57 protein-coding genes and 1 pseudogene (1 of these 58 running past the window's edge) are annotated in these 55,673 nt (G+C 70.4%); 34 read left to right on the forward strand and 24 right to left on the reverse strand.

Going from position 1 to position 55,673, the window contains the following annotated elements:
• On the reverse strand, nt 1–2,300 hold a 2,300-nt coding region (locus tag AC21LY_RS21640; RefSeq protein WP_489048639.1), incomplete at its 3' end, for an arylsulfatase.
• Between the two features lie 212 nt (nt 2,301–2,512).
• The gene (locus AC21LY_RS21645) at nt 2,513–3,565 is read right to left on the reverse strand and encodes an AraC family transcriptional regulator (protein ID WP_489048640.1); all 1,053 of its coding nucleotides are present in this window, start codon (nt 3,563–3,565) and stop codon (nt 2,513–2,515) included.
• A gap of 328 nt (nt 3,566–3,893) precedes the next feature.
• Here AC21LY_RS21645 and AC21LY_RS21650 point away from each other — a divergent pair, with 328 nt between their 5' ends.
• Both AC21LY_RS21650 and AC21LY_RS21655 read left to right on the forward strand, forming a co-directional pair.
• Nucleotides 3,894–5,354 (forward strand): DUF1254 domain-containing protein, encoded by a 1,461-nt coding sequence (locus AC21LY_RS21650; RefSeq protein WP_489048641.1) that lies wholly within the window; start codon nt 3,894–3,896, stop codon nt 5,352–5,354.
• Between the two features lie 67 nt (nt 5,355–5,421).
• Nucleotides 5,422–6,795, forward strand: coding sequence for a metallophosphoesterase family protein (locus AC21LY_RS21655; RefSeq protein WP_489048642.1), 1,374 nt, complete (start codon nt 5,422–5,424; stop codon nt 6,793–6,795).
• Nucleotides 6,796–7,171: 376 nt separating this feature from the next.
• Here the strand turns inward: AC21LY_RS21655 and AC21LY_RS21660 are convergent, their stop codons facing one another.
• The 6 genes from AC21LY_RS21660 to AC21LY_RS21685 form a co-directional block, all read right to left on the reverse strand.
• On the reverse strand, nt 7,172–7,930 hold the full coding sequence (locus AC21LY_RS21660; protein ID WP_489048643.1) for a LamB/YcsF family protein: 759 nt from the start codon (nt 7,928–7,930) through the stop codon (nt 7,172–7,174).
• A 3-nt stretch (nt 7,931–7,933) separates the two neighbouring features.
• Nucleotides 7,934–8,653, reverse strand: a complete 720-nt coding sequence (locus AC21LY_RS21665; RefSeq protein ID WP_489048644.1) for a GntR family transcriptional regulator — start codon at nt 8,651–8,653, stop codon at nt 7,934–7,936.
• The gene (locus AC21LY_RS21670) at nt 8,650–9,642 is read right to left on the reverse strand and encodes an isopenicillin N synthase family dioxygenase (RefSeq protein WP_489048645.1); all 993 of its coding nucleotides are present in this window, start codon (nt 9,640–9,642) and stop codon (nt 8,650–8,652) included. The genes AC21LY_RS21665 and AC21LY_RS21670 overlap by 4 nt, the downstream gene beginning before the upstream one ends.
• A 30-nt stretch (nt 9,643–9,672) precedes the next feature.
• The gene (locus tag AC21LY_RS21675) at nt 9,673–10,719 is read right to left on the reverse strand and encodes an isopenicillin N synthase family dioxygenase (RefSeq protein ID WP_489048646.1); all 1,047 of its coding nucleotides are present in this window, start codon (nt 10,717–10,719) and stop codon (nt 9,673–9,675) included.
• 65 nt (nt 10,720–10,784) lie between these two features.
• Entirely contained in the window at nt 10,785–11,645 is an 861-nt protein-coding gene (locus tag AC21LY_RS21680) for an ABC transporter permease (RefSeq protein WP_489048647.1), read from the reverse strand.
• Nucleotides 11,642–12,433, reverse strand: coding sequence for an ABC transporter ATP-binding protein (locus tag AC21LY_RS21685; protein ID WP_489048648.1), 792 nt, complete (start codon nt 12,431–12,433; stop codon nt 11,642–11,644). Before AC21LY_RS21685 ends, AC21LY_RS21680 begins: the two co-directional genes overlap by 4 nt.
• Before the next feature lie 228 nt (nt 12,434–12,661).
• On the opposite strand from AC21LY_RS21685, the gene AC21LY_RS21690 reads away from it, so the two are divergent.
• Together AC21LY_RS21690 and AC21LY_RS21695 are read left to right on the forward strand one after the other, a co-directional pair.
• Nucleotides 12,662–13,834, forward strand: coding sequence for a nitrate ABC transporter substrate-binding protein (locus AC21LY_RS21690; protein ID WP_489048649.1), 1,173 nt, complete (start codon nt 12,662–12,664; stop codon nt 13,832–13,834).
• A gap of 5 nt (nt 13,835–13,839) precedes the next feature.
• Nucleotides 13,840–15,180: an amidohydrolase family protein gene (locus AC21LY_RS21695; protein ID WP_489048773.1), complete on the forward strand. Its 1,341-nt coding sequence runs from the start codon at nt 13,840–13,842 to the stop codon at nt 15,178–15,180.
• A gap of 52 nt (nt 15,181–15,232) precedes the next feature.
• On the opposite strand, the gene AC21LY_RS21700 is transcribed toward AC21LY_RS21695, so the two are convergent.
• The 4 genes from AC21LY_RS21700 to AC21LY_RS21715 all read right to left on the reverse strand — a co-directional run bounded on the left by AC21LY_RS21700 (nt 15,233) and on the right by AC21LY_RS21715 (nt 18,340).
• Nucleotides 15,233–16,144 (reverse strand): metal ABC transporter permease, encoded by a 912-nt coding sequence (locus tag AC21LY_RS21700; protein WP_489048650.1) that lies wholly within the window; start codon nt 16,142–16,144, stop codon nt 15,233–15,235.
• The gene (locus AC21LY_RS21705) at nt 16,144–16,929 is read right to left on the reverse strand and encodes a metal ABC transporter ATP-binding protein (protein WP_489048651.1); all 786 of its coding nucleotides are present in this window, start codon (nt 16,927–16,929) and stop codon (nt 16,144–16,146) included. Before AC21LY_RS21705 ends, AC21LY_RS21700 begins: the two co-directional genes overlap by 1 nt.
• Complete coding sequence (locus tag AC21LY_RS21710; protein WP_489048652.1) at nt 16,926–17,822, reverse strand: metal ABC transporter solute-binding protein, Zn/Mn family; 897 nt, start codon at nt 17,820–17,822, stop codon at nt 16,926–16,928. The genes AC21LY_RS21705 and AC21LY_RS21710 overlap by 4 nt, the downstream gene beginning before the upstream one ends.
• A gap of 107 nt (nt 17,823–17,929) precedes the next feature.
• On the reverse strand, nt 17,930–18,340 hold the full coding sequence (locus AC21LY_RS21715; RefSeq protein ID WP_489048654.1) for a nuclear transport factor 2 family protein: 411 nt from the start codon (nt 18,338–18,340) through the stop codon (nt 17,930–17,932).
• A 70-nt stretch (nt 18,341–18,410) separates the two neighbouring features.
• Here AC21LY_RS21715 and AC21LY_RS21720 point away from each other — a divergent pair, with 70 nt between their 5' ends.
• The 4 genes from AC21LY_RS21720 (at nt 18,411) to AC21LY_RS21735 (ending at nt 22,302) form a co-directional block, all read left to right on the forward strand.
• Nucleotides 18,411–18,968: a PadR family transcriptional regulator gene (locus AC21LY_RS21720; protein ID WP_489048655.1), complete on the forward strand. Its 558-nt coding sequence runs from the start codon at nt 18,411–18,413 to the stop codon at nt 18,966–18,968.
• Nucleotides 18,969–19,230: 262 nt separating this feature from the next.
• On the forward strand, nt 19,231–19,860 hold the full coding sequence (locus AC21LY_RS21725; RefSeq protein ID WP_489048656.1) for a hypothetical protein: 630 nt from the start codon (nt 19,231–19,233) through the stop codon (nt 19,858–19,860).
• Nucleotides 19,861–20,023: 163 nt separating this feature from the next.
• Nucleotides 20,024–21,577 (forward strand): LVIVD repeat-containing protein, encoded by a 1,554-nt coding sequence (locus AC21LY_RS21730; RefSeq protein ID WP_489048657.1) that lies wholly within the window; start codon nt 20,024–20,026, stop codon nt 21,575–21,577.
• Entirely contained in the window at nt 21,574–22,302 is a 729-nt protein-coding gene (locus AC21LY_RS21735; RefSeq protein WP_489048658.1) for a DUF305 domain-containing protein, read from the forward strand. The genes AC21LY_RS21730 and AC21LY_RS21735 overlap by 4 nt, the downstream gene beginning before the upstream one ends.
• 14 nt (nt 22,303–22,316) lie before the next feature.
• On the opposite strand, the gene AC21LY_RS21740 is transcribed toward AC21LY_RS21735, so the two are convergent.
• The 5 genes from AC21LY_RS21740 to AC21LY_RS21760 form a co-directional block, all read right to left on the reverse strand.
• Entirely contained in the window at nt 22,317–23,288 is a 972-nt protein-coding gene (locus AC21LY_RS21740; RefSeq protein WP_489048659.1) for a pirin family protein, read from the reverse strand.
• Nucleotides 23,289–23,336: 48 nt separating this feature from the next.
• Nucleotides 23,337–23,876, reverse strand: coding sequence for an FAS1-like dehydratase domain-containing protein (locus AC21LY_RS21745; RefSeq protein ID WP_489048660.1), 540 nt, complete (start codon nt 23,874–23,876; stop codon nt 23,337–23,339).
• A gap of 81 nt (nt 23,877–23,957) precedes the next feature.
• Nucleotides 23,958–24,134: a hypothetical protein gene (locus AC21LY_RS21750; RefSeq protein ID WP_489048661.1), complete on the reverse strand. Its 177-nt coding sequence runs from the start codon at nt 24,132–24,134 to the stop codon at nt 23,958–23,960.
• Nucleotides 24,135–24,201: 67 nt separating this feature from the next.
• The gene (locus AC21LY_RS21755) at nt 24,202–24,933 is read right to left on the reverse strand and encodes an MspA family porin (RefSeq protein ID WP_489048662.1); all 732 of its coding nucleotides are present in this window, start codon (nt 24,931–24,933) and stop codon (nt 24,202–24,204) included.
• Between the two features lie 97 nt (nt 24,934–25,030).
• The gene (locus AC21LY_RS21760; RefSeq protein WP_489048663.1) at nt 25,031–25,453 is read right to left on the reverse strand and encodes a hypothetical protein; all 423 of its coding nucleotides are present in this window, start codon (nt 25,451–25,453) and stop codon (nt 25,031–25,033) included.
• A 643-nt stretch (nt 25,454–26,096) separates the two neighbouring features.
• On the opposite strand from AC21LY_RS21760, the gene AC21LY_RS21765 reads away from it, so the two are divergent.
• The 3 genes from AC21LY_RS21765 to AC21LY_RS21775 are packed head-to-tail and all read left to right on the forward strand — an operon-like array spanning nt 26,097 to nt 28,786.
• Nucleotides 26,097–26,936 carry an alpha/beta fold hydrolase gene (locus AC21LY_RS21765; RefSeq protein WP_489048664.1) on the forward strand — a complete coding sequence of 280 codons (840 nt, stop codon included), beginning with the start codon at nt 26,097–26,099 and terminating at the stop codon, nt 26,934–26,936.
• Between the two features lie 27 nt (nt 26,937–26,963).
• Nucleotides 26,964–28,277, forward strand: coding sequence for a D-inositol-3-phosphate glycosyltransferase (gene mshA, locus AC21LY_RS21770; protein WP_489048665.1), 1,314 nt, complete (start codon nt 26,964–26,966; stop codon nt 28,275–28,277).
• A gap of 2 nt (nt 28,278–28,279) precedes the next feature.
• Nucleotides 28,280–28,786 (forward strand): type III secretion system chaperone family protein, encoded by a 507-nt coding sequence (locus AC21LY_RS21775; RefSeq protein ID WP_489048666.1) that lies wholly within the window; start codon nt 28,280–28,282, stop codon nt 28,784–28,786.
• On the opposite strand, the gene AC21LY_RS21780 is transcribed toward AC21LY_RS21775, so the two are convergent.
• A complete protein-coding gene (locus AC21LY_RS21780; RefSeq protein WP_489048667.1) occupies nt 28,734–30,221 on the reverse strand; it encodes an MFS transporter in 1,488 nt (495 codons plus the stop codon). The genes AC21LY_RS21775 and AC21LY_RS21780 overlap by 53 nt on opposite strands.
• Nucleotides 30,222–30,316: 95 nt before the next feature.
• Between AC21LY_RS21780 and AC21LY_RS21785 the strand changes: the two genes are divergently transcribed.
• From AC21LY_RS21785 to AC21LY_RS21795, 3 genes are all read left to right on the forward strand, one after another.
• Entirely contained in the window at nt 30,317–30,817 is a 501-nt protein-coding gene (locus AC21LY_RS21785; RefSeq protein WP_489048668.1) for a hypothetical protein, read from the forward strand.
• 65 nt (nt 30,818–30,882) lie between these two features.
• Nucleotides 30,883–31,662 carry a glucosamine-6-phosphate deaminase gene (gene nagB, locus AC21LY_RS21790; protein ID WP_489048669.1) on the forward strand — a complete coding sequence of 260 codons (780 nt, stop codon included), beginning with the start codon at nt 30,883–30,885 and terminating at the stop codon, nt 31,660–31,662.
• A gap of 19 nt (nt 31,663–31,681) precedes the next feature.
• A complete protein-coding gene (locus tag AC21LY_RS21795; RefSeq protein ID WP_489048670.1) occupies nt 31,682–32,854 on the forward strand; it encodes a YbfB/YjiJ family MFS transporter in 1,173 nt (390 codons plus the stop codon).
• Between the two features lie 214 nt (nt 32,855–33,068).
• On the opposite strand, the gene AC21LY_RS21800 is transcribed toward AC21LY_RS21795, so the two are convergent.
• From AC21LY_RS21800 to AC21LY_RS21810, 3 genes are read right to left on the reverse strand one after another with little or no spacing between them, the layout of a single operon-like run.
• The gene (locus AC21LY_RS21800; protein WP_489048671.1) at nt 33,069–34,070 is read right to left on the reverse strand and encodes an aldo/keto reductase; all 1,002 of its coding nucleotides are present in this window, start codon (nt 34,068–34,070) and stop codon (nt 33,069–33,071) included.
• A gap of 1 nt (nt 34,071) precedes the next feature.
• On the reverse strand, nt 34,072–34,578 hold the full coding sequence (locus AC21LY_RS21805) for a MerR family transcriptional regulator (protein WP_489048672.1): 507 nt from the start codon (nt 34,576–34,578) through the stop codon (nt 34,072–34,074).
• Between the two features lie 34 nt (nt 34,579–34,612).
• A complete protein-coding gene (locus AC21LY_RS21810; RefSeq protein ID WP_489048673.1) occupies nt 34,613–35,230 on the reverse strand; it encodes a DinB family protein in 618 nt (205 codons plus the stop codon).
• Between the two features lie 217 nt (nt 35,231–35,447).
• Between AC21LY_RS21810 and AC21LY_RS21815 the strand changes: the two genes are divergently transcribed.
• Entirely contained in the window at nt 35,448–37,436 is a 1,989-nt protein-coding gene (locus AC21LY_RS21815; protein ID WP_489048674.1) for an HNH endonuclease signature motif containing protein, read from the forward strand.
• 34 nt (nt 37,437–37,470) lie between these two features.
• On the opposite strand, the pseudogene AC21LY_RS21820 reads toward AC21LY_RS21815, so the two are convergent.
• A pseudogene (locus tag AC21LY_RS21820) lies at nt 37,471–38,266 on the reverse strand (ABC transporter ATP-binding protein).
• Nucleotides 38,267–38,297: 31 nt separating this feature from the next.
• Between AC21LY_RS21820 and AC21LY_RS21825 the strand changes: the two are divergent.
• The gene (locus tag AC21LY_RS21825) at nt 38,298–39,056 is read left to right on the forward strand and encodes a methyltransferase domain-containing protein (protein ID WP_489048675.1); all 759 of its coding nucleotides are present in this window, start codon (nt 38,298–38,300) and stop codon (nt 39,054–39,056) included.
• Nucleotides 39,057–39,076: 20 nt separating this feature from the next.
• Here the strand turns inward: AC21LY_RS21825 and AC21LY_RS21830 are convergent, their stop codons facing one another.
• Nucleotides 39,077–39,991: a LysR family transcriptional regulator gene (locus tag AC21LY_RS21830; RefSeq protein ID WP_489048676.1), complete on the reverse strand. Its 915-nt coding sequence runs from the start codon at nt 39,989–39,991 to the stop codon at nt 39,077–39,079.
• Between the two features lie 72 nt (nt 39,992–40,063).
• On the opposite strand from AC21LY_RS21830, the gene AC21LY_RS21835 reads away from it, so the two are divergent.
• From AC21LY_RS21835 to AC21LY_RS21875, 9 genes are all read left to right on the forward strand, one after another.
• Complete coding sequence (locus AC21LY_RS21835; protein ID WP_489048677.1) at nt 40,064–41,290, forward strand: MFS transporter; 1,227 nt, start codon at nt 40,064–40,066, stop codon at nt 41,288–41,290.
• Nucleotides 41,291–41,304: 14 nt separating this feature from the next.
• A complete protein-coding gene (locus AC21LY_RS21840; RefSeq protein ID WP_489048678.1) occupies nt 41,305–42,081 on the forward strand; it encodes an LLM class F420-dependent oxidoreductase in 777 nt (258 codons plus the stop codon).
• 117 nt (nt 42,082–42,198) lie between these two features.
• Entirely contained in the window at nt 42,199–42,618 is a 420-nt protein-coding gene (locus AC21LY_RS21845) for a pyridoxamine 5'-phosphate oxidase family protein (RefSeq protein WP_489048679.1), read from the forward strand.
• Nucleotides 42,619–42,692: 74 nt separating this feature from the next.
• Nucleotides 42,693–43,439, forward strand: a complete 747-nt coding sequence (locus AC21LY_RS21850; RefSeq protein WP_489048680.1) for a phosphoglyceromutase — start codon at nt 42,693–42,695, stop codon at nt 43,437–43,439.
• 98 nt (nt 43,440–43,537) lie between these two features.
• Nucleotides 43,538–43,834 carry a GNAT family N-acetyltransferase gene (locus AC21LY_RS21855; protein ID WP_489048681.1) on the forward strand — a complete coding sequence of 99 codons (297 nt, stop codon included), beginning with the start codon at nt 43,538–43,540 and terminating at the stop codon, nt 43,832–43,834.
• Between the two features lie 63 nt (nt 43,835–43,897).
• Nucleotides 43,898–45,085 carry a sensor histidine kinase gene (locus tag AC21LY_RS21860; RefSeq protein ID WP_489048682.1) on the forward strand — a complete coding sequence of 396 codons (1,188 nt, stop codon included), beginning with the start codon at nt 43,898–43,900 and terminating at the stop codon, nt 45,083–45,085.
• Nucleotides 45,082–45,771: a response regulator gene (locus AC21LY_RS21865; protein ID WP_489048683.1), complete on the forward strand. Its 690-nt coding sequence runs from the start codon at nt 45,082–45,084 to the stop codon at nt 45,769–45,771. The genes AC21LY_RS21860 and AC21LY_RS21865 overlap by 4 nt, the downstream gene beginning before the upstream one ends.
• Nucleotides 45,772–45,863: 92 nt before the next feature.
• Nucleotides 45,864–46,589: a FadR/GntR family transcriptional regulator gene (locus tag AC21LY_RS21870; RefSeq protein ID WP_489048684.1), complete on the forward strand. Its 726-nt coding sequence runs from the start codon at nt 45,864–45,866 to the stop codon at nt 46,587–46,589.
• A gap of 5 nt (nt 46,590–46,594) precedes the next feature.
• Complete coding sequence (locus AC21LY_RS21875; protein WP_489048774.1) at nt 46,595–47,272, forward strand: sterol desaturase family protein; 678 nt, start codon at nt 46,595–46,597, stop codon at nt 47,270–47,272.
• Here the strand turns inward: AC21LY_RS21875 and AC21LY_RS21880 are convergent.
• Entirely contained in the window at nt 47,269–48,084 is an 816-nt protein-coding gene (locus tag AC21LY_RS21880) for a DUF3109 family protein (protein ID WP_489048775.1), read from the reverse strand. The two genes, AC21LY_RS21875 and AC21LY_RS21880, sit on opposite strands and share 4 nt — an antisense overlap.
• A gap of 48 nt (nt 48,085–48,132) precedes the next feature.
• Here AC21LY_RS21880 and AC21LY_RS21885 point away from each other — a divergent pair, with 48 nt between their 5' ends.
• The 9 genes from AC21LY_RS21885 to AC21LY_RS21925 form a co-directional block, all read left to right on the forward strand.
• Entirely contained in the window at nt 48,133–49,092 is a 960-nt protein-coding gene (locus tag AC21LY_RS21885) for a Ppx/GppA family phosphatase (protein ID WP_489048685.1), read from the forward strand.
• Nucleotides 49,093–49,255: 163 nt separating this feature from the next.
• On the forward strand, nt 49,256–50,518 hold the full coding sequence (locus AC21LY_RS21890) for a hypothetical protein (RefSeq protein ID WP_489048686.1): 1,263 nt from the start codon (nt 49,256–49,258) through the stop codon (nt 50,516–50,518).
• A 14-nt stretch (nt 50,519–50,532) separates the two neighbouring features.
• Entirely contained in the window at nt 50,533–51,384 is an 852-nt protein-coding gene (locus AC21LY_RS21895; RefSeq protein WP_489048687.1) for a sugar phosphate isomerase/epimerase family protein, read from the forward strand.
• 44 nt (nt 51,385–51,428) lie between these two features.
• A complete protein-coding gene (locus AC21LY_RS21900) occupies nt 51,429–52,256 on the forward strand; it encodes a thioesterase family protein (RefSeq protein ID WP_489048688.1) in 828 nt (275 codons plus the stop codon).
• 15 nt (nt 52,257–52,271) lie between these two features.
• A complete protein-coding gene (proC, locus tag AC21LY_RS21905) occupies nt 52,272–53,081 on the forward strand; it encodes a pyrroline-5-carboxylate reductase (protein WP_489048689.1) in 810 nt (269 codons plus the stop codon).
• A gap of 128 nt (nt 53,082–53,209) precedes the next feature.
• A complete protein-coding gene (locus tag AC21LY_RS21910) occupies nt 53,210–53,455 on the forward strand; it encodes a helix-turn-helix domain-containing protein (RefSeq protein ID WP_068523814.1) in 246 nt (81 codons plus the stop codon).
• A 164-nt stretch (nt 53,456–53,619) separates the two neighbouring features.
• Complete coding sequence (locus tag AC21LY_RS21915) at nt 53,620–53,721, forward strand: 30S ribosomal protein bS22 (RefSeq protein ID WP_003402602.1); 102 nt, start codon at nt 53,620–53,622, stop codon at nt 53,719–53,721.
• Nucleotides 53,722–53,824: 103 nt separating this feature from the next.
• Nucleotides 53,825–54,916, forward strand: coding sequence for an NAD-dependent epimerase/dehydratase family protein (locus AC21LY_RS21920; RefSeq protein WP_489048690.1), 1,092 nt, complete (start codon nt 53,825–53,827; stop codon nt 54,914–54,916).
• Nucleotides 54,913–55,673, forward strand: partial view of a lysophospholipid acyltransferase family protein gene (locus AC21LY_RS21925; RefSeq protein WP_489048691.1) — the 5' portion only. It continues 307 nt past the right edge of the window; 761 of the gene's 1,068 nt are visible here — the first part of the coding sequence; its start codon is at nt 54,913–54,915; the stop codon falls past the right edge of the window. Before AC21LY_RS21920 ends, AC21LY_RS21925 begins: the two co-directional genes overlap by 4 nt.

Here is a 55,673-nt window from a genome sequence, read left to right on the forward strand (position 1 = left end):
GCGAACGGCATCTTGTCGTGGTACGCCCGCGAGACCGCGCCGCCGTACGCCCGGCCGATGTCGAGGCAGTCGTTCGCCGAGAACAGCAGCGCGGCGGTGACCGGCACCTCGCCGGACGCCACCTCGGTGCCGTCGATCCGCAGCGAGACCGACAGCGGGCCGCCGGGGCGCGGCTCGCCCACGTAGGCGGTCTCGACCTCGAGGGTCACCTCACCGGCGGGGATCGGCTCCGGGGAGGCGATCTTCGTGCGCTGCACCAGGAACAGGTTGTACTCGTAGTGCAGCACGCCGTCCTCGAAGTAGGCGGTCAGGCCGCCGCCCGAGCCGCCGAGCTTGTAGAGCACGCCGTTGGCCTTCTCGGGCAGCGTGAGCTGCATGCGGACCACGTTCGGCTTGTTGCCCAGCGCGGGCGCGCAGAACTCGGGGATGCGCACGGTGTCGCCGGACAGGTTCCACTCGGTGTACTTCGGGCCGAGCCGCAGCTCCGGGTGGTACGCCGCGACCCAGAGCCCGCCGCCCACCGGGAGCACGTCGTTCTTCGCCGCCTCGATCGCGAAGACCTCCTTGAGCTGCGCGACCTTCTCCGGGTACTGATCCGCCAGGTTGTGGGCCTGGCTCCAGTCCTCGTTCAGGTTGTACAGCTCCCAGACGTCGGCGTCCGGGGTCCAGGTGGCGAGGCCGGGGGGCGCACCCGGCACCCACGGCAGCCGCGGGCCGAGCGCCGACGCCATCCAGCCGTCCTCGTAGATCGACCGGCTGCCCATCACCTCGAAGTACTGGACCTTGTGCCGCTCCTCCGCCGAGGCATCGTCGATCGAGTAGGCGAAGCTGGTGCCGTCGATCCGATCCTGTTGGATCCCGTTGACGGAGTCCGGCGGCGTGATCCCGACCATCTCGTAGATGGTCGGCACCACGTCGTTGACGTGCGTGAAGTGGGTGCGCGGCACCGGGTCGTGGGAGATCTTCGCGGGCCACTGGATGAACATCGGGTTGCGGGTGCCGCCCAGGTGCGAGGCCAACAGCTTCATACCCTGGTACGGCGACGAGCCGGCCCACGCCCAGGCTGCGTGGTACTGGTTGTCGGTCGCCGACGAGCCCAGGACGTCGAGACCGCCCAGCTCCTCCAGCGCGGCGATGTGCTGGTCCACCGTGGTGGGGATCGCGTTCTGCGCCAGCAGCTCGGAGATGGTGCCGTTCTGGCCCTCGCCCGACGAGCCGTTGTCGCCCCAGATGTAGACGACGATGGTGTTGTCGAGGTAGCCGAGGCGCTCGACCTCGTCGATCAGGCGGCCGGCCTGCACGTCCGCGTGCTCGCCGAAGCCGGCGCACACCTCCATCAGGCGGCGCTGGAAGGGCCGCTGGTGCTCGGGGATGTCGTCCCAGGCGGCCAGGCTCTCCGGGCGCGGGGTCAGTTCCGCGGACTCGGGGATCCAGCCGGCGGCCTTCGCGGCCTCGAACGCGCGCTCGCGGTAGACGTCCCAGCCGTCGTCGAACTTGCCCTTGTACTTGTCCGCCCACTCCTTCATGATGTGGTGCGGCCCGTGGATGGCGCCGGTGGCCCAGTACATGAAGAAGGGCTTGTCCGGGCTGTTCGCCTTGTGGTTCCGCAGCCAGCCCATCGCGTCGTCGGCGATGTCCTCGCTGAGGTGGTAGCCCTCCTCCGGCGTCTTCGGGGGCAGCACCGTGGTGGTGTTGCGCACCAGGTTGGGCTCGTACTGCGAGGCCTCGCCCGCGAGGAAGCCGTAGAAGTACTCGAAACCGTAGCCGGTGGGCCAGTTCTCGAACGGACCGGCAGCGGTGGTCTCCTCGGCAGGCGTGTTGTGCCACTTGCCCCAGGCGGCCGTGGAGTAACCGTAGTTCTTGAGCACCTCGGCCGCGGTGGCGCTGGACTTGGGGATGTGGCCGGAGTAGCCGTCCCAGTCGTTCGCCAGTTCGGCGATCTGCCCCGATCCGACGTGGTGCTGGTTACGGCCGGTGAGCAGCGACGCGCGGGTCGGCGAGCACATCGCGGTCGTGTGGAACCGGTTGTAGCCCAGGCCGTTGTTACGCACACGCTCGAGTGTGGGGGTCTCGATCAGGCCACCGAGCGGCTTCGGCAGCGCCGGCCCGGCATCGTCGATGAGGATGACCAGCACATTCGGTGCGTCGGCGGGCAAGTGCTTCTCCGGCGGCTTCGGCGAGTACGTGGACTCGGCGAGCGTGCGGCCGGCAACGCTGCCCGATCCCTTCGGGGGGAACGGCAGCGATCGGGTGACGGGTAGTGGGTCGGCGATCACGGAATTGGCAACGGTCTCGGCCATGGTGCTCCTTCTGTCCGGGGCTTTCCGTTCGAGGATGGTCTTAGTCGACCGTCCATTGGTTGGTGCCCGTGTCGAGTGTGCCTCATCGAAAGCTGCGGAGTCCGAGGACACGAGATAGTAGGTCGAAGCGCCGGTCCGAGGCGGTGGGACGCATCCTCGATCGTCCGTCAAGAACGGCTATCGGCAACCTCCGCGTGCAGCGCACAGTGCCTTCAGTCCGGCAGCTCGAGGCAATCCGCGCCTCTGCGCGCAGACGCCCAGTTCGGGTGCGCCGCCCGGTACGCGCCCGGCGGCATACCGAACCATCGGTTGCACGAACGGGTCAGGACACTCTGCTCCGAGTACCCGAGGCGGCGCGACACCTCGCACACGCTGATATCCGTGCCGACCAGCAGCCGGTGGGCGGCGTCTCGGCGCAGTCCATCGACCAGATCGGCGTAGGTACTGCCTTCGGCCGCGAGTCGGCGCTGGAGCGTCTTGGGGTGCATCTCGAGGCGGAGGGCGGTCGCGCGCAGGCCAACGCCGCATGTCGGCAAGGCGTCACGGATCGCGCTGCGGACGAGTTGCCGAACCGAAACGGGTACCTCACCCACCGAGCGCTTGAGATGGTCGACCGCAACGTGGTGAACGACCGGGTCCGCGAACAGACGTTTCCTGAGATCCGACTCGCGAATCACGAACCCGGACACCGGTTCGCAGAACGCGGCCCGACACCCGAACAGGCGCTCGTAGTCCCGCACGGCGCTGATCGGAGGATGGGGAATGCGGACCGCGAGCGGTCGGTACTGCGGGCCGAGGAGGCTGCGCAGGACTCCCAAGGCATCGCCGAGTGACAACTCGATCGCCTGCACCTGCTCGGGTTCCGGCTCGTCGAGGATGAACTCGTACTCGAATCGGCAGAGGCCGGAGCCTCGGTCCTCCTGCACAAATCTGGCTGAGCTCGCGGGGCTGTAGTCGGCCATGAACAGTTCGAAGACATCGAACGCGTCGCGAACGGTCGGAGCGGTACGAGCGGCGTCGCCGAGAATCCCGAGGATGTCGACGGATCGGCGGGCCCCCAGCCGGAGACCGAAATCCGGGGTGTCGAGCCGGCGGGCGGCCTCCTCCAGCGTGTACAGGCTGTTCTCCAGCGATATATGGCACTCGGCATCGCCGAAGGTGCCGACGTCCATCCCCGCGGCGGACGCCAGCATCCGGGCGTCACCCCCGAGATCGGTAACCAACTCGTCGAAGTTGCTCAGGGCCGTACCCCGAATCATCGCCATGGGAGAACTGTCGAGACCTCGTCCTCGGATGTCAAGACGAGGGGGGTGTGCTCCGGCAAACTGACCCCGGCAAACATCACGGGTGGCGCCGCGCTGGTGGTTTCAGCCGGATCACGGACGAGGAGGGTACGAAGACCATCTCTGCTTCCCCTGCGGCCAGGGCCGACGGCCTCGCACCCGAACCTCACGCCAACCACGCGCGACGAGCCGTACATTCGTTCGCCCAGCGCGTCGCTCGCCCACAGCGATACGTGCAAATACCGTCCTACGCCCCAGGCCGGGCAATCACTCGTCGCGCGCCGATCCAACCCTGAAGAACGGAACCGCTGTGGAAATCTCTCGTCGCCGCCTCGGCGTGTCATCTGTCGTCGCAGCAGCCGCGCTGATGGCGGCCACCTCCTGTTCGTCGACCGACCGAGAGGACGAGGGGCAGCACGACCAGTCGGAAGGCGGTGACTTGGTCCAGCGATTCGCCCGCGAACGCGCCGTCGAGGCGATTCTCTGGTCGATGCCCGCGATCAGCGACGTGTTCTTCCGCGAATCTCTCTTCCGGGATTTCGGCATGAAGCTGGGCGACGCGATGGTGATGAGCAAGCCGCTGGTCGCGCGTCACGAGGTGCTCACCGCGAATAATCAGGTCAACTACTGCGGCGCACCGTACGACCTGTCGACCGGCCCGCTCGTGGTCGAGATCCCTGCCAGCAGTGCCGAATACATGATTGTCGGGGAGTTCTGTGACAACTGGCAGGCCCCGCTGACCATGGTCGGCCCGGAAGGGCCCGACCAGGGCAAGGGCGGAAAATACCTGCTGGTACCACCCGGGCACACCGCACCGATCCCGGACGGATACTTCGTCATCCGCTTCGAGGGATTCCGCGGCACGTTGGTCTACCGTCCGGTCATCGTCGGACAGGGCACCATGGACGGCGCGATCGCTCTCGGCCGTCAGATGAAGATCTATCCACTCGCTCAGGCCGCGCACCCGCCTGCCACCCGCGTCCTCGACGGCTGGGACAAGGATTGGCACTCGCTCCCGGTCTACGATCACACCTGGTTCGAAAAGCTCGCGAAGTTCATCTCCGACGAGCCGATTCGCGCCCGCGACAAGGCCATCGTCGGAACGCTGAGCACCATCGGCATCGAACGGGGCAAGCCGTTCGCTCCGGACGCAGCCACGGTGAAGATCCTGGACGAGGCCGCCAAGCAGGCTTATCAGATCATGCAACGCGGCTTCGTAACGCCGGGGCAGGCGCTCGCGGCGTACTGGCCGGACAGCCAGTGGAACGACTTCAACCCGGCGTACGGCCCACTGATGGGCGAGGACTGGTCATTCGAGACCGCCGACGGTGTCTGGACCTACCAACGCGCGATTCTGCCGTTCTTCTGGGCCAACTACCTGCCGCAGAAGCTGGGCGGCACCCAGATGTACCTGACGGCATTCCGCGACAAGGCGGGCAAGTCGCTGTCCGGCAAGGGCCGCTACCGCCTCCGAGTGCCGGCGGACGTACCCGTCGAAAAGTTCTGGTCGGCGATCGTCTACAGCTCGGAAACCAAGTCGTTCATCCCCAATCAGCTCGACCGGGTCGGTGTCGACTCCTACGCCAACTCCGGACTCAAGAAGAATGCCGACGGATCGATCGACATCTACTTCGGCGACAAGCCCGACGGTCCGGAATCCAACTGGCTCCCGTCGGCCGGTAAGGACTTCTTCGTGATCTTCCGCTTCTACGGCCCCGGAAAGTCGGTGACCGAAAAGACCTGGCGGCTGCCCGATATCGAAGCGGTCTGAGTACCGTACCGGCGTGATTCCACATCACGCGATCATTGAGGAGAACTCCATGTCAGATGTCCGAGAGATGTGGCGCCGCTCGCACGGTTACACACCCGAGATTCTCTCCGCGTACGCGCGGGACCTCGATTGGTTGTTGACCGACCCACGCTTCCAGCAGCCCGACTTCGTACCACCCGCGGAAGTCACAGAGCTGTGGGGGTATCTGCGGACGGCCGAGGCCGAGTTGATTCGGTTGATGGCCGCCGGACCGCCCTACGAGGCACGAGGGCATCTCGACGGTGCCTGCGCGATCTCGCAGATCAGGGAGTTCCTGCCGTCCGAATGGGTAGCCTTTCTCGATCGGCTGGGCCTACCCGAGTCCGCGATCACCGCGGAGATGGCACGCGAATGGATGCCACTGTTCGACCAGACGATCGCCCTCCGCGACGGCGTGCTGTTGTCGAACTGCCCCGGTGCAGCGATCGATCCGCTGTACGCGGTCCTCGCACCGTCCCTGCTCGCGCTCATCCTCGATCCGTCGGTGCGGGCACCCTTCGGGGAGAGCCCAGCATGGCTCACAGTCGATGACACCGACGAACTCACCTTCGCCTTGACCGGTGACTGGGGCGCTGGGAAGTGGGACGACGGCGGCGGCGTTCACGCGTCGCCGGCCCTCGAGGTCATGCGCCGCATCCGCGAATCGGATACCGATTACACGATCCACCTCGGCGACGTGTACCCACTGGGCGCCCCGGTATTCTACACCGCATTCCTCGAAGAATGGCATGCCGGTCGTCGCGGCTCGTTCACACTGAACTCCAATCACGACATGTACGGCTGGGGCCGCGGATACTTCGAGAGCGCACTGACGGACCCGCGATTCGCCGCTCAGCAGGGCACCAGCTACTTCGCTCTTGAGTTCGGAAAATGGATCGTGGTCGGGATCGACTCGGCTTACCACGATCGCTCGCCGCTCATCCTCACCGGCGGCATCGACGACTACCAGGCCGCGTTCCTCACCCGCGTCCGGGCCTACGCGGATGACCACGACAAGCGGGTGTTCGTCATGAGCCACCATCCGCCCCTCAGCGACGACGGCACCGACACCACGTCGATCTGGCACGAAGTGACCGCACCCTCCGCCCTGGGGCGGGGTCCCGACGTCTGGTACAGCGGCCATTCCCACGCCGGCGTGGTGTACTCCGACAATACCGCCGTCGGCGAAACCACGAGGGTCCGGCTCGCCGGGCACGGCTCGGTTCCGTTCGCTCCCGCCGCCGTGTACGACGAGAACACCGGACCGGGCAAGACCGTCATCAGCTACTCGAACAAACCCTATCCCGATGATCACGACTATCACCGCGGACGGGCGATGAATGGTTTCGCCAAGGTCACGCTGACCGCCGATGGCGACATCCACGAGCAGTTCATCTACCAGGACGGATCCACACAGTATTGACACGACCTATTGGTGTGATCCGTCACGCTAACCGCAAGCCTGCATGAGGTAGTCGTCCTCTGAGGGCCCCGGCAAAGTCGTGATGTGAGGTTCCGACCCGGTGGTTTGTGGTTGACACGCCGGGTGGCCGTCGGTTGTGGGGCGGGCACGGCGGTCTCGGTGACGATACGAGTTCTCACACCAGCACAACCCTGAGGACTCCGTCGTGCCCGCACTGTCATCATCGCCCATGCTCGTCCCGGTCGACGAATCGGCTCCTCCACGGCTGCCTCATCCACGGCACCCAGTTCGACTCGACGGTCGCATGGGCTCATCGCCAGCTGGCCGTTGCTTGACATTCAACGTCCAGGGATGTCTGACCGCTACCGCCTGACCGTTACGGCGCGAACCGTGCCACCGTGACCCCGGCACCGTCGAGCACTGTGCGCAGGCGCTGCGCCACGGCGACCGCCGACGGATTGTCCCCGTGCACGCAGACGGACTCCGGGGCGAGCCGCACCTCGCTGCCGTCGATCGCCTCGACTGTGCCGTCGCCGACCATCCGCAGCACCCGCGCGGCGATCTCGTCGGGGTCGTGCAGCACCGCGCCCGCGCGCGAACGGGGGACGAGGGCACCGTCGGGCAGGTAGGCGCGATCGGCGAAGGCCTCCGCCACCCCGCGCAGCCCGCGCTCGCCGGCGATCCGGAGGAAGGCCGAGCCGGGCAGTCCGAGGACCGGCAGGCCGGGGGCGGCCGCGAGCACGCCTTCGACCACCGCCGCGGCCTGCGCCTCGTCGGTGACGATCCGGTTGTACAGCGCGCCATGCGGTTTGACGTAGTCGACGGTGCCGCCCACGCTCCGCGCGAGCGCCTGCAGCGCGCCGATCTGGTAGATCACATCGGCCGTGAGATCCGCCGCCGGGACGTCCATCGAGCGCCGGCCGAAGCCGCGCAGGTCCGCATAGCCGACCTGCGCGCCGATCGCGACGCCCTGCGCCACGGCCCGCGCGCAGGTCTCCCGCAGCGTCGTCGGGTCCCCGGCGTGGAACCCGCACGCGACGTTCGCCGAGGTCACGACGGTGAGCAGGGTCGCGTCGTCGCCGAGCGTCCAGGCGCCGTAGGACTCGCCGCAGTCGGCGTTGAGATCGATGTCCACGGCTCAGACGGTAGCCCCTCGCCCCGCGTCGCGGGCGAGCCGGCGCATCCGCACGGCGAGGGCCGCGACGTGCGAGGCCGCGGCGCGCTCGGCGCCGGCGGCGTCACCCATCTCCATCGCGCGCACGATCGCGGCGTGCTCCGCCACGGCGAACCGCCGTCCCCGGTCGTCGGACCACAGCCCGCTGTTGTAGAGGTGCGCCTTCGCGTCGAGCCGGTGCAGTGCGTCGCTGAGCGTGCGGTTCCCCGCGAGATCGCGGACCGCCGTGTGGAAGGTCAGGTCCCAGCGGGCCTCCTCGAGCGCGTCGGCCGGCGCCGCCAGGCGTTCCTCCTGATCGTGGACGAGCCGGGCGAGGGCGTCGATGTCGTCCGCGCTCGCGCGCACCGTCGCCGCCGACGCGGCGTGCCCGTCGAGCAGCTCCCGCACCGCGAAGACGTCGGCGATCTCGTCGTCGTCGACGTACGCCACGCGCGCGCCGGCGTGCGGTGTGTGCACCGCCAGCCCGTCCGCCACCAGTCGCTGGACCGAGTCGCGGACGGGGCTGCGGCTCACGTCCAGCTCGGCGGCCAGGGCGGGGACGCTCAGCGGCGTGCCGGACGGGAGGCGGCCCGTGAAGATGCGGTCGAGCAGCTGCTTGTAGACGGCCTCGCCCAGCAGTGAATCCGCCCCCGCGCCCACCCGCATCGACCTCCTCGTGCCGCCGGCCACGGCCGGCGCGCTCATGCCCTGGGGCCGGCGTAGTTCGCGGCGACCCGCTGACGAAGGTACTCGGCCGCGGTGATCGGCGGGTAGGTCCCCGACGGCGGGTCGATGACGACGTCGCGGTTGGCCTGGGCGAAGAACGGGATCGAGTACCGCGGCCCGGCGTACTCGCCGGCACCGGGCACGCGGACCCGGTGGAACGTCGAGAGCAGCTGGTCGTCGCTCCAGCGCATCAGCATGTCGCCGATGTTGCAGGTGATCGCCGTATCGGAGGGGACGACGGGGGTCCACTCCTGCGCATCGGCCTCCCGGCCGGGGCACACCTGCAGGCCGCCCTGGCCGTCGCGCTGGAACAGCAGGGTCAGGCAGTCGAAATCGGTGTGCGCGCCCGCGCGCCACGTGCCGGGAGCGCCGCGCAGCTCCTCCGGCAGCGCGTAGTAGTGGATCAGCCGCAGTGTGGACTGGTACTGGTCGGACTGCGGATCGTGTGCGCGCGAGAAGAAGTCGCGGTCGAAGCCCAGGCGCTCCGCGAAGCAGGAGAGCACCCACATCGCGAGCTCCCAGCACTGCGCCTCGAAGTCGAGCATGAAGTCGCGGAAGCCGGGGATCTGCTCCTCCTCCGGCCACAGGCCGGCCATGTGCGGGCGGGTGATCTGGAAGGACTCCTTCTGGTCCGGCGTGCCCACCGACGGGCGGACCTGGCTGGAGAACTCCCAGCCCACGTTGTTGGGCTTATCCAGCGGCAGAGCGGCTTTGGTCGCTTCGGGGAGCGCGAAGAAGTCCGCGGCCCGCGCGAACGCGGCGTCGACCAGGTGCTGCGGAATCGAGTGGTTCACCAGTTGGAAGAACCCGATCTCGGTGGCGGCGCGCCAGAGCTGGTCGGTGATCTCCTCGCGCCGCTCCTCGCGGTCGGTGAGGTCGATGCGGGGGACGCTGCGCTCGGTCTCCACCCCGATGCCGCCCATGCGGCTCTCGAGGTTCAGTTCCTGCATTCCGTACTGCTGGGTCATGTCGTCTCTCCTTGGGCGGGTGAATGGATGTCAGGACTGGGCGCCGAGCAGCCGCGCGGCCTCGCGATCGGCCCCGACGGGCGCGCGCCCCGTCTTCATCCCGGCGAGCTTCTGTTGGAGGTGGGCGGCCACGGTGATCGACGGGTACCCCTGTTCCCCGGGGGCGACGGTGCCGGGCAGCGGCTCGATCACGGCGTCGTGGTTGCCGTCGAGGAAGAACGCCGCGGACCGGCGCCGCTCGATCCGGCCGTCCACGACGGGCGGGTCCACGCGGTGCAGGGTGGCGCGCCAACGGTCGTTCGTCCATCGCGCGAAGGCGTCTCCGAGGTTGATCAGGAACGCTCCGGGGTCCGGCTGCACCGGGTACCAGACGGAGTCGGGGCCGAGGACTTCGAGGCCCGCGACGCGGTCGGCCCACAGGACGGTGAGGATGCCGAAGTCGGTGTGCGCGCCCATGCCGGTGAGCGGGCCGTCGAGTTCGATCGCGCCGGGGGCGAGCGCGTAGTTGTTCATCTTCAGCGCGTCGATCGAGTGGTCGACGAGGTGGTCGAAGTACCCGGTGCCGAGCCCCAGGGCGTCGGAGCACGCCCGCAGGAGCGCCCGGGACAGGATCGTCACCTCCCGGAGGTAGGACTCCACGGACTCGCGGAAGCCCGGCAGGTCGGGCCAGGTGTTGCTCGGGTAGTCCGCCACCGGCAGGTTCGCGTGGGGGTACGCCGCGGCCTCCGTGCCCAGGGTGAAGGACTCGTAGAAGTCGTTCATGGCGTTCGCGGGGGCCACGCCCAGGCTCATGCTGAGCGACTCCGACTTGGGCGGCGCGTATCCGCGGTTCTCACCCGGGCGCCGCAGGGCCCGTTTGGTCTCCGACGGTGCGCCGAAGAACTGGTCGATCGCGGCGGCGAGCCCCTCGGTCGCCACGTCGGGCACGCCGTGCCCGACCACCTGGAGGAAGCCGACGCCCGCGCAGGCCTCGTCGATCTGCGCGGCCACGGCGGCACAGGCGGGGTCGGTCGCCGCGGATGCGGCGGGGTCGAGATAGGGCGAGATGTCGATCCGGGGGACGGCGAACGGCGTCATCGGGGTGCTTCCTTCAGTGCTGGTGCTGGTGCTGGTGCGGAGTGCTGGTGCGGGGGATGGTGCGGTCATCGCGCGCTGCCCGATCCGTGCCAGCGGCCGACCGAGAGCCGCGAGATCGCCGAGCACGCGACGAAGACGATCACGCCGAAGGCCGCCGCGAGGGTGATCGCCGCGATGAGGTCCGTCGAGCGCAGCTGGGCGCGGAAGTTGTCCATGAGCGTGCCGATGCCGGGCTTGCCCTGGGCGAAGAACATGTCGCCGATGATGGCGCCGATGATCACCTGGCCGGAGGCGATCCGGAGCCCGGTGAGGATCGACGGCAGCGCCGCGGGCAGTTCCAGCCGGACGAGCCGTTGCAGCCGGGACGCCCTGCCGAGGGTGAACAGCTCGTGCAGCCCGGGGTCGATGGAGCGGAATCCGAAGTGGGTGTTGGTGATGATGGGGAACAGCGCGATCATCACGCACACCGCGACGCGCGAGGCGGTGCTGTAGCCGAACCACAGGCCGAGCAGCGGCGTGATCGCCAGGATCGGCACCACCTGGAGTACCACGGCGTAGGGGAAGATGGCCCGTTCCAGCCACCAGGTCTGGCTCATCACCGCGCCGACCGCGATGCCGATCACGGCGGCGAGGACGAAGCCGATGCCGGCGACCTTCGCCGTCACCCCCAGAGCCGTGAGCATCGGCTGCACATGGGTGGGAACGAGCAGGGACTCGGTGAGCACCGTGTGCGGCGCGGGCAGGAGGAAGCGCCGGGACGGGCTCAGGATCAGGTAGGTCACGGCGTACCAGAGGCCGATCCCCGCGGCCAGGGCGGCGACGGAGACGGAGCCCCGGGCGATCCGGGCGGGCCACGGCGACGTCCTCGCCGAGCCCTCCGCGTCGGTCGCGGTCCGGGCCAGGGGCAGATTCAGTGCGGCGCTCATGCGACCTCCCGCAGTAGTTTCGAGACGTGGGCGACGGTCTTCGTGTACTCCGGTTCGAAGCGCAGCAGCGGCCCGCGCGGGTGCGGCAGGGCGACCTCGATCTCGGCGGCGATCCGGCCGGGCCGGGCCGACATCACGACCACCCGGTCCGCGAGCAGCACCGCCTCGGACACCGAGTGGGTGACGAAGACCGACGTGAGACCACGGCGTTCGCACAGGTCCAGCAGCTGCAGCTGCATCTCCTGGCGGGTGAGCTCGTCCAGCGCGCCGAAGGGCTCGTCGAGCAGCATGAGGTCCGGTTCGAGGGCGAGTGCGCGAGCGAGCGAAACGCGCATCCGCATCCCGCCGGACAGGGACTTCGGCAGTTGGCCGGCGAACTCCTCGAGGCCGACCGCGGCCAGCGCGGCGTCCACCCTGGCGTTGCGCTCGGCGGCGGGGGTGCCGTCGAGTTCGACGAGCAGAGATGCGTTCTTGCGCACCGTCGCCCATGGCATGAGCGTGGCCTCCTGGAAGATGAAGCCCACGGACGAGGTGCTCACCGCGACCGCGCCGGTGGAGGGGCGCTCGAGGCCGGCGGCCAGGCGCAGCAGGGTGGATTTGCCGCAGCCGGACGGTCCGACGATGGCGACGAACTCTCCCTGTCGCACCGACAGGGAGACGGAGGTGAGGGCGTTGGTGCCGGTGGCGTAGGTCATCGACACGTCGTGGAAGGAGACCTGTTGGCCCGCTTTGAGATGGCGCGCGTCGACATCGTTGCGAGTGTCGATCAGGTGGGCGGGGGATGGCACGAAAGAACCTCCGTGATGATGTCGTAGCGAGCAGAGGGCGCTCGCTGTGTGGCATCGATCCTCGTATTACATGCAGTCGCCGCGATATCGGTGCCGTGAACATCGTGTTACATGCATCGCCGTGGCTTGCTATGCGCCGGCCGGTGGGCGAATGTTGTCATCGTCCTCGTCGTCTCACGGCGTTCTCACCGGGGCGATGTCAGCCCCGATCCCCTTGCAGGAGAATCGATGTCCACTTCACCGTTCCCGCTCGTCCGGAGCGCTGCCGCGATCGCCGCCGCAGTCGGCCTCGGCTCGGCGGCGCTGTCCGGCTGCGCCGCATCCGACGGTCCCGCGGCGTCCGTCTCGCTCGAAGCCGCCGCGCCCGCGCAGCGCCTGGCCGATGTGTGCCCGGCGACCGTCACCGTGCAGCTGCAGTGGCAACCGCAGGCGGACATGGGCGGTCTGTTCCAGCTGCTCGGGCCCGACTACGCGGTCGACGTCGCCGGCAAGTCCGTCACCGGAACGCTGGTCGCGCAGGGCAAGGACACCGGCGTGAAACTGCGCCTGAAGTCCGGCGGTTCGGCGATCGGCTTCCAGTCCGTGGCCTCGCAGATGTACGTGGACTCCGCCATCGATCTCGGCCTGGTGCACGGCGATCAGCTCGTCGCCGCCAGCGGCAGCCAGCGCGTCATCGGCGTCGCGCCGCTCATCACGCACAATCCCGCGATCCTGATGTGGGATTCGGCCAAGCACCCGGGCCTGACGCTCAAGGGCCTCGCCGGGTCGGGCGCGACCGTCGTGGTCTCCAAGGAGCAGACCTTCCCCACCTGGCTGCTCGCCAAGGGTTATGTCACGAAGACCCAGCTCGACACCAGCTACGACGGCAGCCCCGCCCGGTTCGTCGCCGACCCGGCCATCGTCCAGCAGGGGTACGCCACGTCGGAGCCGTGGGTGTACGAGCACGACACGCCGGCCTGGAACAAGCCCGTGCAGTACGGACTGCTCTCCGAGCTGGGCTACGACCCGTACGCCTCCAACGTCTCCGTCCGCACCGACAAGCTCGCCGCACTGACGCCCTGCCTGAAGAAGCTGGTCCCGATCATCCAGCAGGCCGATGCCGACTTCGTCACCTCGCCCGGCGCCACGGCCAAGCTCATCTCGGACGTCGTCGCCAAGGACACGGCGAACGCGCCCTACCCGGTCGCCGAGGCCGAGTACGCCGCCGGGATCCTCAAGTCCAAGGGGCTCATCGCGAACGAGAACGGCTCCGTCGCGACCTACGACACGGCGCGCGTGGCGTCCTTCGTCGCGGACCTCGCGCCGATCCTCGCCGCCCAGGGCGCCAAGGTCGATCCCAAGGTGGACCCCGCCGCCCTCTTCGACCCGCAGTTCGGCGACCGCACGATCGGCATCAAGTGAGACCGCTGACGCTGCCGCGGCCCGCGGACGGTCGGGTACGGCTCATCGCCGACGTCACGGTCTGGACCGGGCTCGGGTGGCGCGCGCACGCCGACGTCGTGATCGCCGACGGTGCCGTGGCCGCGGTGCGCGACCACGTCCCGGGCCCGCCCGGCCCGGGCACCGTCGACGGCGCGGGCGCGCACCTGATCCCCGGATTCGTCAACACCCACACCCACCTGCAGCAGTCGCTGTGCCGCGGGGTCGGGGAGGGGCAGCCGCTGCTGCAGTGGCTGCTCGCGGTGGGCGAGGCCATGAACGCGATCACCCCGGAACGGGCGTACCTGGCGACGGTCGCCGCCGCGCTCGAGGGGCTGCTCTCCGGCACCACCACCCTGGTGGAGCACATGTGGCCGCACCCGAGCGGGGAGGTGCACGACGCGGTGCTCGCGGGGCTCGACGACGTCGGGGTGCGCGCGGTGCTCGGCAGGGGGATCGCCGACCGCGCGGATCCCACGCGCAAGTGGGGCTTCGACCCCCGGCTGATGCAGCCGCTGGAGAGCGCCCTGGACGACGTCGACCGCCTCGCCGCGGCCGCCGGCGACCGGGTGCGGCTCGCTCTGGCCGTGCCCAACCCTCGCTCGCTCACCGTCGAGGGGATGCGGACCGCGGCGGACTTCGCCGGCGAGCGCGGCCTGACCACGATGATCCACCTGTCGGAGACGGGCACCGACGACGCGCTCTGCCGCGAGCACGCCGGGATGCGGGCCGTGGACTACCTCGCCGAGGGCGGCCTGATCGGGGAGCGGCTCCTCGCCGTGCACGGCGTGGAGCTCGACGAGTACGCGCGGCGGATCCTCGCCGCGGGCGGCGCGGCGGTCTCCTGGAACCCGGTCTCCAACATGCGGTTGGGATCCGGCGTCGCGCCGGTCACGGAGTTGCTCGCCGAGGGCGTGGCCGTCGGGATCGGCGTCGACGGTGCCGGCTCGAACGACCGGCAGGACATGCTCGAGACGCTCCGTGCGGGCGCGTACGTCCAGCGGGCGCACGCCCGCCGCGCGGACCTCTTCGACATCGGGACCATGCTGTCGATCGCCTGCGACGGTGCCGCGCGCGCCCTGGGCGGCACGGTGGCGGACGCGCCGGGCGGGGTCACCGTCGGGCGTCCGGCCGACCTGACCCTGTTGCGCTTCGACCGAGACTTCGCCTGCCTTCCCGTCACGGACCCGGGCGCGACGCTGCTCACCTGTGGGACCCCGCGCATCGTCGACACCGTGCTCGTGGGCGGCGAGGCCGTGGTCGCAGGCGGGAGCAGCACCCGGATCGACGTCGAGGCGCTGACCGCCGCGCTGCTCGCGGCGGTGTGAGTCGTACCCCCGTCGTCATCGATCAGGGCATCGGATGAGCCGGAATCGATGGCTATCGGGTCGCGACGGGATCCGGATGCTCACCGTGCCGGCAGTCGTGCGCGGTCTCGACCGGGGCGACCGTGCCGCGGCGGCCGCGCTGCCCGAGCAGGCGGCAGACCATGTAGATCAGGAAGGAGATCGAGGTTACGAAGACCGACACGGGCAGCGCCGGCGCGAGCGAGAGGATGATCCCGCCCACTGCGGAGACCAGCGCGAAGATCAGCGAGAGCGCCGTCGCCTTGCCGGGGGAACTGGTCACCCGGGCGGCGGCCGCGGCGGGCGTGATGAGCAGGCTCATCACCAGCAGCGCCCCGACGATCTGCACGCCCTGCGCGGCCGCGGCGCCGACGAGCATCGCGAAGACCACCGACAGCGTCTTCACCGGGACGCCGTGCGCGGCAGCCACGTCCGGGTCGGTCGAGAGGAACAGCAGCGGCCGGTAGATGAAGGCGAGGATGAGCAGCACCACGACGGTCGTGATCGCCATGAGCGTCACCCCACTCAACCCGACCGCCACGATCTGCCCCGTGAGCAGCGCGAAGGCGGTGCCCTGCCGGCCGTCGTGCAGCGCCAGGAAGAGCACCGACAGGCCCAGGCCGAAGGCCATGATCACGCCGATCACCGAGTCCCGCTCGCGGGCGTAGACGCCGAGCAGGCCGAAGAGCAGGCCCGCGACGAGTGCGCCCAGCAGCGCGCCCGAGCCGACGCTCCAGCCCATGAGCAGGGCGAAGGCGGCGCCGGTCAGCGAGAGTTCGGAGGTGCCGTGCACGCTGAAGGCCATCTGCCGCGAGACGATGAGCGGTCCCATCACGCCGGCGAGCACGCCGAGCAGTGCCGCGGCGACGAGGGCCTGCTGCACGAAGGGCTGCTGGAGCAGATCCCAGGTGAGGGAGAAGTTCGTCAGGTTCTCGAGTCGGTCCATCAGTCATCGCCTCCCACCACGACCAGCCGGTCGCGCACGTGCAGCACGTCGACCGGGGTCCGGTACAGCCGCGTCAGAGCATCGGAGGTCATCACCTCGGCCGTCGGTCCGACCTCGAACCGCCCGTCGACCAGGTACAGCACGCGGTCGCAGTACGGGAGCACGGGGTTGATCTCGTGCGTCACGAAGAGCACGGCGGTGTCGTACTCGCGGCGGCGGCGCTCGATCAGCGAGACGGCCAGCCGCTGGTTGCCCGGGTCGAGCGAGAGCAGGGGCTCGTCGCAGAGCAGGATCGTCGGGTCCGAGGCGAGGGCCTGGGCGACGCGCAGTCGCTGCTGCTCGCCGCCGGAGAGGGAGCCGATGGGGGCGTCGGCGAAGGCCGCGGCATCGACCTGCTGCAGCGCCGCGTCCACGGCGGACCGTCGCGCCGCGCGACCCAGCAGCCCCAGGCCCCAGGCGGCACCGTCGAAGCCGAGGCCGACGAGGTCGCGCCCGCGCAGGGGCACGGCACCGTCGAGCGCGCGTTGCTGCGGGATGTACCCGATCCGGCCGTTCACCTGCACGGTTCCGGCGGAGAGCCGGCTCTGCCCGAGCAGGATCCGCAGCAGCGAGGTCTTGCCGGCGCCGTTGGGGCCGAGCACGGCGACGAACTCGCCGGGCGCGATGTCGAGGTCCAACCCGTCCCAGAGGGTGCGGTCGCCGTAGCGCAGCCCGGCGTGCCGCAGGCGGATCACCGGGGCCGGAGGTGCGCTCGCGGACGGTGGGTTGACGGGCGCTGCGTTCACGGGTGGGACGCGAGCGCGTCGGATAGGGCCTTGACGTTGCCCGCCTGCCACGTGACGTAGTCGTCGACGCCCGCGGGCAGAGACTCGGTGACCTTGACGACGGGCACGCCGGCGGTCTCGGCGGTCTTCGCCAGGGCCGCGGTGACCGGGCTCTCGGTCTGGCCGTTGAGCACGACCGCGCGCACCTTCTTCTCGCTGACCAGGGCGTTGGCGGCGGCGATGTCGGCCGGGGCCGGGTCGGTGCCGGACTCGATGGCGGCGGTGTAGCGGGTGGGCGCGATGTCCTTGAGGCCCGCCAGCGTGAGCAGGTAACCGGCGACCGGCTCGGTCGCGGCGACCGCGGCGCCGGGGTTGGCATGACCGATCGCGCGGGCCTGCGCGATGACGGTGTCGAGCTTCGTACCGAAGGCGTGCGCGCGGCTCTCATAGCCCTGGCGGTGGGCGCCGTCCTTGTCGGAGAGCGCCTTCGCGACCGCCGTGGCGACCTTCTGCATCGTGGGCAGGTCGTAGAAGACGTGCTCGTTCTCGCCTTTCGGTTCCTGGAGCGCGACGGCGTCGACCTTGGTCGCGCCCGCGCCCTCGGCGGCCTTCTCCATGTACGCGTCGTAGTGACCGCCGTTGTAGACGAGCACGGAGGCCTTCTTGACCTGCAGGGTGTCCTGCGCGGAGGGTTCGAACTCGTGCGGATCACCGGTCGGGTTGGAGAACAGCGAGGTCACTGCGGCGTCCTCGCCCGCGACGGCCTTGGCGATAGCGCCGTAGACGTCGGTCGACGCCACGACCGTGGGCTTGCCGTCACCCGAGTCCGAGGTGGCGTTACCGCACGCGGTGAGCGCGAGGGCTGCGACGGCGACGGCGCCCGCGGCCCGAGTGAGACGAAAGCGAGTGCGCACGGCAGTACTCCTCTGACAGCAATGGGAATCGTTGTCATTTAGAGTAGCGGCGGCGCGGTTGCACTGTCGAATAGGTGAATGCGCATGTATCAGCGCATCCGGTGAGGTCAGGCGTCGGCGGCCTCGGCCTGCGCGGTCGCGGTGGCCTCCTCGGCGATGGCGCCGAACTGCGCACCCATGGCTGCGGAGAGTGCCTGCGCCGCGGAGAGCGGGCGGACCATGACCATGAAGTCATCGATCTTGCCCTCGGCGTTCACGTGGATGAAGTCGCAGCCGGTGATCTTCTTGCCGTCGACGGCCGCCTCGAAGATCAGGGCCGAGTTCGCGCCGTCGTTGATCTCGCGCACGTAATGGAAGTCCTCGAAGACACGCATCACGCCGCGCAGGATGGCCGCCGTGATGTGCCGGCCCTCATAGGGCTTGAAGGCGACGGGGCTGGTGAAGGTCACGTCGTCGGCGAGCAGGCCGTCGAAGGCCTCGGCATTGCGGGCCTCGACGGCGGCGCGGAACTCACGCATGACATCTCCTATTCAACTTGTTGAGTATGTATAGAGCAGTATAAGCAACTAGTTGACTAGAATGGAAGGCATGGCGCTCCGGCATGCGATCGAATCGACCCTCCTCGTCCTCGGCGAGGCGTCCGGCTACGACCTCTCCAAGGAGTTCGACGGTGCTCGGGCCAACTTCTGGGTCGCCACCTCCCAGCAGCTCTATCGGGAGCTCGACAGGATGGAGCTCGACGGGGTGATCATTGCGCGGACCGTCGAACAGGAGAAGCGGCCGAACAAGCGGGTCTTCCGCCTCACCGACGCCGGTCGGGACGAGCTCGCGGCGTTCACCACCACGCCTGCGCGCGCGGTCGCGGTCCGCGACGAGCTGATGGTCCGGGTGCAGGCGGTCGAGGTCGGCGATCCGGCCGCCGTGTGCGCCGCCGTGGCCGCGCTCCGCGACGCCGCCGCGGCCAAGCTCGCCTATTACGAGCGGATCGAGCGCACCTGGCTCGGAGACCGCGGCCGCGACGAGCTCCTCGCCGACCGCCACCTCGGCGGCCCGTATCTGACGCTGCTGCGCGGACTGTCCTTCGAGCGGGAGAACGTGGCCTGGGCGGAGCTGGCGCTGCCGGTGCTGCGCGCCCGGATCGCCTGACGCGTGGCACGATTCCCGTGCCGGGTGCCCGTCGCTGTTTCACGATGGCGAGGGAACGCTTCTGGGGAGGGGCTCGACATGCACGGTGACCGGGGACTGCGCGCACGCATCAGCACGACGACCGGAGGCGGGGTGGCGCTGTGCGCGCTCCTCGCGACTGCGGCGTGCGGTGGCGGCGGGGCGACCACCACGACGGAGACGGTCACGGCGACGCCGGCCGCGTCCTCGGCGGGGAGCGCCCCGCCCACGACGGGCGGAACGAGTGCGCCGGCCGCGGCCGCGACGGGTCGGCGAGGTCCCGGGCAGCGCGGGCGCCGCGAAGGCCCTGTGGCCCTGGCTCGCCGACGTCGCGGCGAAGGACCTCGGTGCGCTCACCACGAAATGCTGGACGCAGCCGCCGAGCGTCATCGGCGAGATGTACGGCGATGACGCGCGGATCACCGAGGCCGTCTCCAAGCCCGGCGTGCTGGGCCAGTTCGGCCCGTCGTGGAAGAGCGCGACCACTACCGTCCAACTGCGCCCGAGCGAGGTCGCGTCGTCCTACGGCTGCCCCGACGTCTACGCGGCGGGAGCCTCGATACCGATCGAGAAGGCGCGGTACGCCGTCGTCCGATACCTGGGCCGACAGTTCGGGAAGCCGGTGAACGCGGCCGATGTCGAGGCGGACTATCCGCTGCTGTGTCAGGTCGGTGGCGGTGCCCCGGACCTGTCCGAGGCCACCGGGTTCGACGCCGGGCAGGTCGGTGCGCCGCGGGAGGTGAGGAACGCACCGACCACCGTGACCTCCGTGACCGCGCAGGTCGCGACCCGCTCGGGGATCCGGAAGGCCGCCAATTTCACGCTCGACAAGGGCCCGAACGGCTACTGCATCCGGAACGTCACCCTCCGATGACGCGGAAGCCGGGCGCTGACACTCCGCTCGGGATTTTCGGTGGTTCCGCGGAAAGTTAACGAGTGATTCCTTAGGCTGCCTGCAGGAACAACCCGCGTACGGGTGCCATTGTCATCTGCATCCCGTTTCGGATCGCCCGGACCTGCGGGAATGCGGAGGATGTATGAGGATCACCGGTGTCAGGGCCTCGGCCCTGCTGCGCTGCCTGCTGGCCGGCCTGCTCGTGGCGGTGGGGGTGGCGGGCGCGCCGGGCGTGGCGCAGGCCGACCCGTCGTACTTCCCCACGACCGGCAGGTGGGACAAGGCGGTGCCGCGCGCCGACTGCCGCGAGGGCGACCGCGTCGAAACGGGGATTCAGGGGGACGTCCCGCTCGAGGATCGCAAGAGTCGGCGCAGCACTAAGGGCTACAACTGCAACATCGACCTCGTCGGCCAGTACCAGGGCGACGGCGCGGGCATCGTCAGCCCGAGCTACAAGAACTGCTCCTACATCTCCACCACTTTCCCGACGAACTTCGCCGGAGGCCGTGGGCCCGGCGTGCGGGTCATCGACAACTCCGACCCGAAGAACCCGAGGCAGACGGCGGTCCTCAACGAGCTCGGCATGGTCACCGGGACGTGGGAATCGCTCAAGGTCAACGCGAAGCGGGGCCTGCTCGTCGGCACCTCCGTCCCGTTCCTGACGGGGTTCGGCTACATCGCGATCTACGACATCTCGAAGGACTGCTCGCGCCCGCGGCTGCTCAACCCGGGCCCCGGCTCGAACCTGGCGATGCCGATCCCGATCACCACCCACGAGGGCGACTTCTCGCCCGACGGGAGGACGTACTGGGCATCCGGGCCGATCGCGGGGCATCTCAGCGCCGTGGATATCACCGATCCCGCCAACCCGATGGTGGTCTGGTCGGGCATCACGGGGATCGAGGGGCACGGCACAGGCTTCTCGCCCGATGGTCGCCAGCTCTACGCATCCACGCTCGCCGGCATCACCGTGATCGACATCTCGGCGATCCAGGACCGCCGGCCGCGCACCGTGGTCACGGCGCCGGTGCCGCACGTCGGGCGCAAGTTCTGGCTCGACGGGAACATCACGCAACACAGCATCTACGTCACCTACGGCGGCAAGCCCCACGTCTACGTCGTCGACGAGGCCGGATCGGGCGGCGTGAAACTGCTCGCTCTCACCGATCTCAAGGACCTCAAGCTCCGCAACCAGATCAAGCTCGAGATCAACCTGCCGAAGAATGCGACGAAGTGGGCGTCCAGTGCCACGTCGAACGGCGTCTTCGGCTACGACGCGCACTACTGCACCGTCGACCGCCCGGAGCAGCCGACGGCCATGGCGTGCGGCTGGATCCAGTCCGGGATCCGCGTCTTCGACATCCGCGACCCCGACCGGATCCGGGAGATCGCCTACTTCAACCCGCCGGCGCAGACGGGGAAGAATCTGCAACTACCGAACTCGACGCACGCTCTGCTCGGTTCGATCGTCGCGCCGCCGATCATGGGCACGCTGTCGATCGCGCGGTCGATCCTGCAGGGGCAGGCCCCGGTCAACGGGATCATCAACGACCAGAGCAGGCTCTTGGGCGCGGATCTCTCGGCCGACTGGTGCATGTCGCCGCCGGAGTTCCGCGGCAACGAACTCATGGTCAGCTGCATGGACAACGGCTTCCTGCGGCTGCGCATCGACCCGAAGGTGTACTCGCCACGATGACCGGATTTACGGAACGGCGGTCCGTGCGCGCGGCCGCCGCGGTGCTGGCGATCGCCCTGGCGGTCGTGATCGGCGTCCTGATCGGGAGGGGCGCGCAGCCGGCGGAGCCCGAGCAGGAGCCGGGCGGTCCGCAGCGGCTCAGCGCCGCCGACATCGGCTTCGCGCAGGACATGATCGCGCACCACCAGCAGGCGCTGCAGATGGTCGAGCTGCTGGGGCCCGACCTCAGCGCGGACGTGCGGGGTATCGCAACGCAGATCCAGCTCTCGCAGAGCAGGGAGATCGGTGTGCTCATGGGCTGGCTCGAGGTGCTGGGGGAGCCGCTGCAGAACCCGAACCCGATGGCCTGGATGACGGACGAGCCAGCGGCATCGTCGACCTCGAGCGCACCGGGCGGGCACGCCGGCCACGCGATGCCTACAACGACGTCGAACTCGGCGTCGCCTGCTCCGACGAGGCAGCGCGCCATGCCCGGGATGGCGACGAGCGAGGAGCTCACGGCGCTGACCACCGCGTCGGGTGTGCAGCAGGAGGTCCGGTTCCTGCAGCTGATGCTCCGCCACCACCAGGGCGGCGTCGACATGGCGGGGTACGCGCAACGCGGCGGCGATGCGCCGGCGGTCCGCCAGCGCGCCACGGCCATGGCCAAGGGGCAGTCCGACGAGATCAGCATGATGCTGGTCCAGCTCACCGAGCGCAACGCGACCTCGCTGCCGTACCCCTGAAACCGGGAACGCGATCAGCGCACGACGTGCGGCATGAGGGCGTCGGGCGGGATCACGCCGAACCTGCCGGCGTTGTAGTCCTCGAGCGCCTGGATCAGCTCGGCCTTCGTGTTCATCACGAACGGGCCGTACTGCGCGACGGGCTCGCGGATCGGCCGGCCGCCCAGGATCAGCACCTCCATCGCGGGGCGGTTCGAGTCCTGCGCCTCGTCGGCCGCGACGGTGATCCGGTCGCCCGGGCCGAGCTGCGCGAGCTGGCCCTGGTGGATCGGGTGCCCCACGGGTCCGACGGTGCCACGGCCGCTCAGAACGTAGACCAGCGCGTTGTAGTCGCGGTTCCACGGCAGCGAGGCCTCGGCGCCGGGCGCGATGGTCGCGTGCACGAAGTTGATCGGCGTACGGGTGGCGCCGCGGCCGGCGTGCCCGTCGACCTCGCCGGCGACGATGCGGATCAGCGCGCCGCCGTCGGGCGTGGTGACGAGCGTGGTCTGGCCGCCCTCGAGGTTCTGGTAGGCGGGCGTCGTGAACTTTTCCGCCTTCGGGAGGTTCACCCACAGCTGGATACCGTGGAACGTGCCCCCGGACTCGACGAGCTCGGCCGGCGGGGTCTCGATGTGCAGAATACCGGAGCCGGCGGTCATCCACTGAGTGGCGCCGTCGGTGATGAGCCCTCCGCCGCCGTGGCTGTCCTGGTGCTGGAACAGGCCGTCGATCATGTAGGTCACGGTCTCGAAGCCGCGGTGCGGGTGCCAGTTCGTCCCCTTGGGCTCGCCCGGCTCGTACTCGACCTCGCCCATCTGGTCCATGTGGATGAACGGGTCGAGGTCGCTCGGGTGCACGCCGGCGAAGGCGCGCACCACGGGGAAGCCCTCCCCTTCGTGGCCTCGTGGCCCGGTCGTGATCCTCCGGACGGGGCGGTCGGTGTCCGACGGTGCCGCGGGTGCGATGCGGGGCAGGGTCAGAGTGTCTGCGGTGACGGCGGGCATGTCGTCCTCCTCGGTGGGCTGGTGTCGGTGACACCAGCATCAACCGGACTATGGTCCGATTAATTCCGAGGGCTCGGGGCGCACCGCGGACTCCCGGGGTCCGCTGCCGGTGAGCATCACGCACTCGGCGCAGTCCTCGTAGCCGCCGGGGCCGGAGGAGTCGATCTCGGCGGAGTCGTAGGCGACGGTGGTGGAACTGCGCACCCAGTCCTCGCCGCCGGTGGCGAGGACCGAGGAGATCGTGAGGAACTCGACGGTGCCGCGCGAGGAGCTGCTCGCCAGCGTGGCGCCGACGTCGAGGACATCGCCGATGCGGGGATGGCGGAGGTAGGAGAAGCTCTGCCCGACGTGCAGCACGCGGGCCAGGTTCCGGCCCGAGATCTTCTTCGAGACCACGACCGCGGCCGCGCTGAGGAGCGCCGAGGCGCCGATCGTCGCCGGTGCGGCGGTCGACGGTGCCGGCAGGATCAGCGGAGACTCGTGGGGCACGTGCCAGCATCGCACGGCGCGGGCGAAGTCCCGGACGCCGGCGGCGGTGACCTCCAGGGCGCCGGGGAACCAGACGCTCCATCGGCCGTCGTCGTACACGGGACGTCCTTTCGAGGGGACGGGCCGGCGGCGGGAACGCGGCCGGCGGGTCGGTCGTTTCAGGTCGATTTTCGGGTCGGTTCAGAAGGTGTGGAGGCGGCGGATCCGGTTCCGCGCGACGAACTCGGCCGCGCCGTCGTCGAAGAGGACGGGGAGGTAGTCGAACCCGTCGTCTCGGAGAACGGCGCCGAAGGTGTAGTCGGTGCCCAGCGTGATCCGCACCCGCTCGCCGATGCGGAAGGGGCTGTCGTGATCCATGGGAACTCCATTGGGGACCGTTCGGAGGCGGGGTGAAAGAGGGACCGCCTCCGAACGGGCTCCGGTCCTACGCGAGACGGATGATCTCGCTGTAGGCGGTCTTGGCGTCGTCGTACGACCGGCTCGACACCTTGACGGTGGCGTATGCGACGGCGTCCACGCTGCCGATGCAGCCGGAGACGCTGATCCGCTTCTCCTTGAACCGGATGCCGAAGGACTCGGCCTTCGGGTCCTTGATCGTCTTGACGTCCTGGGAGACCAGGGTGACGGTGCCGGGGGCGGTCTTGATGACCTGGTTCTGGCTCGTGCCGAGCTGGCCGTTCACGGCGCCGAAGCCACCCGCGCCGAGCGCGCCGGCGGGGATCGGGCCACCGAGTGCACCTGCTCCCGCGATGCCACCGCCTACGGTGGTCCCGACGGACTGGTTGGTGCCGATCCAGGACTCGAAGCCGCCGTCGTGAACACCGCAGGCCACCAGGTAGCCGACCTCGATCGACGCGTTCTCGAGGGGGTTGCCGCCGGTCGCGAGGATGTTCGCGGTCGCGTTCCCGTCGACGTACGCCAGGCGAGACTTGTTGTCGCCCGCGAGCGGCGGGAAGATCCGCGCCTTCAGATCGGCGAGCGAGACCTGCACGCGGAGCCCCTCGGGGCTGGTCAGCGTCTGCGTCGCGCCCTTGACGGGACCCGACGGGTTCTGGGGCGTGATCTGCGCCGCGGCCTGGCCGCCGCCGAGGGCGACGGCGCCGAGGGCGACGATGCTCACCAGTGCGGCCGACGGTGCGAGCTTCGGGAACTTCATGGGAGTTGAGCCCTTTCGATGGGGATGGGGGAACCACGCGGCGGCCGAATTGCCGCCGCGCGAAGGCGGGGGTCGAAACGTGCTCGGCGGAACGTGTTCAGCGGAGCTTTTGGAGAGAACTGAGGAGGGCGTGCAACTGCGGCCCACTCAGCTCCGAGGTCGCGGCGATCAATGCTCGAGCGCGCACGGTGTATTCGTGGTCCGCGGCATGCACGCCCTCCCGGGTGGGGTGGACCAGGACGAACTTGCGCGAACCTATCCGGCGTTCGTTCCGGGCGAGCCACCCCCGTACTTCGAGCGGCCGAATGGACCGGGAAACGGTGGCCGGTGACTTCGCCAGGGCGGTCGCCAGGTCGGAGAGCACGACAGCGGTTCCCGCGGTCCTGCTCGCCTCGAGCAGGAGGTAGTCGCCGATCGACATGATCGACCCTGGCGGACTGGTTCCGAGGAATCGCTTCGCAAGCGACGCCAAGGTGGGGATCATCTCGCGGTCGATCTGCGAGAGGGTGTCTTCAGGCATGGCTGGGGCCTCGAATCGACATCGCGGATTCACGGACGGACCGCTACGTGGCAGTGATGATGCCTCGAGTCTCGACCCGTACTTGTCAGCGATGAACATTTGTAAGCGACATGTCAGCAATGGGCACTTGTGAGCGATGGATACCGGGATCGCGAGGGTGATTGTTCTGTGTCAGCGCGCCTCCTTCGGTTCATGTTGTTAACGGTTCTGAAGTCGATCGCCACGCTAACTGAATTTGAGCTGTGCGAACAACCGGGGTTATAGTGACGTATATCACACTCATGTGATACCGCGAAAAAGTTGCGCCGCGGCAATTGGTGTGATTGTGATCGGGCGAACGTTCGGGCGACGGTTCATCTCGAATCATATTGGGGTGCAAATGTATTCGCTGGACGCCTCGTCGGCTCGGCGGGAACGGCCGGGCCTCTGTTTCTGATTGCGGTGAACAAGTCGCGCGCAGTGGTGAGAATCTGCACTGTCAGAGAAATGCGATTGAAACGTCAACAGTGATGTGGGGGGTGCTTACCGTGATGGTGCTTCCTGCCGTCGCTTCGCCGCCGCATGGCCCGCTCTCAGTCGCGGCACAGGTCGGGATCGCCCACCACGCGCCGCGCGACCGATGCCGGCGGATACTGTCGAATCCGTGACTCGAGCATGTGGCTTCGCCGTCTCCGCCGACGGCACGGAGATCTTCTACGCCGATTACGCGGAGGGCGCCGATCCGGCGAAACCGGCCTTCCTCCTCGTCCACGGCTGGTCGGCCAGCTCGGACTCGTGGGGCGCACCGTTCATCGGCGAGCTGACGGCCGCCGGGCATCGCGTGGTGGCGGTGGACAACCGCGGCCACGGCCGCAGCTCCGTCCCGGACACCTTCACCTCCCAGGGCTTCGCCGATGACCTGGCCGCCGTGCGCCGCGACCTCGGGCTGGGCGAGATCATCCCCGTCGGCTGGTCCTACGGCGGCCTCGTCATCGCCGATCACCTCGCGACGTACGGCACCGAGAACGTGGTGGCGGTCGGCCTGGTCGGCGCCATCACCTCCATCGGCGGGACGAAGGAGGGGAGGTTCCCGGGCGGCGTCACCGGCGAATCGATGAACGCCGCCCTGCCCGCCGCACTGTCCGCGCATCCCGGCAAGGCCATCACCGCGCTCGGCAGGCTGCGGATGCTGCCGCGCGGCTTCGACCAGGACGCGCTGGGCCCCGTCGCCCAGCAGCAGTTCGGCATCGCCCTGGCCACGCCCCCGGCCGTGCGCGGCGGGCTGTTCCGGCGCACCGTCGACCACGATCGCGACCTCGCCTCCTGGACCTTCCCCGTGCTCGTGCAGCACGGGCGGGACGACGAGGTGGTGGCACCGTCGACCGCGGAGCACCACGCCCGGATCCTGCCGAACGCGACCCTGTCCTGGTGGGAGGGCGGCGGGCACGCCCCGTTCGTCGTGGACCCGGCCCGCAGCGCCCGCGAACTCCTCGAACTGGCGTGATGAACGGCCGGGGCTAAGCTGGACGGCGTGCCTACTGGGAATTCCGTGGCCCCCGTGCCGCGCCGGATCGCGGTGCTGTCGGTGCACACGTCGCCGCTGGCCCAGCCGGGTACGGGCGATGCCGGCGGGATGAACGTCTACATCTGGCAGACCTCGCTGGAGCTGGCGCGGCGCGGGATCGAGGTGGAGATCTTCACCCGCGCAACGGCGTCGACGGACCAGCCGATCGTGGAGGCGGTGCCGGGAATCCGGGTGCGCAACATCGTCGCCGGGCCCTTCGAGGGCCTCGACAAGACGGATCTGCCGGCGCAGCTGTGCGCCTTCGCCGCCGGCGTGCAGCGCGCCGAGGCGCGCGAGGAACCCGGCTACTTCGACCTCATCCACTCGCACTACTGGCTCTCCGGGCAGGTCGGCTGGCTCGCGCGGGACCGCTGGGGCGTGCCGCTCGTGCACACCGCGCACACCCTCGCGGCCGTCAAGAACAACGCCCTCGCGATCGGTGACACCGCGGAGCCGCAGGCCCGGATCATCGGCGAGCAGCAGGTCTCCGACGAGGCCGACCGCCTGATCGTCAACACCGAGGTCGAGGCCGGTCAGCTGGCGCGGATCCACGACGTCCCGTCCGACCGCATCGACGTCGTCTACCCGGGAGCGGACCTGGCCACCTACACCCCCGGCGACGGTGCGGCCGCCCGTCGCGCGCTCGGCATCGCCGCCGACGAGATCGTCCTCACCTTCGTCGGCCGCATCCAGCCGCACAAGGCGCCCGATCTGCTCCTGCGCGCCGCCGCGCCGCTGATCCACGCGCACCCCGAGCGCCGGATCCGTGTCCTGGTGATCGGCGGGCCGTCGGGCACGGGGCTGGAGCGACCGGATGCGCTCATCGGGCTCGCGCGGGAGCTCGGCATCGAGGACGCGGTGACCTTCGGCCCGCCCCGCCCGCCCGCGGGCCTCGCCGAGGTCTACCGGGCATCGGACGTGGTCGTCGTGCCCAGCTACTCCGAGTCCTTCGGGCTCGTCGCGGTCGAGGCACAGGCCTGCGGAACCCCCGTGGTGGCCGCGAAGGTCGGTGGCCTCCCGGTCGCCGTCGCCGACGGTGTCTCGGGTCGCCTCGTGGACGGCCACGAGCCGGAGGTCTGGACCGCGGTGCTCGATGAACTCACCGCGGATCCCGCGCTGCGGCAACGGCTCTCCGACGGTGCCGCGGACCACGCCCGACGGTTCTCGTGGGCGCGCACGGCGGACGGGCTGCTGCGCAGCTACGGTCGGGCGATCGAGGCGCGACAGGCCGCGGCGCAGACGGTGCGCCGCCGGCGGCGACGGACGGGAGTGCGGATATGACCATGACACCGGAGCAGATCGAAACGGCCCTCGCCGAGCGGGAACTCGAGTTCACGCGCAAGGAGGAACCGGGCAAGGACGTGGCGCACTTCGTCATCGAGCTGCCGGGGGAGAAAAAGCTCAAGACCACGATGCTGCTGACGCTGGGGACGCACGGCGCGCGGGTCGAGGCCTTCGTCTGCCGGCACGTCGACGAGAACTTCGAGGGCGTCTACCGCTATCTGCTGCAGCGCAACCGGCGGCTCTACGGGGTGGCGTACACCCTCGACAAGGCGGGCGACATCTACCTCACGGGTCGCTTCGCCGAGCTGACCGAGGAGGAGCTGGACCGGGTTCTGGGGCAGGTGCTCGAGGCCGCGGACGGGGACTTCAACACCCTGCTGGAACTGGGCTTCTCCACCGCGATCCGCCGTGAGTTCGACTGGCGCGTCTCTCGCGGCGAACCGCTGTGGAACCTCAAGCCCTTCGAGCACCTACTGCCGGAGTTTCCGGAAGACCTTCCGCAGTAGCCGTTTCGGTCTTCTCGGCGCGCGCCCGGGGAATCGTCAGCGCCACCACGGCGGCGACCGCGGCGACGACGCCCGCGATCACGAATCCCGAGGTGAACGCGGACTCGGCGGGCAGCTCGACGGCGTGTCGGGTGCCGGCGCCCAGGGTGATGGTGGTGCGGGTGAGCACCGTCGCCATCACGGCGGAGGCGATCGCGGTGCCCATGGAGCGCATGAGCGAGTTGAGGCCGTTCGCCGCGGCCGACTCGGTCTCGGGCACGTTGCCCATGATCAGCGCCGGCATCGCCGAATAGGCCACGCCCACACCGCCGAAGACGATCATCGAGCCGAGCGACATCTTCCATGTCGCGTCCGTGAGGCCGAGCAGCGCGAAGTAGCCGATGGCCGACATCGCGGCGCCGATCGCGAGCGTCCGGCGCGCGCCGATCCGCTTGGTGAGCACCGCGGAGACGGGGGACAGGGCCATCATCACCAGGCCGCCGGGCACCATCCACAGGCCCGCGTTCAGCATCGTCAGGCCCAGGCCGTAGCCGGTGGCCTCGGGGATCTGCAGCAGCTGCGGCATCGTCAGCATGAGCGAGAACATCGCGAAGCCGACCATGATCGAGGCGAGGTTGGTGAGCAGGATCGGGCGGCGCGCCGAGATCCGCAGGTCCACCAGGGATTCGGAGGTGCGCAGCTCCCACCATCCCCACAGGACGAGGACGCCGGCGCCGCCGATGGCGCAGCCGATCGTGGCCGCCGAGGTCCAGCCCCAGCTCTGTCCCTTGGTGATCGAGAGCAGCACGGCGACCAGGCCCGCGCTGAGGCCGACGGCGCCGACCACGTCGAACCTGCCGGGGCTGAGGTTCGGCGACTCGGGGACCACCACGTAGACCAGGCCGAGGGTGAGCACGCCCAGCGCGAGCGAGAACCAGAACAGCGTGTGGTAGTCGAAGTGCTCGGAGATGTACGCGCCGAACGGGATGCCGATCGCGCCGCCCACGCCGAGCATCGCCGACATGAGCGCGACCGCGCCGGGGATCTTCCGCGCGTGCAGCTCGTCGCGCATGAGCGAGATGCCCACGGGCACCAGGCCCATCGCGAAGCCCTGGAACGAGCGGCCCACCACGGTGAGCAGCAGCGTGTGCGAGAGCGCGCAGATCAGCGAGCCGGCGATGAGGCTGAGCAGGCTGGTGAGCAGGATCAGGCGCTTGCCGTACATGTCGCCGAGGCGGCCGGCGATGGGCATCGCCACCGAGGACGCGAGCAGCGTCGAGGTGATGACCCAGGAGGCGTTGTCCGCGGTCGTGTCGAGCAGGTGCGGCAGCCGGCCGACGAGCGGCACCACCAGCGATTGCATCAGGGAGGCGAGGAGTCCGCCGAGGCAGAGGACGGCGATCAGGAGGCCGTCCGACGGGGCCCCGGTGCGGGTCCTGCGGAGCATGTCTGTCATGCGCCCGACCGTAGTTGCATTATACAACTCAAGCAACCGGATGCGGTGCGCATCACGCTGTCCGGGGTGCCTGTGACGTGCACTAACCTGGGGTCGTGGACCCTGTGACCAAGCTCCGCGCGGGCCTGGGGCTGCTCCTCGCCGCCCTGGTCGTTCCGATCCTTCTGATCCTCACGCTCACGCTGCCGCAGTTCCGGCTCGACGCCCACGTGATCCCGCTCGACGGTGCGTCGCACGCCGTCGAGCTGCCGGCCGGTAAGGAGTACGCGGTCCTGGCCGCTACGCGGACGAAGGCGGGGGCACCGTCGTGCGTGCTGACCGGGCCCGGCGGTGCGCCGGTTCCGCTGCGGGAGGTGCCCGGCGGTGTCACGGTGGAGAACCGGATGGTGCTGCGCGTCTTCGACACGGGCTCCGGCGCGGTCGCCGCGACGTGCCCGCCGACGCCGGGCTACACGGAGGTCGTGCTCGGGAAGCGGCCTGATATGACGCGCCTGCTCGGCGGCATCTTCGGCGCCTTCGGCTTCGCACTACTGTCCGGCGGGCCCGGCCTGGTGCTGCTGATCGGCGCTCTGCGGGGTCGCGCTCGACCCGTCTGAATTTGGTTATAACCAGTTTGGCTGATCTGCGGGTACGGCGCGCGGTCGCGCTCTAGGATGGGCGCATGGAAATCGTGATCCGCCCGACCCCCGCCGACGTCGCCGTCACCGCCGCCGACATCGTGGCCGACCATGTTCGCCGTGGTCCCACGGTTCTCGGGTTGGCCACCGGTTCCACGCCGCTGGCCACCTATCAGGAGCTCATCCGCCGTCACCGGGACGAGGGGCTCAGCTTCGCCGACTGCGTCTCGTTCAACCTCGACGAGTACGTCGGGCTGCCGAAGGGGCACCCCGAGAGCTATCGCGAGGTGATCCGCAAGGAGTTCACCTCGCACGTCGACATCCCGGACGCCAAGGTGGAGGGCCCGGACGGCACGGCCGCCGATATCGCCGCCGAGGCGCAGCGCTACGAGGACGCGATCAAGGCCGCGGGCGGCGTCGACGTGCAGCTGCTGGGCATCGGCACCGACGGTCACATCGGTTTCAACGAGCCGGTCTCCTCGCTCGCCTCGCGCACCCGGATCAAGACGCTGACCACGCAGACCCGCGAGGACAACGCACGCTTCTTCTCCTCGATCGACGAGGTGCCGATCCACGTGCTCACCCAGGGGCTCGGCACCATCTCGGACGCCCGGCACCTGCTGCTGCTCGCCACCGGCGAGGGCAAGGCCGAGGCGATCGCCGCCACCGTCGAGGGCCCCGTCGCCGCCATCAACCCGGCGTCCGTGCTCCAGTTCCACCCGCACGTCACCGTCGTCATCGACGAGGCCGCCGCGTCGAAGCTGCGGCTGAAGGACTACTACGCGCACGTGCTGGCCAACAAGCCGGAGAGCCAGCCCTTCTAGGGGTCGTTAGAATCGCGTAGTGAATACGCGACAGCTCGGCTTCGGCGCTCTCGCCGGCCTCGCGGCGGCGATGGGGCTGGGCCGGTTCGCCTACACCCCGATCCTGCCGCTCATGCAGGAGCAGACGGGGATCACGCCCGGTTCCACCGCGGTGGTCGCCACGTTCAACTACCTCGGCTACTTCCTCGGCGCGGTGGCGCTGGCGGTCTGGCCGCGGCTCGCGCGGAGCCGTGGCCTGCTGCGGGTCTCGCTGGTCGCGCTCGTCGCGAGCGAGGTGGCGATGGTGCTGGCCGTGAACGTCCCGGTGTGGTCCGGCGTGCGGCTGATCGCCGGCCTGGCCAGCGCCGTCGTCTTCGTCTACGGCGCGGGCGCCGTCGCGGGGACCGCTGCGGCCGGCGTCGCCTTCTGCGGCGTCGGGGTGGGCATCGCCGTCTCGGGCGTGCTCGTCGCGGGGCTCGGCGAGGCGGTGGGCTGGCGGGTGCTGTGGTGGGTGGCCGCGCTCGCCACCGCGCTGTTCGGGCTGTTCGCGTGGCGGCTTCCGCCCGGTCGTTCCGCCGCCGTTTCACAGCCCGACGGTGCCGCCCCGCGGTCCGCCGATGCCGCCCCGCGATCCGAGGGCGCCGCTCCGCACCGCCTCGGCATGGCCGCCTGGGCGCTGTGCCTGAGCTACTTCCTCGAAGGACTCGGCTACATCGTGCTCGGCACGTTCCTGGTCGCGGCGATCGCCGTGGGCGGTGCGCGGTGGGAGGGCCCGGCGGCGTGGGTGATCGTCGGCCTCGCCGCCGCCGTCTCGCCGCTGATCTGGGCGCGGCTGCGCCGATATCGCTCCGCCGAGACACTGCTGGTTCTCGCGCTGGTGCTGCAGGTGGTCTCGGCGGTGCTGCCCGCCCTGGTGCGCGGACCGGCCGCCGCGGCGGTCTCGGCCGTGTTGTTCGGCGGCACCTTCATCGGCGCGGTGATGCTGTCGATGGAGGCCGGCGCGCGGATCGGGATCCCGCGGTCCGCGGCGGTGCTGACCGCGGGGTACGGCATCGGGCAGATCGCGGGGCCGCTGGTGGTCGCGCCGATGCTCGGCAGTGACTCGGCCGGCTACGACGCGGCCTTCCTCACCGCCGGCGGTGTGCTGGTGGTCTCCGCCGTGCTGGCCGCCGTCGCGCGCTGGACGAGTACGCCGCGCGGCAGGACGGCGTGAATCCACGTTCACGGTCCACGTGGCGGTCGGACGATGCGCGCTGTGCGCGGTTGCCGCGCGACGGTGATCCCCTCGGGCCGGGCGGCTGTCGGCGGGCCAGTCGACGGCGCCTGCGGTGCCGAAGATGGCGAGGCCGTTCGCGCCGGCTGCTGTGGCGCAGTCAACTAAGTCAACCGTACGTGCCGCACCCTGCGTAGGGCACCGGGTCAACCGGTCAGCGGCGCTGGAAGAGCGTGCGCTGCGGGTAGCGGTCGCCGACGGCGGAGAGTGCGGTGAGCTCGTCGAGCTGGGCGTCGGTGAGTTCCACGGCTGCGGCGCCGAGGTTGTCGGCGAGGTGCGTGCGCCGGGTGGTGCCGGGGATCGGCACGACGTCCTCGCCCTGCGCCAGCACCCAGGCGAGCGCGACCTGCGCTGCGGTCACCGGTGCACCGTCGTGCCCCGCGCCCGCCGCGGTGAGCTCCGCGGCGACGGCATCGATCCGGTCGACGAGCCGCAGGTTCGCCTCGAGGTTCTCGCCCTGCCACCGGGGGATGGAGTGCCGGAAGTCGTCACCCTGCAGGGCCTTGACCACCTCCGCGCGGTCCGCGGTGAGCAGGCCCCGGCCGAGCGGACTGAACGGCACCAGGCCCGCGCCCACCTCGCGGGCGGCCTGCAGCGGACCGTTCTCGACGTCCCGGGTGAAGATCGAGTACTCGGACTGCAGGGCGGCGATCGGGTGGACGGCGGCGGCCTTGCGGATGTCGTCGGCGCTCGCCTCGGACAGCCCCAATGCGCGGACCTTCCCCGCCGAGACCTGCTCGGCCATCGCGCCCACGGTCTCCTCGACGGGGACCTGCGGGTCCACGCGGTGCAGGTAGTAGAGGTCGATCACGTCGACGCCGAGCCGGCGCAGAGAGCCGTCGACGCACTCGGCCACGCGCTCCGGGCGGCCGTCGAGGCCGATGGGCTTGGCGTTGTCGTCGTTGACGAAGCCGAACTTGGTGGCCAGCACGATCTCGTCGCGGTGCTGCTCGACGAACGGCGCGAGGAACTCCTCGTTGGCGCCGTTGCCGTACATGTCGGCGGTGTCGAAGAAGGTCACGCCGGCGGCGAGGGCGGCCTCGAGGGTGGCGCGGGCCTCCTCGGGGTCGGCGGTGCCGTAGGCGTGGCTCATGCCCATGCAGCCGAGTCCGAGGGTCGAGACCTGCAGGTCGCCGAGGGTGCGGGTGGGAAGCATGTCAGTCCTCCTGGGAGTGATGGGGTTCGACGGTGTCGGTCGGCTCGTCGGCGCAGTCGCCGAGCGCGCCGCCGTAGGTGGCGATCTTGTAGTCGATGACTGCGAGCGAGTACTTGAGTTCCTCGATGTGCGCGGCGGTGCGGGCACGGTGCGCCTGGAGCAGGGCGAGGCGGGCGGGCACCGTCGGCGGGCCACCGTCGACGAGCTGGATGTACTCCGTGATGTCCGCGATCGGCATGCCCGACAGGCGAAGCCGCGTCAGGAAGATGACGCGCGCGATCGCCTGCGGACCGTAGCGCCGGTGTCCGGCACCGTCGCGGTCGACGGTGACCAGCCCGATCCGTTCGTAGTACCGCAGCGTGTGCCCCGAGACGCCGACCAACTCCGCCAGTTCGGCGACGGTGAGCGGCCCCTGCTGTGCCGGCCCGGCGAGGATCTCGGCGGTGTTCGGCAGCGGCCCGCGGGTGCGGACGGCGGCGGCGAGTTCGTCTTCGGTGTGTGCGACCACGTGGGCAACGCTAGGCCTTCGAGCGCACTCGAAGTCAAGGACGTTCTCCCGGGGAAGATCGGGTCCGCTCCGGCTGCGGCGGCGTCCACGGCCGGACGAATCCCAGGTCGCCCATGCCCTCCGCGGCGGCGACGAGCTCGTACCCGGTGGCACCGTCGATCTGCTCGCGCAGGATGTCCGCGTGTCCGGCGTGGCGGGCGACCTCTTCGATGATGTGCAGCAGGATCCAGCGCACCGTCCACCCCGCGAAGCCCTCGGGAAACCACGGAGCCGGGCGCGCGGGCGCGACGACGTCGAGGTCCGCCTGATCTGCGACGGCCAGTGCGCGCGCGGCGGCGGCGTCGTAAGCGATGAGCAGCGAGGCGAGGCTCTCGCCTTCGGTGAGCCGGAAGTCCTCGCGCTCGGCCATGCCGTCGACGCGCGGATCCTCGAACAGTGCCGGCGCGGCCTGCGCGCGGGCCGACCAGGCGTCGACCGTGAGCGTGACGTGCTTGAGCAGCCCGCCCACGGTGAGTGCGCTACGGGTGGGGGACAGGCGGATCTGCTCATCGGTCAGGCCGAAGGCGGTGTGCCGCAGACCATTGAGCTGCTGGCTGAGGAATCCGCGTAGGCCTACGCGTTCGGAATCGGCGGGCGGCGCCATGAGTGGCATGAGGGCTCCTTGTCGTCCGTGATCGTGGTTGTCCGTGGTCGGGTGACGGGCTCGTCGGGTCTGAGGACAGTCAACCTCGAGCCACTGACAGGTTTTTACGGAACATCGAACATGTCGTCGGAGAAATACCTTGTCAAGACCTATTCTCGTTCGAATAATATCGGTAGAATACGAAGGTATGAGCAGTTCGGATGACGCCTTCACCCTGGGCCGGCGGGTGGTGACCCCGCTGCCTGCGGTGTTCGACGATGCGGTGTCCGAACTGACCGTGGGGGGTGCGCTCTCCCGCCTGCGGGTGCTCACCATCGAACAGAACCGCCTCGAAGCCGAACGCTCCGCCGTCCTGACCCGGCTGTATGAACTCCGCGATGATGCGCGGCGGGTGCGGGAGGAGTCCTCGCGGCGGTTCGTCGATGAGTGGGATGAGTTGGTCGCGGAGGTCGGTGCCGTGCTCGGGGTCGGTCGGATGGCGGCGGGGTCGGCGGTGCATCGGGGGTTGGATCTGCGGGAACGCTGCCCACGCCTGTTCGCTCTGTTCGCCACCGGGGCGGTGGGGTTGCCGGTGGTCCGGGAAGTGCTGCGGGCTTCTGCTGCGGTGCTGGATGAGGATCTTGCTCGGGAATTCGATGAGCAGGTCACCGCCTGGCTCACCAATCGGACAGGTCAATCCGTGACGGTCGGCGCGGTCGCCGACGCCGCGAAAACGATCCTGACTCGCATCGACCCCGCCGCGGCGCGGGAAACCCCACCGGTGGCGCCGCGGGAACGGCTGGAGTTCCACGCCCGCACCGACGGCCTCGTCGATCTGGAGGCGGTGATGCCGAAGGATCAGGCATTGCGCCTGTCGGCGCAGATCAACCCCGTCGCGCGGTCCGTGTGCCGGGATGATGGCCGGACGCTGGGGCAGCGGCAGGTCGCTGCCCTGGTGGCACTCGCCGAAGGCTACGAGAGTCTGGGCTGCCTGTGTGGGAAGGACTCCTGCGAGCTGCGCGAGCCGAAGCCCAGGGGCGGCGCGGTGTCGCAGGAGATTCAGGCGTTGGCGGTGATCGTGCTCAACGAGTCCGACCTCGCCGACATCCACCCCGGTGGCGCGACCGCTACGGCCGAGACCGACACCGCCCCACCGGATCCGAACCTGTTCACCGAGAACGCATTCGAATTCGACAGCCCCGGCGATGCCGCCGACTGCGCTGACGCGTCAGACACCTCTACTGACGTGGACGAAGTCGATGAGGTGGCCGTTGGCGACGCTGATGTGGACGGTTCGCTCGGCGGCACTGCTTCCGGCTCGGCTGCGAGTAGCGCAGACGTCGACGCCTCGGACGTCGATGACGACGGCGCCGCTGCTCCCGACGTTCCGGGCGCTGATGCTGGCGCCGCCGACCCGGACGACCCGTGTGATGCGAATGATGCTGATGACACCGATCGTGCGGGCGGTGAGCCCCCTGGACGACCTGGCCGTAGCTCGGGGGCGGTGATCCTGACCGGGGAGTCGGGGATCACGGGACCCGTCACCGTCGAGCAGGCGGGGGAGTTGATCGCCGCCGCGCGGACGCAGTGGCGGGTCCTCGGGCGTCGGGACCCCGCGACCGGGGAGATCCATGTCCGCGGTGCGGGTGGGTATCGGCCGACCTGGTATCAGCTGTTGGTGATGCGTCTGACATACCCCACCTGCGTCTTCCCCGGCTGCAGTGTGCCGTCGGATCGGTGCCAGGCCGATCACGTCGACGAGTACGACCGCGACGACCCCACGGTGGGTGGGGCGACCACCGTCGCCGGCAGCACCGGGCCGGGAAATCTGGTGCCGCTGTGCGGGTTTCATCACCGCATCAAGACCGAGACCGGGTGGCTCTCCGATGTCCTGGCCGACGGGACCGTCGAATGGCGCCACCCCGCCGGCGGGGTCTACACCGTTCCACCTGGTATGGCCCGTGAGCTCCTCCCCGGTCTCAAACAGATCATCTGGGACGCCCCTGCCCCCACACCCACCACACCGAAGAGTCCCGACGGACTCCAGACGGCGGCGAAACGAAAAGCGAAAGCCCGCCGCGCCCTGCGCGCCAAGAACCGGCTCCTGCGGCAGCAGCGCCGCGAACGCCGAGCTGCCGAAGCCCACGCACGGCAGCGGGCGGAGGAACGCGCCGCAGCCGAAGCCGCCGGCCAGACCTACGACGAGACCGCCCCGCTCAAACCTCCACCGTTCTGAGGAACAGAGATGCTGAGGAGCGGACGATGAAACGTCAGTGCGACCGTGCGGTCCAACGACCGTCCCGCCGGGAGATCGTGATCGGGTGGTCGAAGGCGTGGCTGATCGTGTCGGTGGTCAGCACCTCGTCGACCGGGCCGGCCGCGGTGATCCGGCCGTCGCGGATCAGGACGGCGTGGGTCGTGGTCGTCGGGATCTCCTCGAGGTGGTGCGTCACCAGGATCGAGGCGAGTTCGGGGTGGGCGCGCCGGGCACCGTCGACGGCGGTCAGGAGGATCTCGCGGGCGGCGAGGTCGAGGCCCGTGGCCGGTTCGTCGAGGAGGAGCAGCGCCGGCGCGGCCATGAGCGCGCGGGCGATCAGGGCGCGTCCGCGCTCGCCCTGCGAGAGCGTCGGCCATACGGACTCCGCGTGCCGCGCCATGCCGAGGGCGGCCACGAGTTCGTCGGCGCGCTCCCGCTGCTCGGGGGTGGGGGGACCAGCGCGGCGGGAATTCCGGTGTGTTGGTCAGGCCGGTCAGCACCACGTCGCGCACCGTCAGCGGCGCGTCCAGGCGGTGTCGCGGGTTCACGTGCCCGATGTGGGTGCGCAGCTCGCGCATGTCGACTCGGCCGAGGCGGTTACCGAGCACCTCGACGGTGCCGCGGGTCGGGTGGGTGACCGCGCCGCACAGCCCGAGCAGCGTCGACTTGCCGGCCCCGTTCGCACCCAACAGGACCCAGTGCTCGCCCCGGCGTACGGTGAGGGAGACGTCGTCGAGGAGGGCGCGACCGTTGCGGACCAGATCCACGTGGTCGATGCGCAAGACGTGCGGGGCGTTCGTCTCGGTCATTGCCTACCTCCTCAATTGATTGGATGATTGTATGACTGCGCACCGGTGGGATCCATCCCAGTACCTCCGCTACGGCGACGAGCGCACGCGTCCCTTTCTCGACCTGCTCGCGCGGGTTCCCGGTGACGCGCGCACCGTCGTCGACCTCGGGTGCGGGCCGGGCAACGACGTCGGGCCGCTGCGGGCCCGCTGGCCCGAGGCCACGATCCGCGGCGTCGACTCCAGCGAGGAGATGATCCGGCGCGCCCGCGCCGATGTCAGCGACCCGCGCGCGAGCTTCGAGACCGGGGACGCCGCCGCGTGGCGCCCGGCCGGCGAGCGACCCGACGTCATCGTCTCGAACGCCATGTACCAGTGGATCGATCGGCACATCGACCTGCTGCCCGCCGCCGCCGACGGGGCCGCCCGCGCCTTCGCCTTCCAGGTGCCGGGCAACCAGGACGCCCCCTCGCACGCCCTCCTCGCCGAGACGGCGAAGGCGTTCGGGATCACCGACTTCCGCCGCGTCGACGTTCGCGACCCCGCCGAGTACCTCGCGGCCCTACAGCGCCCGGGGTGGAGCGTGGACGTCTGGGAGACCACGTACCTGCACGTCCTGCAGGGCCCCGACGCGGTCTTCGAGTGGATCTCCGGCACCGGGGCGCGCCCGGTTCTCGCGCAGCTCGACGGTGCCGAGCGCGATGCCTTCGTCACTCGGTACAAGGCGGCGTTGAACGCCGCCTACCCGCCGCGGGACTTCGGGACGGTGCTGCCCTTCCGCCGCATCTTCTGCGTCGCGTCGCGCGACTGAGGCGAACCCGGGCGAGCGGCTCAGGTCGGAGGTGCCGCCCGGTCCAGCGCGTAGTCGCGGAAGGCGCGAACGGCCCGGGGGAGCGCCGTATCGGTGCGCCACAACAGGCCGACCTCGCGGGTGGGCGCGGGACCGGACATGGGGACGAGCACCAGGCCGGGCGGCCACAGCGGGTCCTCTTCGACCGGCAACAGGGCCACGCCGAGACCGGCCGCGACCAAACCGGCGACGGTGAACGCCTCGGACGACTCGAAGGCGATCCGAGGTCGGAAACCCGCGGCGGCGCAGCGCTCCTCGAGAATGCGCCGCAGGCCGAACTCGGGGTGCATCGTGATGAAGTCCGCGTCGGCGGCCTCGGAGAGGTGCACCGACGGCCGGTCCGCGAGGGGGTGCCCGGCGGGGACCGCGAGCGCGAGGCGCTGCACCGAGAGCAACCCGAAGGCGACCGCGCTGGTGGTCGGCCGGGGCGAGACGATCGCGAGGTCGGCCTCGTCGGCGAGCACGCGCTCGGTCACCGTCCCGGCGGCGAACTGCGAGAGCTCGAAGCCGACGCGCGGCTCCCGCCGCCGGAACCCCGAGACGAGTCGCGGGACCAGGACCACGCCGAAGGAGTGCAGGAAGGACAGCCGGATCGTGCCCTGGGACGGGCTCCGCTGGTCCGCGATCTGCGCCCGCGCGGCCTCCAGCTCCGCGTGCGCGCGCCGGGCGTGATCGAGGTAGATCTCGCCGCTCGCGTTGAGGACGAGGCGTCCGTGCCGCCGGTCGAACAGCGGCGCCCCGATGCCTGCCTCCAGTCGTGCGAGCGTCCGCGAGAGGGTGGGCTGCGTGATCCGCAGGGCGGCCGCCGCATCGGTCATGTGCGCCGTCTCGGCCAGTGTGATGAACCGCACAAGGTCGTCCGAGGTGCTCGGCGTGGGTCTACCACCTGCGGTCATGCGTACTTTCTATCAGGCATGAAAGATCCATGCATTTCACACATCGGCGGATCGGGAGCAGGGTCGTCTGGCATGACCGCCACCGTCGACCGCATCGGGAACGCACCGCTTCGGGCCGGGACTCCCGCGTACCGTCGCACCACCCTGGCGCTCTTCGTGGCGGGCCTGACCACCTTCGGCTCGATGTACTCGACTCAGGCCGTGCTCCCCGAGCTGACCCGGGTCTTCGGCGCCGCGCCGGCCGTCTCGGCCCTCGCGGTCTCGGTCACCACGGGTGTTCTCGCGCTGGCGATCATCCCCGTCAGCGCACTCTCCGAGCGCTTCGGCCGCACGCGCGTGATGACGGTGTCCGCCGTCGCGGCGGTCCTGCTGGGCCTGCTGATCCCGCTGTCGCCGACCCTGCCGATGCTGCTGGTTCTCCGTGCGCTGCAGGGGATCGCGCTGGCCGGAGTCCCCGCGGTGGCGATGGCCTACCTCGCGGAGGAGGTCGACGGGCGCGACCTGGGCGGGGCCATGGGGCGGTACGTCGCGGGCACCACCATCGGCGGTCTGCTCGGGCGCGTCGTGACGGCAGTCGGGCTGGACCTGGTGCCATGGCGCGGCGCCATGGAGCTCTTCGCGGTCGCGGCGGCCGCGCTCACGGTGGTGATGATCCGGACCCTTCCCGCCTCCAGGTTCCACGAGCCCGCCCCGGTCTCCGTCGGGACGACGGTGCGGGGCATGCTCGGTCACCTCCGCCGGCCCGCGCTCGCGACGCTCTTCGTACTCGCCTTCCTCCTGATGGGCGGCTTCGTCAGCGTCTACAACTTCCTCGGATTCCGGCTGCTCGCCGAGCCCTTCGCCTTCGCCCCGGGCGTGGTGGGGCTCGTCTTCCTCATCTACCTCGCGGGCACCGTCTCGTCCGGCGCAGCGGGCCGCCTGGCCGACCGGATCGGGCGGCGCCGGGTGCTCCTGGCCGCCATCGCCACGATGGGCGCTGGCCTGGTCCTCACGCTGCCGGATTCGACGGTGGCCGTGCTCGCCGGGATGGTGGTCTTCACCGCCGGCTTCTTCGCGGCGCACAGCGTGGCCAGCGGCTGGGTCGGCGTGCTCGCCGTCGAGCACCGCGCCGAGGCCTCGTCGGGCTACCTCTTCTGCTATTACGCCGGATCGTCCCTCGTGGGTGCGGCGGCGGGGCTCGCCTTCGCCGCGGCCGGCTGGCCGGGGATCGCGGCCGCGGTCGGCGTGGCTGTCGCGGCGGCGTTCGTCCTGGTCGTCGCCGGGCTCCCCGGTTCGGCCAGCGCGCGAGCGAGGTGCTGAGTAGCGTCGACGCCATGCGCATCGGAGTTCAGCTTCAGCCCCAGCACTTCACCGAGTACCAGCAGCTGCGCGACGCGGTCGCCAAGCTCGAAGACCTCGGTGTCGACGTGGTCTACAACTGGGACCACTTCTTCCCCCTCTCCGGCGATCCCGACGGCACCCACCTCGAGTGCTGGACGATGCTCGCCGCCTGGGCCGAGCAGACCTCCCGCATCGAGATCGGTGCGCTGGTCACCTGCAACAGCTACCGCAACCCCGACCTGCTCGCCGATATGGCGCGCACCGTCGACCACATCTCCAACGGTCGCCTGATCCTGGGCATCGGTTCCGGCTGGTTCCAGCGCGACTACGACGAGTACGGCTACGACTTCGGCACCGCGGGTAGTCGTCTCGACGACCTCGGCGCGGCACTGCCGCGGATCACGGAGCGCTGGGCCAAGCTCAATCCCGCCCCCACGCGCGACATCCCGATCCTCATCGGCGGTGGCGGGGAGAAGAAGACGCTGCCGCTGGTCGCGCAGTACGCCTCGATATGGCACTACTTCGTGGACCTCGAGACCTACCGGCACAAGTCCGGCGTGCTGGCGCGGGCGTGCGAGCGGATCGGCCGGGATCCGAAGGAGATCGCGCACAACGTCGCCATCCCGCGCGGAATCGGGGTCGACGGTGCCCTCGCCTTCGCCGACCAGCTGGTCGCCGAGGGGGCCACGGAGTTCACCGCCGAGCTCGCGGCACCGGCCTTCGACTACACCGTCATCGAGGCCCTCCTGCGCTGGCGCGACGGGCGGTAGGGACCTCCCGGTCCGGTCGGGACCTGTACAGGGACGATCGTCCCTGGTGGGCACCGTCGCGTCGGGATGAGAGTGGGACTGCGGGACCGTCCTGCACCCCGACCCGAGGAGTCCGCCATGGAGCAGTTCACCGCCGGAACCACCGTCCTCGACCGCGAGCAGGCGGTCGAACTGCTACGGCGCAGGGACGTCGGACGCATCGTGATCGCCCTCGGGGGAGAGGCCGAGATCTTCCCCGTGAACTACGTGCTCACCGACAGCGGAGACGTCCTGTTCCGGACGGGCCCAGGGAGCAAGCTCGCGTCCGCCGTCGTCGCGCGCGAGGTGCTCTTCGAAGTGGACGAGATGAGCGGCGACCAGGCGTGGAGTGTCATCGTCCGCGGGCCGGCGCGGGTGCGCACGGACTCGTCCGCGCTCTCGGTGGTGGACGCGCTGTCCCTGCGCCCCTTCATCGACGACGGCAAGTTCGAGGTCGTGGAGGTCCGTGCCGAGCGGGTCAGCGCCCGCGGCTTCGGCCGCACGGAGCCCTGGTTCTGACCCGCCGGGACATCGGCCGGGCGGTTTGATGAGCGGCATGCGCCGCCCCGGGCTCGCCCACTAAGCTCACCGGCATGACCTACGGCACACTGATCCTGCTCCGTCACGGCGAGAGCGAGTGGAACGCGTCCAACCAGTTCACCGGCTGGGTCGACGTGGCGCTCACCGAGAAGGGCCGCGGGGAGGCGGAGCGCGGCGGCGAGCTGCTCAAGGAGGCGGGCCTGCTGCCGGACGTCGTCTACACCTCGTTGCTGCGTCGCGCGATCACCACCGCGAACCTCGCGCTGGACGCCGCCGACCGGCACTGGATCCCCGTGGTCCGCGACTGGCGCCTCAACGAGCGGCACTACGGCGCGCTGCAGGGCCTGAACAAGGCGGAGACCAAGGAGAAGTACGGCGACGAGCAGTTCATGCTGTGGCGCCGCAGCTACGACACGCCGCCGCCCGCGATCGACCCGGCGAACGAGTACAGCCAGACCGACGACCCGCGCTACGCGCTGCTGCCGCAGGTCCCGCTCACCGAGTGTCTGCTCGACGTGGTCAAGCGCTTCGTCCCCTACTACCAGGCCGTCATCGAGCCGCAGGTCGCGCAGGGGAGGACGGTGCTCGTGGCCGCGCACGGCAACTCGCTGCGCGCCCTGGTCAAGCACCTGGACGGGATCTCCGACGCCGACATCGCGGCGCTCAACATCCCCACCGGCATCCCGCTGACCTACTCCTTCAACGAGGACGGCACCGTCGCCAACCCGGGCGGCACCTACCTCGACCCCGAGGCCGCCGCCGCGGGGGCCGCCGCGGTCGCCAACCAGGGCGCCAAGTAGTCCTCGATCTTTCGACGGGGCGGTACCGATACGAATCGGTACCGCCCCTTAAGTTTCTCCTCAGGCACCCGCGCCGCGCAGGCGATAGTTTGGATCACATGGCTGACGTGACTGTGACCCACTCCCCGGAACAGGAGCGCTACGTGCTCACCGTCGACGGAGATCAGGCCGGCTACCTCGACTACGTGGACGAGGTGGACGTCCGGGTGCTCACCCACACCGTCGTCGATGCGGAGTACGGCGGTAAGGGCTACGCCGCCGCGCTCACGCGCGCCGCTCTCGACGATGTCCAGCAGACCGGCAAGAAGGCCCGCGCGGTATGCACCTACGTCGCGAACTACGTCGCGAAGCACCCCGAGTACGCCGCCGTTGTCGAGGACGCCGCCGAGCGGTAACCCGGTGTTCACCGGTCGTTCTCAATGTGAAGTACCACCGGAGAACCTGGGTACACTGACCGCGTGACTGTGGCCCTCTGTGTGGTGTCCGCCCTGGTGGGCGCCCTCATCGGTTGGCTCGCCCGGCGCGTGAAGCAACGGGTCGCGACGGCCGCACCCGTCGGTCCGCGGCGGATGACGGTGGCGGAACTGCAGCGCGCGGTGATCCGCGACTCGCCCACCGGTCTGGTGGTCGTCGACCGCTTCCGCGACGTGATCGCCTGCAACGCCCGCGCCGAGGAGTTCTCCCTCGTCCGCGAGCAGCTCCTCGACGACCGCGTCTGGCGGGCCGCCTCCCGTGTCCTCGAGACCGGCGTGCCGAGCACCGTCGAACTGACCGTGGCGCGCCGCTCCGACCGGGCGAGCATCGCGCTGCGCTGCCGGGTTGACCTCATCGAGGGACTGCAGCCCGACGAGCAGTACGCGGTGGTCTACGCGGACGACGACACGGAGAACCAGCGGATGGAGGCGACTCGCCGCGATTTCGTGGCGAACGTCTCGCACGAGCTCAAGACCCCGGTCGGCGCGATCGGCCTGCTCGCCGAGGCACTGCTCGAATCCGACGACGACCCGGAGGCGGTGCGGCACTTCGGCTCGCGCGTGCTCTCCGAATCCACCCGGATGGGCAACATGGTCAACGAGCTGATCGCGCTCTCCCGCCTGCAGGGCGCCGAGAAGCTGCCCGACCTCGGCAGCGTCGAGGTCGACGACGTGGTCGGCGAAGCGGTTGCGCGGGCGCAGGTCTCGGCCGAGGCGAACAACATTTCGCTCATCGTCGACGATCCCTCCGGCCTCGAGGTCCGCGGCGACGACACCCTGCTGCTCACCGCGCTGTCGAATCTCATCTCCAACGCGATCGCCTACTCGCCGCAGAACACCCAGGTCTCGATCAGCCGCCGCAAGCGGGTGATCGACGGGGTGGCGTCGATCGAGATCGCGGTCACCGACCGGGGCATCGGCATCGCCCCCGAAGACCAGGAGCGCGTCTTCGAGCGCTTCTTCCGCGTCGACAAGGCGCGGTCCCGGATGACAGGCGGCACCGGACTCGGTCTCGCCATCGTCAAACACGTCGCCGCGAACCACGGCGGCACCATTAGGCTCTGGAGCAAGCCGGGCATGGGATCGACCTTCACGCTGGTACTGCCGGCGCCGGTCGAGTCGGGCGCGGAACCTGCAGAGCGCGATGACCACAGTGAGGATGTACTGCGGTGACACACGTACTGATCGTCGAGGACGAGGAGTCGCTGGCCGACCCTCTCGCGTTCCTGCTCCGCAAGGAGGGCTTCGAGACCACCGTCGTGGGCGACGGGGCCGAGGCGCTGCGGCACTTCGAATCCGCCGGCGCCGACATCGTCCTCCTCGACCTGATGCTGCCCGGGATGAGCGGCACCGAGGTGTGCAAGCAACTGCGCGCCCGCTCGTCCGTGCCCGTGATCATGGTGACCGCGCGCGACAGCGAGATCGACAAGGTGGTCGGGCTCGAGCTCGGCGCCGACGACTACGTCACCAAGCCCTACTCCGCGCGCGAGCTCATCGCCCGGATCCGCGCCGTCCTCCGCCGCGGTGTCGACACCGCCGCCGCGGACGGCCTCGACGACGGCGTGCTCGAGGGCGGTCCGGTCCGGATGGACGTGGAGCGGCACGTGGTCACCGTCGGGGGAGAGGCGGTGACCCTGCCGCTCAAGGAGTTCGACCTGCTCGAGTACCTGCTGCGCAACAGCGGACGGGTGCTCACCCGCGGGCAGCTCATCGACCGCGTCTGGGGCGCCGACTACGTGGGCGACACCAAGACCCTCGACGTCCACGTCAAGCGCCTGCGCGGCAAGATCGAGGCGGACCCGGCCAATCCGAAGCACCTGGTCACCGTCCGCGGCCTGGGCTACAAGCTCGAGCCCTAAGACTTCACTCCGCCCGCCGCGCTCCGCGTCGGCGCCTCCCATTACTGGTAAGACCACTTGACCACCGGACCTGATGCGGCTACGGTTCCGGCATGGAACTGAACCCGGTGACGAAGCGGTCCGCCGCCGACGAGGTGCACGACCAGCTGCTGAATCAGCTGGTCAGCGGTGCCGCGCCGGTGGGCTCGCGGCTCCCCAGCGAACGCCGGCTCGCCGAGGTGCTCGGCGTCTCGCGGCCCGTCATTCGGGAGGCGATCGCCCGGCTCGCCGCGTCGGGCCACGTCGAGGTCCGGCAGGGCGACGGTGCCATCGTCAACGACATCACCCGGACGGGCGGGCTCGACCTGCTGCCGCGCCTGCTCGTCGCCGCGCCCGACGGTGCCGTCATCGATCCGTCCGTGGTGCGCAGCGTGCTCGAGGTGCGCGAACACCTCGGGCCGTGGATCGCCGAGCAGGCGGCCGCGCGCTCGGCCGAGGCGCTCACCGGCCCGCTCGCCGCGGCGCTCGCCGCGATCGAGGGCGCTGGATCGGGCGCGGAGCAGCAGGCCGCCGCCCTCGCCTACTGGGAGCACCTCGTCCGGGGCGCCGATTCGATCGCGATGACGCTGATCTTCAACGGCATGCGGCGCGTCTACGAGCCGATGCTCGGCATCGTCGCGGACGCCGTCGCCGCGGCCGAACCCGCCGACCGCTACCGCGCGCTCACCGCGGCCGTGCTCGGCGGCGATGCCACCGCCGCCCGCGCCGCCGCGACGGCCGTGCTCGGCGGCGCCACCGGCGTCCTCGGCGGACTCCTCGACCAGATGGAGCGGCCGTGACCACCATCGACCGCGCGGCCCGGCGCCGCGTCACCCTCGCGGCGGCGGGCCGGGAGTTCCTCCGGCACCCGACGCCGTGGATGATCCTGGCCTTCCTCGTCGGCACCCTCGCCGCGCGCGTGCTCGCCGGCGGGGGAGGCCTCGTCGACCTGTGGGCGCCGCTGGTCTTCGCCGCGCTGTTCCCGTTCCTGGAGTGGGTGATCCACGTCTTCGTGCTGCACTGGAAGCCGCGCACCGTCGGGCCGGTCACGCTCGACACCCTGCTCGCGCGCGACCACCGCCGGCACCACGCCGCGCCCCGTGACGTGGACCTGGTCTTCATCCCCACCCGCGCGCTGCCGTGGGTGATCGCGGGCCTGGGCATCGCGGCGCCGCTCGGCGTCGGCGCGCTGATCGGTGCCCCGCTGCACGCGACCCTGACCTTCATGCTGGTCGAGGCGGCCTTCCTGCTCGGCTACGAGTGGACCCACTACCTCGTGCACACCGACTACCCGCCGCGCAGCCGCGCCTACAAGGCCGTCTGGCGCAGTCACCGTCTGCACCACTTCAAGAACGAGCACTACTGGTTCTCGGTCACCACCTCGGGCACCTCCGACCGGGTGCTGGGCACCTACCCGGACCCCGGCACCGTCGAGACCAGCCCGACGGCCAAGAACCTGCACGGCCTGGACGGGCGCGGTTAGAGCTCCACGTACTTCATGTCGAAGCTCTGCCGCTCGGTCGCGGCGGCGGTCGCGGGGTGCACGGCCACCAGGGAGTCGCGCCGCGCCGCGCACTCGCGGGCCAGCACGGCGTAGGCCTCCTCGCCCAGGAGCTCCGTCAGCTCCGGCGCGTAGCTCTGCCAGACCTGCTGCGCGCCGACGTGCGCCTCGGGCGAGCCCGTGCAGTACCACTGCAGGTCCAGGCCTCCCGGTCCCCAGCCGCGGCGGTCGTACTCGCCGATCGTGGTGCGCAGGATCTGCTCCCCGTCGGGCCGCTCGACCCACTCCTGGGTGCGCCGGACGGGCAGCTGCCAGCAGACGTCGGGTTTGACGGTGAGCGGTTCCACGCCGGTCCGCAGGGCCATGGCGTGCAGGGCGCAGCCCTCGCCGCCGGGGAACCCCGGGCGGTTGAGGAAGATGCAGGCACCGTCGTACCTGCGGGTCCGCAGGGCGGGCTCGTCGTCGAGGTCGTCCTCCTCGAGGTAACCCTTCTTTCCCAGCCCCTTGCCGCGGAACTGCCAGTCCGCGTCCGTGAGTTTCGCGACGGCCTTCTTCAGGCGCTTGCGATCGTCCTTGTCGGAGAGGAAGGCGCCGTGGCTGCAGCAGCCGTCGGTCTCGCGGCCGGGCTCGATGCCGTGACACGACGCCGTCCCGAACATGCACGTCCAGTGCGAGAGCAGCCAGGTCAGGTCAGCGGCGATCAGGTGGCTCGGATCCGTGGGATCGGGGAACTCCAACCACTCGCGCGGGAAGTCCAGGGGTACTTCCGGAACGGGCCGCCGCAGGCCGGGCATGGGAAGGTCGGTCACAGCGCCCACGGTAGTCGGGTCTAGATTGTTGCCGTGAGATTGGGAGTCCTCGACATCGGGTCCAATACGGTGCATCTGCTCGTGGTCGACGCCCACTGGGGCGCACGCCCGACCCCGATGAGTTCGACCAAGGCCACCCTGCGCCTGGCCGAGAAGATCGAGCCCAGCGGCCGGCTCAGCCGGGCGGGCGAGGACGCTCTGGTCTCCTCGGTGGCGGAGTTCACCACGATCGCCAAGAGTTCCGGCTGCGCCGAGGTGATGGCCTTCGCCACCTCGGCCGTGCGCGACGCCAGCAACACCGACTCCGTGCTCGCCCACGTCAAGCAGGCCTCCGGCGTCGACGTCGAGGTGCTCTCCGGCGCCGACGAGTCGCGACTGACCGCGCTGGCCGTGCGGCGCTGGTACGGCTGGAGCGTCGGCCGCGTCCTCAACATCGACATCGGCGGCGGCTCCCTGGAGATGAGCAACGGCGTCGACGAGGAACCCGATGTCGCACTGTCGCTCCCACTGGGCGCAGGCCGCATCACCCGCGAGTGGCTCCCGGAGGACCCGCCCGGCCGCCGCCGGGTGAGCATGCTGCGCGACTGGCTCGACGCGGAGATCTCGCCCGCGGCCGAGCGGCTCGCCGCGGCGGGCACGCCCGACATGGTGGCGGGCACGTCGAAGACCATGCGCACGCTCGCCCGCCTGACCGGCGCCGCGCCGACCTCCGCCGGGCCGCGGGTCAAGCGCACGCTGACGGCGAGCGGCCTGCGCCAGTTGATCGCCTTCATCAGCCGGATGACGGTGGCGGACCGCAAGGAACTCGAGGGCCTCAGCTCCGACCGGGCCGGGCAGATCGTGGCCGGCGCGCTGGTCGCGGAAGCCGCGATGCGGGCGATGAAGGTGGATGAACTCGACATCTGCCCGTGGGCGCTGCGCGAGGGTGTGATCCTGCGTTACCTGGACACACAGGCCGGTTTCACCCCGGAGAACGGGCCGAAGGCCCCTTAAGTCCCCGAAGTATCATCGGATCCCGCCCGCGTGTGCCGCCACGGTTGTGCACGGATGGGCAAGTAGGATCAGCGTGAAGACCAGACAGGCGTGAGTGACGGGTGAGACGAGTCCGGCACCCACGGGGCCCATCAGGCCGACGAGCCACAGGACGGTGACGTGCATGAGCGAGGAGCGAAGGATTTCGCTGGCGGAGCTGCTCGCCAGGGAGGGCGGCGCCCCGGCTGCGCCCGCGGGCGGACGCCGCCGTCGTCACCGCGGTGGTGAGAACTCGATCACCGTCGCCGAGCTGACCGGTGAGATCCCCGTCGTCCGCGACGATCAGCCCGCGCCCGGCGAGCAGGCCCCCACCGACGCCCCGCAGGCCGAGGTCGCGGCCGCCGAGGTCGCCGAGCCCGAGGTGGTCGAACCCGAGATCGTCGAGCCCGAGGTCGTCGAGGCGGAGCTCGACGGCGCGCAGGCCCCCGAGCCCGCTGCCCCGTCCGAGGCCGCCGCCGACGAGCCGATCACCTCGTCCTTCCTCGCCGCCGCCGTCGCGGCGCCCGGTCCCGTCGACGAGCCGGAGGCCCGCGCCGACGAGGCTCCCGTCCACGAGGCCGGCGAGTACGAAGCCGTCGAGTACGAGGCCGAGGTGTACGAGGCCACCGCCGACGAGCACCCCGTCGAGCCGGAGGCCCCGGCCCCCTCCCCGCGGCGCGGCCTGCTCCGCTGGGGTCGCGGCGCGCGCGCCGAGGCGCGGCAGGAGCACGAGGCCCCGGCGCCGGAGGAGGCGCATGCCGACGCCGAGCCGGAGCCCGGACCGGAGGTCGCCGCGGCGCAGTCCGAGGAGGGCACCGACTACGCGTGGTCGCGCTGGGACCAGGCCGAGGCCCCGATCATGGCGACCGCCGACTTCAACACGGCGCAGGTCCGCGAGCGGCAGTCCCGGTTCGCCGAGATCGAGGCGGACGACACCGTCGACGTCGCACCGGTCGCCGTGCCCGACGGTGACCTCGCGGCACCGTCTGCGCCCGACACGGCGTCGATGAGCGCGCAGCAGATCGAGGAGGCCCGGGCCGCCGGGAACCCCGACTTCCTGGATCAGCCCGGCCTCCTGGATCAGCCCGGCGAGGGCGTCGAGGACGAGGCCGAGAAGGCCCCGTCGGCGGGCAAGGGACGCGGGTGGCTCGCGCTGGCCGCGGAGGTCGTGCTCGGCCTGGTCGCGGGCGCCGGCCTGTTCTACGGCTTCTTCAAGCTGTGGAACTGGGGCGGCGGGAAGGCGACCATCGCGCTGACCGTCGTGCTGGCCTTCGTCGTGATCATCGGCATCGTGACCTTCACGCACTACCTGCGCAAGACCACCGACTACCTGACCCTCGGGCTCGCGCTGTTCGTGGGCCTGGTGATCACCTTCGGCCCGCTGCTGATGGCGCTCGGCTCGAACTGAGTACCCTCGGCGACGTGAGCGGGATCGCGGTCGGGCTGTCGACGGCGTCGGTCTACCCGGAGAAGCTCGAGGACGCCTTCCGGTACGCCGCGGAGACCGGCTACGACGGGGTCGAGCTCATGGTCTGGCACGAGGCGGCCAGCCAGGACATCGCGAACGTCGCGGGACTGTCCATGCGCTACGACGTGCCCGTCCTGTCCGTGCACGCGCCCTGCCTGTTGATCAGCCAGCGCGTCTGGGGGCCCGACCCCATGGCGAAGCTCGGCCGCGCGGTGACGGCCGCGGAGGACCTCGGCGCCGACACGGTCGTCGTGCACCCGCCCTTCCGCTGGCAGCGGCGCTACGCCGAGAACTTCGTCGACCTGGTCAGCGAGCTCGAGGACGACAGTCATGTCGCGATCGCCGTGGAGAACATGTTCCCGATGCGGCTCGACGCCTTCTTCGGCCGCCGGGGGGAATCCGTCGAGCGACTCAAGCGCCGCGGCCACCCCGGCACCGCGGTCTCCGCCTTCTCCCCGTCGATCGACCCGACGGACGTCGGCTACGCGCACTACACGCTGGACCTCTCGCACACCGCCACCGCGGGCGTCGACGCGCTGGAGCTGATGGACCGCATGGGCGACGGGCTGCGGCACCTGCACCTGACCGACGGACTCGGCGCGGCCGTCGACGAGCACCTCGTGCCCGGCCACGGCACCCAGCCGGCCGCCGAGGTGTGCCGCCGGCTCGCCGTGTCGGGCTTCGACGGGCACGTGATCCTGGAGATCGCGACCGGCTCGGCGAAAACGCCCGAGGAGCGGCGTGCGATGCTCACGGAGGCGCTGGGATTCGCGCGGGAGCACCTGCGCGGCGACCCGGCGGCCTGACACGTTCGGCACCCGCGGGGTGCCCCGGTAAGGAGAGCGCACAGATGGCTTTGTTCGCGGACCTCGTCTCCGTCACGAAGGCCCCGGGCGGTTACACCGCCGACATCGACCCCACCTGGACGGTGGGCCCCAAGGTGCACGGCGGCGCGCTGCTCGCCGTGATCGCCTCGGCGGGGCGGGCCGCCTACCTCGACGACGGGGGAGAGCCGGAGGTCGAGCCCGTCGTGATCTCCGCCGAGTACCTCGGCGCGCCCGATGCGGGGCACATCGAGCTGCGCACCGAGGTGCGCAAGCGCGGCCGCACGACCTCGTTCGTGAGCGTCGAGGCGATCCAGGGGGATCGCGTCTACGTCCAGGCCGTCGTGACCCTCGCGCGCCGCGACGAGGGCGAGGAGCGGTACGCGGAGCCCGGCCCGCTCGACGCGCTGCCCGCCACGCCGCCCGCGGACGCGCTGGCGTGGGACCCCGAGCATCCCGCGGCGAGGGTCTTCAAGGTCGGCCGGGTGGCCGAGGTGCGCTACGACCCGTCGACCCTGCCCGTGATGGAGGGCCGGACCGGCGCCGCGGAGACCCGGGGGTGGGTGCGGCTGCGCGCGGAGCCGGTCTCCGGGCTGTTCGCCCTGCTGGCGACCGACATCTCGCTGCCGGTGGTCGCGAACCTCGGTGGCGTCGGCTGGGCCCCCACGATCACGCTGACCGCGCACGTGCGCCGCGAGCCGGTGGACGGCTGGCTGCGGTTCCGCGCGTCGGCGTCCGTCGTCGGGCAGCGGTGGTTCGAGGAGGACCACGTGCTGCTCGACGAGTCCGGCCACGTCGTCGCGACGTCCCGGCAGCTGGCGATGGTGCCGGCCCCGAAGCCCGAGAAGAACTGATCGAGGAGGACTGACATGGATGGTCGTATCGCGCTGATCGGCGGCGGACGGATCGGCGAGGCGCTGCTGGGCGGCCTGGTGGCGGCCGGGCACGAGCCCGGCGCGCTCGTCGTCGCCGAGCCGCACGCGGGCCGCGGCGGGGAGCTCACCGAGCGCTACGGGGTCCGGACGGTGACCACCGTCGGGGACGCCGTCGACGGTGCCGATCTCGTCGTGATCGCGGTCAAGCCCGACGTGGTGACGGCGATCCTGCCCGACGTGGCCGCGGCGCTGCGGCCCGGCGCGGTGGTCTCGTCGGTCGCCGCGGGCGTGCCCACCGCAGTCTACGAGGCGGCGCTGCCCGCCGGGACGCCCGTGGTGCGGGTCATGCCGAACACGGCGATGCTCGTCGGGAAGTCGATGAGCGGGATCTCGGGCGGTCGCGACGCGGGGGAGTCGCACGTGGCGCTCGTCCGCGAGGTGATGGAGGCCGTGGGGAAGACCCTGGTCGTGCCCGAGGCCAAACTCGACGCGCTGACCGCATTGTCCGGTTCCGGTCCCGCCTACGCCTTCCTGGTGGCCGAGGCGATGATCGACGCGGGGGTGGATCTGGGGCTCACGCGGGAGCAGGCGAGCACCCTCGCGACGCACACCATCGAGGGTGCGGGTGCACTAATGGTTGAGACTTCCACGTCGCCCGTCGAGCTCCGGGCGGCGGTGACTTCGCCGGGCGGTACGACAGCGGCCGCGATCCGGGAACTGGAGAAGAACGGCCTGCGACCTGCCTTTTATGCGGCGACACGGGCCTGCGCGGAGCGCTCGGCCGAGCTCGGCCGGCTCGCTTAGAACGTTTGGTTAGCTCACTCCCGTCGCATTATTCCCATTGGTACCGCTAAGCTGCTCGAAGCACGTGCGTGTCAGGTCCGCCGGAGGGGAAGCCGGCGGCGCGACATGTGCCGGAGGTTAGGGATTACATGGCGTCTGCGAACAAGAACACCAAGCCCGCCGAGATCGGTGCCGGAGCCCAGGCTCCCCAGGCAGCCGGCTCGTCGTTCCTGACGGTGGCCGAGGTCGCCACCCTCATGCGGGTGTCGAAGATGACGGTCTACCGCCTGGTGCACAACGGGGAGCTCCCCGCGGTGCGGGTGGGCCGGTCCTTCCGGGTCCACGAGAAGGCGGTCCACGACTACCTGCAGACCTCGTTCTTCGACGCGGGCTAGATCCCGTTCGAGAACGTCAGCCGCGGCGGTGGCACAGGCGGATTTCGTCTGGGCCGTCGTGGCGGGTAAGGTAGAAGCCTGCTGCGTGGGACGCGGGGGCTTTCGTACGTACCCGGCCGCCGCGCACCGATCATGGCAATTCGATAGAGAGACGTGAGGAACCCATGGGTTCAGTGATCAAGAAGCGCCGCAAGCGCATGTCGAAGAAGAAGCACCGCAAGCTGCTCCGCCGCACCCGCGTGCAGCGTAGGAAACTCGGCAAGTAGGCCTTCCCTCGGGCCCTTCCCCGAGGCGACTTCTGGTCACACTTTCATGAGAGCCCGCCCAGGATCTGGGCGGGCTCTCGTGTTTGTCGGTTACCCTTCAGTAATGAGCGAGACGGTCGTCACTGCGCCGCGCGTCGTCATGGTGACGGGCGCGTCCACCTTCGTGGGCGGCTACCTCGTGCGCCGGCTCGCGCAGCGCCCGGACATCGAGCGCGTCATCGGGGTCGACGCCGTGCCGCCCACCAAGGCCATGCACCGGCGGATGGAGCCCGCGGAGTTCATCCGCGTCGACTACCGCAGCCACATCTTCGGCAAGATCATGGCGACCAACGAGGTCGACACGGTCGTGCACTGCTCCACCTCGGTCATCGACAACCACTTCCCGTCCACCTCCACCAAGGACGCGATCGTCTTCGGCTCCATGCGGGTCTTCGCCGCGTGCCAGAAGTCGGAGACGGTCAAGCGGGTCATCATGCGCTCGTCCACCCAGGTCTACGGTTCGAGCTCGCGCAATCCCGCGCTGGTCACCGAGGATCTCGTCGGCGGCGCCGCGGCGAGCGGCCATCCGCGCGATCTGCTCGACGCCGAGGCCTACGCCCGCAGCATGGCCCGCCGGCGCACGGACCTCGAGCTCACGATCCTGCGCCTCGCGCCCATCCTGGGGCCGAACATCGAGACCCTCCTCGGCTCGCTCTTCGAGCGGCCGGTCGTGCCCTCGATCGTGGGCCGCGACGCCCGCCTGCAGCTCCTGCACCAGGACGACGCCCTCGGCGCGCTCGAGCACGCCGTCGTCGCCGGACGGCCGGGCACGTACAACATCGCGGGCGACGGTGCGATCTCCATGTCGCAGGCGATCCGCCTGGCCGGCCGCGTGCCGCTGCCCGTCGTGGCGGCCGCGTTCGGGCCCGCCGTCGCCGCGATCCGGGGCCGCGGGCGCACCCCCACCGACAAGGTGCAGCTCGCGTACCTGAGCTTCGGCAACGCCTTCGACACCACCCGGATGCGCAGGGAGCTCGGTTTCGAGCCGCGCCTGACCACCCGGCAGGCGATGATGGACGTCGCACGCCACGGGCCCACAGAACCTACAATCGGTGTGGATTCCTTCCGGAGCGTCGAGCAGCGGGTCGCCTCGCTGGCGCGGCGGTTCGCGGGGATCGAGACCTCGGAACGGCACGGCTGGACGGTGGAGGCATGACGAAGCCATCAGGCTCACAGCACGCGAAGGTGCTGCAGCTGCCCGTGTCCATCGACACCGCTCGCTCCGAGGGGCGCGAGCGCGCGCAGCAGCGGCACCCGTCCGCGCTCACCGGGACCCCGGCATCGTCGGCCCAGCGGCGCGAGGCCACGGTGCACGCCCTCAACCCCGACTACGTCGCCGCCGCGCAGCCCGACGAGCCCGGTCCGGGCTGGCGCGAGCGCGCCGCGGAATCGGTGGTCGACGGTGCCGCCTTCGTCCGCGAGCGGCTCACCGGCGACTACGACATCGATCCCTTCGGTTTCGATCCGCACCTGACCGACGCGGTCTTCCTGCCCGCGCTGCGCCCCGTGTACGACAAGTGGTTCCGGGTGGACACCACCGGCGCCGAGAACCTGCCCCGCGAGGGCGGCGCGCTGCTGGTCGCCAACCACTCCGGCGTCATCCCGCTGGACGGCCTGATGTCCGCGGTCGCGGTGCACGACAACCACCCGGACCAGCGGCATCTGCGGCTGCTGGCGGCCGACCTGGCCTTCGAGTACCCGTTCGTCGGCGAGGTCGCGCGCAAGCTGGGCGCCACCGTGGCCTGCAATGCCGACGCCGAGGCGCTGCTCACCCGCGGCGAGCTGGTCGCCGTCTGGCCGGAGGGCTTCAAGGGCATCGGCAAGCTCTACCGCGACCGGTACAAGCTGCAGCGCTTCGGCCGCGGCGGCTTCGTCACCGCGGCGATCCGCGCGCAGGTGCCGATCATCCCCGT

The organism is Tsukamurella sp. II2bb (assembly GCF_057815145.1).

Bases quoted from the DNA above. Each gene is read 5' to 3' on its own strand.
- AC21LY_RS21920 (WP_489048690.1), top strand. From the start codon at position 53,825: ATGAGCGAGACGGTCGTCACTGCGCCGCGCGTCGTCATGGTGACGGGC.
- nagB (WP_489048669.1), top strand. From the start codon at position 30,883: ATGGAAATCGTGATCCGCCCGACCCCCGCCGACGTCGCCGTCACCGCC.
- AC21LY_RS21830 (WP_489048676.1), bottom strand. From the start codon at position 39,991: ATGACCGCAGGTGGTAGACCCACGCCGAGCACCTCGGACGACCTTGTG.
- AC21LY_RS21775 (WP_489048666.1), top strand. From the start codon at position 28,280: ATGACACCGGAGCAGATCGAAACGGCCCTCGCCGAGCGGGAACTCGAG.
- AC21LY_RS21825 (WP_489048675.1), top strand. From the start codon at position 38,298: ATGACTGCGCACCGGTGGGATCCATCCCAGTACCTCCGCTACGGCGAC.
- AC21LY_RS21735 (WP_489048658.1), top strand. From the start codon at position 21,574: ATGACCGGATTTACGGAACGGCGGTCCGTGCGCGCGGCCGCCGCGGTG.
- AC21LY_RS21850 (WP_489048680.1), top strand. From the start codon at position 42,693: ATGACCTACGGCACACTGATCCTGCTCCGTCACGGCGAGAGCGAGTGG.
- AC21LY_RS21645 (WP_489048640.1), bottom strand. From the start codon at position 3,565: ATGGCGATGATTCGGGGTACGGCCCTGAGCAACTTCGACGAGTTGGTT.
- AC21LY_RS21740 (WP_489048659.1), bottom strand. From the start codon at position 23,288: ATGCCCGCCGTCACCGCAGACACTCTGACCCTGCCCCGCATCGCACCC.
- AC21LY_RS21675 (WP_489048646.1), bottom strand. From the start codon at position 10,719: ATGACGCCGTTCGCCGTCCCCCGGATCGACATCTCGCCCTATCTCGAC.
- AC21LY_RS21915 (WP_003402602.1), top strand. From the start codon at position 53,620: ATGGGTTCAGTGATCAAGAAGCGCCGCAAGCGCATGTCGAAGAAGAAG.
- AC21LY_RS21750 (WP_489048661.1), bottom strand. From the start codon at position 24,134: ATGGATCACGACAGCCCCTTCCGCATCGGCGAGCGGGTGCGGATCACG.
- AC21LY_RS21680 (WP_489048647.1), bottom strand. From the start codon at position 11,645: ATGAGCGCCGCACTGAATCTGCCCCTGGCCCGGACCGCGACCGACGCG.
- AC21LY_RS21800 (WP_489048671.1), bottom strand. From the start codon at position 34,070: ATGCTTCCCACCCGCACCCTCGGCGACCTGCAGGTCTCGACCCTCGGA.
- AC21LY_RS21845 (WP_489048679.1), top strand. From the start codon at position 42,199: ATGGAGCAGTTCACCGCCGGAACCACCGTCCTCGACCGCGAGCAGGCG.
- AC21LY_RS21760 (WP_489048663.1), bottom strand. From the start codon at position 25,453: ATGCCTGAAGACACCCTCTCGCAGATCGACCGCGAGATGATCCCCACC.
- AC21LY_RS21700 (WP_489048650.1), bottom strand. From the start codon at position 16,144: ATGGACCGACTCGAGAACCTGACGAACTTCTCCCTCACCTGGGATCTG.
- AC21LY_RS21810 (WP_489048673.1), bottom strand. From the start codon at position 35,230: ATGCCACTCATGGCGCCGCCCGCCGATTCCGAACGCGTAGGCCTACGC.
- AC21LY_RS21840 (WP_489048678.1), top strand. From the start codon at position 41,305: ATGCGCATCGGAGTTCAGCTTCAGCCCCAGCACTTCACCGAGTACCAG.
- AC21LY_RS21655 (WP_489048642.1), top strand. From the start codon at position 5,422: ATGTGGCGCCGCTCGCACGGTTACACACCCGAGATTCTCTCCGCGTAC.
- AC21LY_RS21855 (WP_489048681.1), top strand. From the start codon at position 43,538: ATGGCTGACGTGACTGTGACCCACTCCCCGGAACAGGAGCGCTACGTG.
- AC21LY_RS21890 (WP_489048686.1), top strand. From the start codon at position 49,256: ATGAGCGAGGAGCGAAGGATTTCGCTGGCGGAGCTGCTCGCCAGGGAG.
- AC21LY_RS21715 (WP_489048654.1), bottom strand. From the start codon at position 18,340: ATGCGTGAGTTCCGCGCCGCCGTCGAGGCCCGCAATGCCGAGGCCTTC.
- AC21LY_RS21690 (WP_489048649.1), top strand. From the start codon at position 12,662: ATGTCCACTTCACCGTTCCCGCTCGTCCGGAGCGCTGCCGCGATCGCC.
- AC21LY_RS21880 (WP_489048775.1), bottom strand. From the start codon at position 48,084: ATGCCCGGCCTGCGGCGGCCCGTTCCGGAAGTACCCCTGGACTTCCCG.
- AC21LY_RS21755 (WP_489048662.1), bottom strand. From the start codon at position 24,933: ATGAAGTTCCCGAAGCTCGCACCGTCGGCCGCACTGGTGAGCATCGTC.
- AC21LY_RS21780 (WP_489048667.1), bottom strand. From the start codon at position 30,221: ATGACAGACATGCTCCGCAGGACCCGCACCGGGGCCCCGTCGGACGGC.
- AC21LY_RS21730 (WP_489048657.1), top strand. From the start codon at position 20,024: ATGAGGATCACCGGTGTCAGGGCCTCGGCCCTGCTGCGCTGCCTGCTG.
- AC21LY_RS21665 (WP_489048644.1), bottom strand. From the start codon at position 8,653: ATGAGCGCGCCGGCCGTGGCCGGCGGCACGAGGAGGTCGATGCGGGTG.
- AC21LY_RS21670 (WP_489048645.1), bottom strand. From the start codon at position 9,642: ATGACCCAGCAGTACGGAATGCAGGAACTGAACCTCGAGAGCCGCATG.
- AC21LY_RS21720 (WP_489048655.1), top strand. From the start codon at position 18,411: ATGGCGCTCCGGCATGCGATCGAATCGACCCTCCTCGTCCTCGGCGAG.
- AC21LY_RS21870 (WP_489048684.1), top strand. From the start codon at position 45,864: ATGGAACTGAACCCGGTGACGAAGCGGTCCGCCGCCGACGAGGTGCAC.
- AC21LY_RS21910 (WP_068523814.1), top strand. From the start codon at position 53,210: ATGGCGTCTGCGAACAAGAACACCAAGCCCGCCGAGATCGGTGCCGGA.
- AC21LY_RS21900 (WP_489048688.1), top strand. From the start codon at position 51,429: ATGGCTTTGTTCGCGGACCTCGTCTCCGTCACGAAGGCCCCGGGCGGT.
- AC21LY_RS21835 (WP_489048677.1), top strand. From the start codon at position 40,064: ATGACCGCCACCGTCGACCGCATCGGGAACGCACCGCTTCGGGCCGGG.
- proC (WP_489048689.1), top strand. From the start codon at position 52,272: ATGGATGGTCGTATCGCGCTGATCGGCGGCGGACGGATCGGCGAGGCG.